Origin of the sequence: Azospirillum brasilense, assembly GCF_001315015.1 — a bacterium.
Taxonomy (GTDB): Bacteria; Pseudomonadota; Alphaproteobacteria; order Azospirillales; family Azospirillaceae; genus Azospirillum; species Azospirillum brasilense.
Genome location: NZ_CP012914.1, coordinates 112,225 through 166,756, shown reverse-complemented (window position 1 = coordinate 166,756; position 54,532 = coordinate 112,225). Strand labels below are relative to the sequence as shown.

The window sequence follows — 54,532 nt, the reverse complement described above, 5'->3', positions numbered from 1 at the left end:
AAATTCCCTGAAGACCCGGCTGGGAGACGGATTTTTTCCAGCAGCAGCCATGGGCCGCCCGCCCCTCAGCGCTCGTCGCCCTGCTCCGCGCTCAGCCGGACGATCACGTCCACCCGCGCGATGCGCGTGCCCGGCGGGGCCGGCGGCAGATGCTGCACCACCACGTCGTCGCCGGGGATGTCCTCCAGCCGGCCCGTCCCTTCCAGGAAGAAATGGTGATGGTCGCTGGTGTTGGTGTCGAAGTAGGACTTGCCCGCCTCCACCACCACTTCGCGCAGCAGGCCGGCGGCGGTGAACTGGTTCAGCGTGTTGTAGACCGTGGCCAGCGACACCCGCAGGTCCGCCCCCATGGCCTCGGTGTGGAGTTGCTCGGCGGTGACGTGACGGTGCTCCCCTTCGAACAGCAGGCGGGCCAGCCCGAGACGCTGGCGCGTCGGGCGGAAGCCTGCCGTCTGCAGGCGGTCGAGAGCGCGCTTGAAGGGTCGGGTGCCGGTCATCGTCGTCTGTTCGCCGTGGTTCAGGTCACAAAGTCGGAACGCGAAACGGACCGCGGCGATCCGCCGCAGCCCGCTCACTTTAGAACGATTTCAGGTCAGGGGGCAAGCGCCCCCGCAAAGCCGCGGGCCGCCGGCGTCAGTAGCCGGTGGCGATCCGCTCGACCAGCTGCTTCACGGTCGGGATGAACCCGTCCTTGTAGTACGGGTCTGACGCGAAGCGGAAGGCGTTGTGACCGGCGAACATGAGCTGGTTTTCGCAGTCGTCGGTGTGGCTGACCGCCTGCAGGGTCTTCTGGATGCAGTAGGACCGCGGATCGGCGCGCTTGCCGTTCGTGCCCTCCTCGTTCTGCGCCCAATTGGAGAAGTTGCAGGCAGACAGGCAGCCCATGCAGTCCACCTGATCGCGGTGGATGCGCTCCGCCTGCTCCGGCGTGACGAAGATGACCGTGCTGTCCGGCGTCTTCAGGCCGCTGGTGAAGCCCTGGGACAGCCAGCCCTCGGCGCGGGCCTTGTCCGTCTCGGTCACATAGACCGGGCGGCCGCGCGGACCCAGCGGCAGCTCGGCGGAGTGTTCGCCCACCGGCTTGGGCAGATAGGCCACCTGACGCTCCGAGCGGGCCATCAGGTCCATCAGGAACGGGTTCTTGACGGCGGAGGAGTAGAAGCCCGTCGGCGAGAAGCGGTTCAGGAAGACGTCGCCTTCCTTCAGCGTCAGCAGACGATGCTTCCAGGCGTTGGAGATCGGGCTTTCCTGGGTCAGCAGCGGGCGCGTGCCGAACTGGAAGGCCACCGGGCCGAGGTCGGGGTTGTCGATCCAGTCTTCCCAATCCGACAGCCACCAGACGCCGCCCGCCATGACGATGGGGGTGTCGTTCAGGCCGAAGCTGTTCATCATCTGGCGCAGCGCCAGGACGCGGGGGAACGGGTCCTCCGGCTTCAGCGGGTCCTCGGAGTTGGACAGGCCGTTGTGGCCGCCGGCCAGCCACGGGTCCTCGTAGACCACGCCGCCCAGGTTCTCGCGGAACTTGTGGTAGGCGCGCAGCCACAGGGCGCGGAAGGCGCGGGCCGAGGAGACGATGGGGTAGTAGTGCACGCCGTAGTGCACGGCGATTTCCGCCACGCGGTAAGGCATGCCGGCGCCGCAGGTGACGCCGTGGATCAGACCCTGGGAGCCTTCCAGCACGCCGTGCAGGATGTGCTCGGCGCCGCCCATCTCCCACAGGACGTTCATGTGGATGCGGCCCTGGCCGTTCGACGCCTCGTGCGCGATGCGCGCCTGCGCGATGCCGCCCTGAATGCCGAACTTGATCAGCTCGTCATGACGCTCGCGACGGGTTTTGCCGTGATAGACCTGCGGCAGGAGATTCCCGTTCTCGTCGTAGCTGTCGGCGTTCACGCCCGAGAATGTTCCAATACCCCCGGCCGCCGCCCAGGCGCCCGAGCTTTCCCCGTTGGAGACGGCAATTCCCTTGCCACCCTCGACGAGCGGCAGAACCTCCCGGCCAGACATCAGCAACGGCTTAAGCGCCTTCAACGAAACCTCCAAGACCATGAGAGCGCCCGCGTGCGGGCACCCGGACAGCGCGACCCGAAAGACGACGAAAAACGCCGCCGGGAGTCGTGCCCCCGACGGCCCATGCCGCCATGAGCGATCTATATATGAGGAAATTTCCGTGCGGACGAGCGGATTCGCGGTGTTAGAAAAAAATCTGTCACGGCGACATGTCCCCAAACGTCAACCTGTGGTCCCCGGGAGAACCGTCTCATGGGGTCGTCCCGGCGGCCAGTTCCGCCGCCAAGCGGCCCGGCGCGTCGGTGAAGACACCGGCCACACCCCAGCCGAACAGCGTCCGCGCCCGCGCCGCGTCGTTGACCGTGTAGGCCAGCACCGGGCGCCCGGTGGCGCGGTAAGCGGCGACGCTCTCCGCCGTCTGACGATCCTGATGGACGTTCAGCGTGGCCGCGCCGATGCGGTCGGCAATGGCCGCCCAGTCGGCGGGCGGGTCCCACAGCAGGTAGCCGCGCGGAATCTCCGGCGCCCGGTCGCGCGCCACCTCCAGGCAGGGCACCTCGAAGCTGGACACCAGCAGGGGCAGGCCGGCGGGCCACAGCCGCGTCAGCAGATCCAGCGCAACTTCCGCCGTCGGCACCTCCTGGCCGGGATAGGGTTTGATCTCCAGATTCAGGCCAAGACCCAACTTGCGGATCACGCCCAGCGCCTCCTCCAGGGTCGGCACCGTTTCGCCGGCGAAACGGGTGTCGAACCAGGAACCGGCGTCCAGCGCCTTCAGCTCCGCCAGGGTCAGGTCCGGCACCGGCCCGGCGCCGCTGGTGGTGCGCTCCAGCGTGTCGTCGTGGATCAGCACCGGCACACGGTCGCGGGTGAGCATCACGTCCACCTCGACCCAGGCGGCGCCCTGGCGGGCGGCCTCGCGCAGGCTGGCGAGCGTGTTCTCCGGCGCGCTTTCCTTGGCGCCGCGGTGGCCGATCAGGCGGGGAAGAGTCGACAGCATGGGTCCTGCGGGAGTAAGAGCGGGCCTCTCATACTAGGCGCAAAGCGGCGGATCGGGAACGAGCGATGAAGGCAGCCCACAGCGTGACCGATCTGGTGGCCGCCGGGCTGATGACGCCCGCGGCCGGCGAGGCCGTGGCCGCCGTGGCCGACCGCTACGCCATCGCCCTGACCCCGTACCTGCTGGAAACGCTGGCGGACGCCGCGCCCGGCGATCCCCTGTACGCGCAGTACGTCCCCTCCCCGGAGGAGGCGTACACCGCACCGGAGGAGCGCGAGGACCCTATCGGCGATGTGGTGCGCAGCCCGGTGAAAGGGATCGTCCATCGCTACCCCGACCGGGTCCTGCTGAAGCCGCTGCACGCCTGCGCGGTCTATTGCCGTTTCTGCTTCCGGCGGGAAATGGTCGGTCCGGGCGGCGAGGCCCTGTCGCCCGAGGAGTTGGACGCCGCGCTGGCGTACGTACGTGCGCATCCCGAGGTGTGGGAGGTCGTGGTGACCGGCGGCGATCCGCTGCTGCTGTCGCCGCGGCGCCTGTCGCACATCGTCCGCAGCCTGTCGGATATTCCCCATGTCGGGGTGGTCCGGCTGCACACCCGCATCCCCGTCGCCGACCCGGCGCGCGTCACCGCGGAGTTGGTCGAAGCGCTGAAGGCGTCGGAACTGGCGACCTGGATGGCCGTCCACATCAATCACGCCAGTGAGTTGACGGAGCCGGCGCGCGGCGCCATCGCCCGGCTGGCCGACGCCGGCATTCCCCTGCTCGGCCAGACGGTGCTGCTGAAGGGCATCAATGACGACGCGGCGACTCTGGAAGCGCTGTTCCGGGGATTGGTGCGCAACCGGATCAAACCCTATTACCTGCACCATCCCGACCTCGCCGCCGGCACCAGCCATTTCCGCCCGACCCTGGCCGAGGGACAGGCGCTGGTGAAGGGGCTGCGCGGGCGCGTCTCCGGCCTCTGCCAGCCGACCTATGTGCTGGACATCCCCGGCGGGCACGGCAAGGCCCCCGCCGCGCCGGGCTGGGTGCGGCCCGACGGCGACGGTGGATACTTCGCGGACGACTTCACCGGGGCGACGCACCGCTACCGCGGTTGATCAGCGCGTCCCCAGCCCCGGCCCCAGCCCGAACAGCGGGTCCGGATTGAGGACGACGCCATGAATGGCGACGATGGAGGCGAAGCCGGTCCACAGCACCAGCGGCAGCCAGCTCGCCGCGATGGCGCGGTCGTCCGGCCAGACCAGCAGCACGCAGGTCGAGGCGATGATGAAGTAGGCGATGGTCCAGGCCGCCGCCAGGATTGGGCTGCCCATCGTGAAATAGGCGAACCCGAAGCTGGCGTAGAGCAGCCACAGCGCCCCCTGCATCCCGATCAGCGCCGGGCGCCAGCGGATCGTCCAGGGCGCGTTCAGCAACCGCACGCAGCCCCAGAGCTGGATCAGGCTGATGCTGAACCAGACGACCGGAAAGGCCCAGCCCGGCGGCTGCAGCGGCGAGGGCTGATAGCCGGGAAACGGCTCCCCGCCCCGCTCGAACACGCCATAGGTGTTGGTGAGCAGCCAGAAGACCAGAGCCTGCCACCAATAGACGCGGAAGGGCAGCGGGCCGGTGTCGGTTGCGGGTTCCGTCGGGACGAAGGAGCGGTGGTTCATGCCTTAGGAAATGGCACGGCCCCGCTTGCGGTCAAGCGCGTGGTTGACGCATCCGGCGGTGCGCCGGAACAGCCGCCCCCCCTCGCTGGTTTTCCTCTGGCAATGCGTCGGGGGAGGATCGGGCGATGCGGTGGCAGGACGGTCGCGAGAGCGAGAATGTCGAGGACCGGCGCGGCGCGCCCGGAAGCAGCTCTGGGCGGGGAGGCTTCCGAACCGGCGGGATCGGCATCCCCATCGGGCGCGGCGGGATCGGCATCGGCGGGCTGGCGGTGATCGTGGTGGTATCGCTCCTGCTCGGCATCAACCCGCTGGATCTTCTGCAGGGCACGGCGCCGCAGGATCAGGCCCGCACCGAGCAGTCCGACGCTCCGCGCGGCGGTGGCGACGACGAACTGAAGCGCTTCGTCTCCGTGGTCCTCGCCGACACGGAGGACACCTGGGCGGCGCAGTTCCAGCAGTTGGGCCGCACCTACCAGGACCCGGCGCTGGTGCTGTTCTCCGGCACGGTGGATTCGGGCTGCGGCTTCGCCCAGGCGGCGATGGGTCCCTTCTATTGCCCGCAGGACCGCAAGCTGTACATCGACCTCAGCTTCTACCGCGACCTGCGCGACCGCTTCCGCGCGCCGGGCGACTTCGCCCAGGCCTATGTGATCGCCCACGAGGTCGGCCACCATGTGCAGAACCTGCTGGGCATCTCCGACCGCGTTCAGCAGGCCCAACGGCAGGCCGGATCGCAGGCCGATGCCAACGGGCTGTCAGTGCGGCTGGAGCTTCAGGCCGACTGCTTCGCCGGCCTGTGGGCCAACCACGCCAACCGCGAGCGCCAGATCATCGAGCCCGGCGACGTCGAGGAGGCCCTGACGGCGGCCAGCGCCATCGGCGACGACCGTCTGCAACGGCAATCCCGTGGCACCGTAACGCCGGACAGCTTCACCCACGGCAGTTCCGCCCAACGGGTGCAATGGTTCCGCACCGGTCTGGAGCGTGGCGAGTTGAACGCCTGCGACACATTCCGCGCGGAGCGGCTGTAACCACCGCCCTCAACTCATCCGGCATCGGTCAGTTGCGCGGGCAGGCGGGAGCGCACCGGCTGGCGCCGGTCGATCACGCCGACGACCGCCCCCGCCGCATCGCGCCGGATCTCGGCCAGAAGCACACCGTTGTCCGGCACCTCGTCCGTGTCGCCGATCCGCGAGGAGGCCGCCAGATCCATGGTGGTTCCATCCTTTCCGACCGGCGCCGGGTCGGGGAAGAGCAGGTGGATGTAGCAGGAAGCGGACGAACCGCCGGGCACGGTCAGGGACGCGCCCTCGCCGGGCAGCACCAGGAAGCGTCCCACGGCGTCGAAGCCCGCACCACTCCCGACCGTCAGGCGGTTGCCGCCACCGTGGGTCACCGCCAGCCCTTCCAGGACACCGGGCGTGTAAAGCAGCCGGTTCTGCAAGGCGTTCCAGTTCAGGAGGAACCGCTGTTCGAGCGTCATCAGTCCGCTCGTCAGGAACATGCCGTCGCCGTGATGCAGGCAACGGGTGGCGTCGGCGGGAATGGAAACGGGCATTGCGGATCACCGGAGCCGTGGAGCGGGGAATACCGATCGTAGGGCAGCGCAAGCCCGGAATGAAGGACTGCGGCAGCACAGGCTTTGGCACGCACTCTGTTTGCAGAACTTCGAGGCCAACTGCCGGCAAGGGACTTGGCAAGCCCCTCCGCACAGGAATCATCCTACGGTAGCGGGCCGCCTGTTCGGCGGAAGGCTGGTCCGGCTGGTGGGCCGGCGCGCATGAAAAAGGCGCCTTTCGGCGCCCTCCCCCCTCCCCGGCCCTCCCCCACTTGCGCAGGAGAGGGAGGCGAGAGGCATCCTCCCCCGCTGATGCGAGGGAGGGTCAACCCTGATCGTCAGGCGGCGGGGCCGTCCTTCTTGGTCAGGTCTTCGCCGGTGGCCTGATCGACCTGCTTCATCGACAGCTTCACCTTGCCGCGGTCGTCGAAGCCGATGACCTTCACCTTCACCGAGTCACCCTGCGACACCACGTCCGACACCTTGCCGACGCGCTGCTGCGCCAGTTCGGAGATGTGGACGAGGCCGTCGCGCGAGCCCAGGAAGTTCACGAAGGCGCCGAAATCGACGACCTTCACGACCTTGCCGGTGTAGACCACGTTCATTTCCGGCTCGGCGACGATGCCCTTGATCCAGTCGATGGCGGCCTGGGCGGCCTTGGTGTCCACCGCGGCGACCTTCACCGTGCCGTCGTCCTCGATGTCGATCTTGGCGCCGGTCTGCTCCACGATCTCGCGGATCACCTTGCCGCCGGAGCCGATCACGTCGCGGATCTTCTCCTTCGGGATGTTGATCACGGTGATGCGCGGGGCGTTCTCGTTCACCGCCTCGCGGGCGCCGGTCAGGGCCTTGGACATCTCGCCCAGGATGTGCAGGCGGCCGTCCTTGGCCTGGCCCAGGGCGATCTTCATGATCTCCTCGGTGATCGAGGTGATCTTGATGTCCATCTGCAGCGCGGTGATGCCCGCGTCGGTGCCGGCCACCTTGAAGTCCATGTCGCCCAGGTGATCCTCGTCACCCAGGATGTCCGACAGGACCGCGAAGCCGTCGTCTTCCTTGATCAGGCCCATAGCGATGCCGGCCACCGGGCGCGCCAGCGGGGCGCCGGCGTCCATCAGCGACAGCGAGGTGCCGCAGACCGTCGCCATCGACGACGAGCCGTTGGACTCGGTCACTTCCGACACCACGCGGAGCGTGTAGGGGAAGTCTTCCTTCTTCGGCAGCAGCGGGTGGATGGCGCGCCACGCCAGCTTGCCGTGGCCGATCTCGCGGCGGCCCGGCGAGCCCATGCGGCCGGCCTCGCCCACCGAGTACGGAGGGAAGTTGTAGTGGAGCATGAAATGCTCGCGGTACTCGCCCTGCAGCGCGTCGATGATCTGCTCGTCCTGGCTGGTGCCCAGCGTGGTGACGACCAGCGCCTGCGTCTCGCCGCGGGTGAACAGCGCCGAGCCGTGGGCGCGCGGCAGCACGCCGACCTCCGACACGATCGGGCGGACCGTCTTGGTGTCGCGGCCGTCGATGCGGCGGCCGGTCTTCAGGACGGCGCCGCGCAGGATGTCGGCCTCAAGCTCCTTGAACTCGGTCACGATGGCCTGGGTCTCGTGGGCCTCGGACAGAGCCTCCAGCGCCTTCGCCTTAGCGGCGCCGATCTTCTCGTAGCGGACCTGCTTCACCGTCTCGGTGTAGGCGGCCTCCACGTCGGCGCCGACGGTCGCGCGCAGCTTCGCCTTCAGGGCGGCGCGGTCGTAGGCCGGCTCCGGCAGGTCCCACGGCTCCTTGGCGCACTCTTCGGCCAGATCGATGATGGCGTTGATGACCGGCTGGAAGCCGCTGTGACCGAACATCACGGCGCCCAGCATGACCTCCTCGGACAGCTCCTTGGCTTCCGATTCGACCATCAGCACGCCTTCTTGGGTACCGGCGACCACGAGGTCGAGCGCGGAACCGTCAACGGCGTCCATGGTCGGGTTCAGCACATACTGGCCGTCGACGTAGCCGACGCGGGCGGCGCCGATCGGACCGAGGAACGGGATGCCGGAGATCGTCAGCGCGGCCGAGGTGCCGACCATCGCGACGATGTCCGGATCGTTCTCCAGATCGTGGCTCAGCACGGTGCAGATGACCTGCGTCTCGTTGCGGAAGCCATCGGCGAACAGCGGACGGATGGGACGGTCGATCAGGCGGCTGACCAGCGTCTCCTTCTCCGTCGGGCGGCCTTCACGCTTGAAGAAGCCGCCGGGAATCTTGCCGGCTGCGAAGGACTTTTCCTGGTAATTGACCGTCAGCGGAAAGAAATCGACGCCCGGCTTCGGCGACTTGGCGCCGACGACCGTGCAGAGGACCGTGGTCTCACCATAGGTGACCAGCACCGCGCCGTCGGCCTGACGGGCGATCTTGCCCGTCTCGAACGTCAGCTTGCGTCCACCCCATTCGATTTCTTTGCGGAAAACCTTGAACATGGATTCTTCCTTCCATCCGACACCTAGGCCCGCCGGATTGCTGGCCTAAGCCGGGGTCATCGGTCGTCGGACCCCGCATGTGAAAACCCAACAAAGGGCAAAACCCGAAAAGGGCTAAAAAAATCAAACGGCCGGTCCCGGAAGGTCCGGGCCGGCCGTCTGACTAGAACATACCTTCGCGAACAACCGAACGTCCCAACCGGCGCGACGCTCCCCGGTGCACCGGAACGCGGTGCGGCGGGTCGAGCGCGGATCGGGACGGATGTTCGGTCACCAGCACGGACGCCTTTTGGAAATCAGCGACGCAGGCCCAGACGCTCGATGAGCGTGGCGTAGCGGCTGTTGTCCTTCTTCTTGAGATAGTCGAGAAGACGGCGGCGCTGGCCGACCATCACCAGCAGACCACGGCGGGAGTGGAAATCCTTCTTGTGGCCCTGCAGGTGCTCGGTCAGGTTCCGGATGCGCTCGGACAGGATCGCGACCTGGACCTCGGGCGAACCGGTGTCGTTGGTGCCGCGCGAATAGTCCTTAATGAGTTCCTGCTTGCGATCGGGCGTGATCGACATCGGGGTCTCCATCGTTCATAGGTTGAGAACGCGCACCGGACGGACCTCCGCCCCCTCCACGCGCGCCAGCGCCACCGGCTTGCCGCCGAAAAGCGCAATGACGGTGCCATCCCCACCAACATCGCCACGCAGCGCCGTAAGGCGTTCGCGGTCCTGCCGGGTGAGGAGTGCCACCGTCTGGCCGTGCTTCAGTCGGTGCGCTTCCGCGTCCGTCAGGGCCAGCGCCGGGATGTCGTCCAGCGCGGTCTCGATCGGCAGCAGAAGTCTTTCGACCGCGGCACCTTGCTCCATCGCGGTCAGGTCGTCCAGGGAAATCGCCCTGTCCAGCGTGAAAGACCCGACGCGCAGGCGTCGCAGATCGCGGATGTGCCCCACCGTCCCCAACCGTTCGGCGAGGTCGCGGGCGATGGAGCGGACATAGGTGCCCTTGCCGCAATCCACCTCCAGCACCGCGTGGTCGGCGTCCGGCGTTTCGATCAGCTCCAGCCGGTCGATGCGGACGGTACGCGGGGCGATGTCCACCACCTCACCCTCGCGGGCGATGTCGTAGGCGCGTTCGCCGTTGATCTTCAGAGCGCAGTATTGCGGCGGGATCTGCTCGACAAAGCCCAGGAAGGCGGGCAGTGCGGCGCGGATGGCCTCGGCGTCGGGACGCACCGCGGACGTCTCCACCGCCGTTCCCTCGCGGTCGTCGGTGGTCGTGCGGGCGCCCCAGGCCACGGTGAAGCGGTAGGTCTTCTCGCCGTCCATGGCGTAGGAGACGGTCTTGGTCGCCTCGCCCAGCGCGATGGGCAGGATCCCCGTGGCGATGGGGTCGAGCGTGCCGCCGTGCCCGGCCTTTTCCGCGTTCAGATGGCGCCGCACCTTGGACAGCGCCTGCGTGGAGGTCATTCCCGCCGGCTTGTCCAGCACGATCCAGCCGTGGATCGGCTCGCCCTTGCGCTTACGAGCCACGGCGCCCCTCTCCCTCGCCGCCGTTGCCCTCATCCTCGTCGTCCTCGTCGTCGATGTCTTCATCGTCGTCGATGTCGTCCGTCTCGGCCTCGTCCTCCTCGTCCCAGCCGTCGTCCTCGTCGTCATGGTCGTCGTCGCCGTTCACGCGGTCGGCGAGCGAGCGGTAGCCGACGTCGCGGGCGACCGCCGGGCTGTGCAGGATGTCGTCGATGCGACCGGCATAGTCGAACGACGTGTCGGCCTCGAAGCTCAGCGTCGGGGCGTGGCGCAGGTTGATGGCGCGGGCGACCTGGCCGCGCAGGAAAGGGGCGGCGCGGCGCAGGGCCGACAGCGTCTCGTCCATCGGGCCGCCACCCAGCGGCGTGACGAAGGCGGTGGCGTTGCGCAGGTCCGGGCTGATCCGCACCTCGGTCACCGTGACGTTCAGTTCCGCCAGTTCGGGGTCGTGGAAGTCGCCGCGCCGGAACAGGTCCGCCAGGGCATGGCGGATTTCCTCGCCGATGCGGAGCTGGCGCTGGGACGGCGGCTTTCCGGCCAGATCGTGTTTCTTTCTCATGCTGTCGATCCCGAATGCGGTGCGGGAGGGGTCTGTCCCTCCGCGAAAACGCGACAAGGGCGCACGGGCGCCCTTGTCATCTGCAATGTCATCTGTGGCCGGTCCGAGAGCCGGGGTGCGGCGGCGGGCTTACAGCTCGCGCGCCACCTCCTCGATCTCGAAGGCTTCGATGATGTCGCCGGCCAGGATGTTGTCGTAATTCTCGAAGGCCATACCGCACTCGTAACCCTCGCGCACTTCCTTGACCTCGTCCTTGAAGCGCTTGAGCGTCTTGAGCGTGCCCTCGTGGATGACGACGTTGTCGCGCAGCAGGCGGCAGCCGGCGCCGCGCTTGACGGTGCCCTGCGTGACCATGCAGCCGGCGACCTTGCCGACCTTGGTGATGTTGAACACCTCGCGGATCTCGGCGTAGCCGATGAAACGCTCGCGCAGGGTCGGCGACAGCATGCCGGTGAGGGCCGCCTTCACGTCGTCGATCACGTTGTAGATGATCGAGTAGTAGCGGATCTCGACGCTGTCGCGCTTGGCCATGTCGCGGGCCTGCGGGTTGGCGCGGACGTTGAAGCCGATGACCATCGCGTTGGAGGCGTTCGCCAGCGTGATGTCGGACTCGTTGATCGCACCCACCGACGCGTGCAGCACGCGGACCTTGACCTCGGTGTTCTCCGCCGTGAGCTTCTCCAGGGCGTTGGAGATCGCTTCGATGGAGCCCTGCACGTCGCCCTTGATGACGACCGGCAGTTCCTTGGCCTCGCCGGCCTGGATACGGCTGAACATGTCCTGCAGCGAGCCGCGCGCCGACGCCGCGTTGGCGGCTTCGCGCTTCTTGCGCTGGCGGAACTCGGCGATCTCACGGGCACGGGCTTCCGACTCGACGACGGTGAAGTCGTCGCCGGCGAGCGGCGTGCCGTTGAGACCGAGCACCTCGACCGGGCTGGCCGGGGCGGCCTGCTCGACGCTCTGGCCGCGGTCGTTGACCAGGGCGCGGACGCGGCCCCACTCCGACCCGGTGACGAACACGTCGCCGACCTTCAGCGTGCCGCGCTGGACCAGCACGGTGGCGACCGAACCACGGCCGCGCTCCAGCTTGGCCTCGACCACGACGCCCTCGGCGGTGCGCTCCGGGTTGGCCTTCAGCTCCAGGATTTCCGCCTGCAGGAGGATGGCCTCCTCCAGCTTGTCCAGGTTGCGCTTGGCCTTGGCCGACACTTCCACGGTCTGGATGTCGCCGCCCAGCTCTTCAACGACCAGCTCGTGCTGGAGCAGTTCCTGGCGGACACGCTCCGGCTTGGCGTCGGGCAGATCGATCTTGTTGATGGCGACGATGATCGGAACCTTCGCAGCCTTGGCGTGATGGATCGCCTCGATCGTCTGCGGCATGACGCCGTCGTTCGCCGCGACGACCAGCACCACCACGTCCGTGACGTTGGCGCCGCGGGCGCGCATCTCGGTGAAGGCGGCGTGGCCCGGCGTGTCGATGAAGGTGATCTTCGCACCCGACTCCAGCTGCACCTGATAGGCGCCGATGTGCTGGGTGATGCCGCCGGCCTCGCGGCTGACCACGTCGGTCTGACGCAGGGCGTCGAGCAGCGAGGTCTTGCCGTGGTCGACGTGGCCCATGATCGTGACGACCGGGGGACGCGGCACCAGCGCCGTTTCCGCATCGTCGTTGAGGCGCAGGCCGACCTCGACGTCCGCCTCCGACACGCGGCGCACGCGGTGGCCGAACTCGGCGATGACCAGCTCCGCCGTATCGGCGTCGATGGTCTGGTTGATGGTGGCCATCACGCCCATGCGCATGAGCTGCTTGATCACGTCGGCGCCGCGTTCCGCCATGCGGTTCGCCAGCTCCTGGACGGTGATGACCTCGGGCAGCACGACGTCGCGGGTCACTTTCTGCGTCTCCTGACGGCTCATCTGACGGAGCCGCTCGCGCTCACGGGCACGGCGGACGGCGGCCAGCGAGCGCGTGCGCTCACCACCCTCGTCGCTCAGCGCCTGCGAGACGGTCATCTTGGAGCCCTTGCGGCGATCGGCGCCCGGAGCGGCCTTGCGGACCGGAGCCGGAGCCGGGGTCTTCTTGTTCCCGGGCTTGCCGCGGCGGTCGTCCTCTTCCTCGCCGAAGCGCGGAGCGGCCGGAGCCCCCGGACCACGGGCGGCCGGGGCCTCCGTGGTGGCCGCGGTGCGCGCACCGGCGCCACCGGCGGCGGGACGGGCGCCCGCGCCCTGCGGGCGGGTCTGCTCGGTGTCCTTGCGCTTGGCCTCGTCGGCCTCCTTGCGCTTGGCTTCCTCTTCCTGGCGGCGGCGCTCGGCCTCCTGGGCCTTGGCGCGCTCCGCCTCCTCAATGCCGCGCAGCTCGGCCAGCTCACGCTGGCGCAGAGTCTCGGCGTCGAGAATCTCCGGCTCCTCCTCGACCACCTGGGCCGGCTGGGACGCCGCCTCCTCGGCGGCGCGGGCGGCGGCCTCGGCGGCCAGGACGGCGGCCTCGGCCTCCTCCTCGGCGCGGCGGCGGTTGTCTTCAGCCGCCCCCTGCAGAGCGCGGATGCGCGCTTCGCGTTCCTGGTTGGTCAGTTGACGGACGGCGCCGCCACCACCACCGCGCTGGCGCTGGCCCGGGCCGCCCCGGACGGGGATGCCCTGGGCGGCCTGACGCGCGGCAGCGCCGCCGTCGGCCACGCCCGGCAGAGCGCCCTTCTCCACGGCCCGCTTACGCTTGACCTCCACGGTCACGGGCTTCGACCGGCCATGGGAGAAGCTCTGCCGGACCTGGGTCTCGACCGGCTTCTTCAGCTCCAGCTTCCCTTTGCCGGAGCCGGAGAGGTGCAAGACTTTCTTTTGGTCCTGGTCGTTGCTGTCGGTCATCGGTTCCCGAATGGTCAGACGTTGCTTACGTGGCCGGCCGGCGCAGAGCCGGCGACAAAGCCTTTGATACCCTTGAGACGCGCGGAGTCGCGAGCCAATCCCTTGGCCAGCTTCCCGCGCGCCACCACCGCATGCACGGCGTTTTCCCGTCCCAGGGCCGCGGCCATCGCCGCGGCGTCGAACAGGTCCACGACCGGCATATCCGGCGCCAGCGCTGTGATCTTGCCCCGCTGGTCGGGCGAACCGTCGCTGGCCTCGACCAGCAGATAGGGCGGTCCGGCGCGTCCGACCTGGTTGGTCTTCAGCGCCTCGCGCACCTTTTCGTATCCGGCCAGAGCCTGCCCGGCCCGGCGCGCCAGCCCGAAGGCATCCAGGCACCGCCGCTCCAGCAGCTTCTCCAGCCGTTCCACCAGATCGGGCGGGACGCGCACCGCGCGCCGCGCCGCCTTGGCGAACATGTTCTTGGCCAAAGCCTTCGTAAAGGCCGCCTTGTCCCCCGACAGCCAGAGGCCGCGGCCCGGAAGCCGTTCCTCCAGATCGGGCACGATCTCGCCGTCGGGTGATACCACGAAACGGATCATGCCGTCTTTCGGTTGCACGGTTCCGGTGGCGATGCAGCGGCGCAGCGGGCCCTTTTCCAGGTCCGCCGGCAACAGCTCCTCCCCTTCGGCCGCGAGGCCGTCCGGTTCACCGTCCGCCGGAGTTCGTTCGTTCCTGTCGCTCAGCCCAACCATCCGTACCGTTTGTGCGTCCTAAGTCCCGGCTCAGCTCTGCGCCGCCTGATCGTCGGCCGAGGGTTGCGCCGCGGCGGGCGCGCCTTCCTCGCCGTCGAACCAGTGGGCCCGGGCGGCCATGATGATCTCGTTGGCCTCGTCTTCCGTCGGGGCCTCCTTGCCGAGGATGTCGCGCAGCTCGTCCGCGGCGAGATCGGCAAGGTCGTCCATCGTCTTCACGCCGTTCTCACCCAGCTTCACCAGCAGGGTTGGGCTGAAGCCGGTGACTTCCGCCACCGCGTCCTCGACGCCGAGCGCCTGGCGCTTCTCGGTCATGCGGACGTCCTGCTCGTCGAGGAAGTTGAGGGCGCGCTGCTTCAGCTCTTCCGCCACATCCTCGTCGAAGCCTTCGATCTCGGCCAGCTCCTCGGTCTCGACGTAGGCGATCTCCTCCACGGAGGTGAAGCCCTCGGCGACCAGGAGATGGGCGATCACGTCGTCCACGTCCAGCGCTTCCATGAAGAGCTGCGAGCGGGTGCGGAATTCGTCCGACCGGCGCTCCGACTCCTCCTGTTCGGTCAAGATGTCGATGTCCCAGCCGGTGAGCTGGGTGGCCAGCCGCACGTTCTGGCCGCGGCGGCCGATGGCCAGCGACAGCTGGTCGTCGGGCACCACCACCTCGATGCGGCTGTTGTCCTCGTCCATCACGACCTTGGCAACCTCAGCCGGGGCCAGGGCGTTGACGATGAACGTCGCCGGCTCCTGGTTCCACTGGATGATGTCGATCTTCTCGCCCTGCAGCTCGCCGACGACCGCCTGGACGCGGCTGCCGCGCATACCGACGCAAGCGCCGACCGGGTCGATGGAGCTGTCGTTGCTGATCACCGCGATCTTGGCGCGCGAACCCGGGTCGCGGGCAACCGCCTTGATCTCGATGATGCCGTCGTAGATCTCCGGCACTTCCTGCGCGAACAGCTTCGCCATGAACATCGGATGGGTGCGCGACAGGAAGATCTGCGGACCGCGCGCTTCCTCGCGCACGTCGAAGATGTAGGCGCGCACGCGGTCGCCGTTCTTGAAGTGCTCGCGCGGCAGCAGCTCGTCGCGGCGCAGGATCGCCTCGGCGCGGCCCAGGTCGACGGTGACGTTGCCGTACTCGACGCGCTTGACCAGACCGTTGACGATCTCGCCGGTGCGGTCCTTGTATTCGTTGAACTGGCGCTTGCGCTCCGCGTCGCGGACCTTCTGGACGATGACCTGCTTGGCCGTCTGGGCGGCGATGCGGCCGAAATCGATGGGCGGCAGCGGATCGACCAGGAAGTCGCCGAGCTGGGCGCCGGGCTTGCGGCGCTGGGCGTAGGCGAGGGTCACCTGGGTCGCCTCGTTCTCCACCGCCTCGACCACTTCCAGGTGGCGGGTCAGGTGGATGTCGCCCGTCTTGCGGTCGATGCGGGCGCGGATGTCGTGCTCGTGGCCGTACTTGGAGCGCCCGGCCTTCTGAATCGCCTGCTCCATCGCCTCCAGGACCTCGTCCCGGTCGATGTTCTTTTCGCGGGCAACCGCGTCAGCGACTTGCAGCAGTTCCATCCGTCACACTTCCTGGACTGGCGTTTGTTCTTCGAGTGAAGCCCGGAGAGGCCGTCAACCCTGGCCCTGGCTGGCGCGGATCAGTTCATCCGTCAAGACCAGTTTGGCGCGCAGGATGTTGTCGAACTCCAGCCGGGCGGCTCCCTGTTCCGATTCGACGCACACGAGGCCGTCTTCGACGCCCTTCAGCATGCCCTTGAAGCGCTTGCGGCCATCGACGGCGAGCCGGGTCTCCAGCTTGGCCTCGAAACCGGCGAAACGCTCGAAATCCTTCAGACGGGTCAGCGGCCGGTCGATGCCGGGCGAACTGACCTCCAGCGTGTAGGCGCTCTTGATCGGATCTTCAACGTCGAGCACCGCGGAGATCGCGCGGCTGATGTCGGCGCAGTCTTCGACCGTCATGGGCGCGCTGTCGGCGCGTTCCGCCATGACCTGCAGAACCATGCGCTGCCCACCGGTCAACTGCACACGCACGAGTTCGTAGCCCATGGCCTCGACCGACGGCGTGATGATCTGCTCGATACGACCGGTTGCTTCCATTCCACCTGACCCGCCCCCGCGGTCTCCCCTGGCACAGCGCCCTGGGACCAACACGGGGATTCCATACGCTGATAAAAAAATAAGTGGGCCAAGGCCCACCCGCAAAGCGTCCCGCCGGCCCGGTTTCCCGAGCCGCCGATCCGTATGGGTTCATGCGGTGAATATAGACATTCCGGAGCAGGCCGCAAGCGCTTTTCCGCAAAGTCCTATGCCAGGCGCTTGGTGGACGGGTCCGGCCAGGGTAAAGTTCCAGGCCAAGCCAAGGTTTCGGCGGCCCTCCGCCGCGCGCATGGCACCCTGAAAACGGAGTTGACCGTGATCCTCGAAACGGCCCTCCTGACCGTCAAGCCCGGCCAGGGTCCGGCCTTCGAACGGGCGATGGCCGAGGCGCAGCCCCTGATCGCCGCGACTCCGGGCTTCCTCGGACTGGAGGTGCGGCCCCGCCTGGAAACGCCGGACCGCTACCTTCTGCTCGTCCGCTGGGAGCGGTTGGAGGACCACACCGAAGGCTTCCGGGGGTCGGACCGCTACGCCCGCTGGAAAGCCCTGCTCCACCACTTCTACGATCCGTTCCCGGTGGTGGAGCATTATGGCGAGCCGGTGGTGTCTACCCCCGTGCCTTGCGGATGAATCGCATAAAGACCGGCTTGCGCCCGGCCTCGATGGCCTTTTCCTCGTAGCGGGTGGGCGGCCAGTCCGCGATGCGGTGGCGCCAGTCGGACGGGCCCCGGGCGGTCCATTCGAAATCCGGGTGGCGGACCGTGTGCTCCAACATCCAGCGCACCAGCCCCATGTCGTCGCTGGCCAGCCGCAGTTCCGCCCCGTCCTTCAGCACGCGCGCAAGGCGCGGCAGGTTCTCCGGGCCGATGAAGCGGCGCTCCCAATGGCGTTTCTTCGGCCAGGGATCGGCGAACAGCACGAAGGCACGCCCGATGGAGGCGTCCGGCAGGGCGTCGAGCAGCGGGCGGGCGTCGTCCGGCAGGATGCGGACATTGTCCTGCACGCCCTCGTCGTCCACCAGCTTGAGCAGGCCGGCCACGCCGTTGATGAAGGGCTCCGCTCCGATCACGCCCACGTCGCGGTTGTTCGCCGCCTGCCACGCCATATGGTGGCCGCTGCCGAAGCCGACCTCCAGCCAGACGTCGCGCATAGGGTTGGTGAACAGGGTGTGGGGGTCGATGCGGTCGCCGGTCTGCGGCACCGGGATTTCCAGCGATGGCAAAAGCCCATCGAGCAATTCGGTCTTGCGCTTGCGGAGCGGACGCCCCTTGCGCCGCCCGTAGAGCCTTTTGGACGAGTCCAGGAAGGAGTCGGTCATCGTGACAGCAGGGTCCCAAAACGAATGCAGGGGCCGCATGGCCCCTGCATCCCGGACGGACGGGTCCGGTCTTAAAAGAAGCCTGTCTTAGAAGAAGGCGGCGCGCAGGTCGTTGACGAGGTCGGTCTTCTCCCAGGAGAAGCCGCCGTCGGCCTCCGCCTCGCGGCCGAAATGGCCATAGGCGGCGGTGCGCGCGTAGACCGGACGGTTCAGGCCCAGATGCGTGCGGATGCCGCGCGGGCTGAGGTCCACCAGCTTCTGCAGGATCTCCGACAGCTTGTCCTCGTCCACCGTGCCGGTGCCGTGGGTGTCGACATAGACCGACAGCGGCTTCGACACGCCGATGGCATAGGAGAGCTGAATCGTGCAACGCTCGGCCAGGCCGGCGGCGACCACATTCTTGGCGAGGTAGCGCGCGGCATAGGCGGCGGAACGGTCGACCTTGGTCGGGTCCTTGCCGGAGAAGGCGCCGCCGCCGTGCGGCGCGGCACCGCCGTAGGTGTCGACGATGATCTTACGCCCGGTCAGACCGGCGTCGCCGTCCGGACCGCCGATGACGAAGCGCCCGGTCGGGTTGACGTAGAAGTTCGCCTCGTCGCACATCCAGCCGGCGGGCAGAACGTTCAGGACGTGCGGACGGACGATCTCGCGCACCTCCTCCTGGGTCAGGCCGTCGGCGTGCTGGGTGGAGACGACCACCGCGGTGGCGCGCACCGGCTTGCCGTTCTCGTACTGCAGCGTCACCTGGCTCTTGGCGTCGGGGCCGAGCTGCGGGGCGGCGCCGGAGTGGCGGGCCTCGGCCAGCGACTTCAGGATGGCGTGGCTGTAGTAGATCGGCGCCGGCATCAGCGCCGGCGTCTCGTTGCAGGCGTAGCCGAACATGATGCCCTGGTCGCCGGCACCCTCGTCCTTCTCACCCGCGGCGTCGACGCCGACCGCGATGTCGGCGGACTGGGAATGGACGAAGCACTTGACATCCATCTTTTCCCAATGGAAGCCGTCCTGCTCGTAACCGATGTCCTTCACCGCGGCGCGGGCGACCTGGACCAGCATGTCGGGAGTGATGCTTTCCGGCCCGCGCACTTCGCCAGCCAACACGATCTGGTTGGTGGTCGCCAGCGTTTCCACCGCCACGCGAGCGTAAGGATCGTGCGACAGATACAGATCGACGATGGCGTCGGAGATGCGGTCGCACACCTTGTCCGGATGGCCTTCGGACACGGACTCGCTGGTGAACACGTAGTTGAGCTTGGCCACGACGAACCTCGGCAATGGGCGGGGGCTATTCAACAAAACAGAATTGGGAGACCGGCGCAGCACCCACGGAAAGCCAGTCATTTTCCGTATGTGACAAGGTTTGCGTTCCAGGTCAAGCGATCTCCCCGAGGTTGGAGGAGACCGGCGGAAATTCGCCTTGAAACGACATCGGGGAACGGGCCGGAGGGCCACGTTCCCCAATCTTCCTGCCGTCCGGATTGCTTCCGGTTGTTCGGCTCAGGTCTCTAAACCGTGTTATTCGGCCGCTTCGACCATGCCGGAATTGGCGACGGCCTTGGTCAGCTCGAACAGGCGCTTGCGCACCGACGGGTCGTTGATGCGGTAGTAGGCGCGCACCAACTCCAGCGTCTCGCGCTTGGCCATCGGGTCCGGCTCGTAGCCACCCGAACGCTCCTCGAAACCGGCGGCGTTGCCCTCTTCGTCGTCAACCGGAGCCGCGGCGGCTTCCGCCGGCATGTCGTCGAAGAAGAAGGACACCGGAACGTCCAGGACGCGGCTGAGGTCGAACAGGCGCGACGCGCCGATGCGGTTGGCACCGCGCTCGTACTTCTGCACCTGCTGGAAGGTCAGGCCGATGGCCTCGCCCAGCTTTTCCTGGCTCATGCCCAGAAGGGTCCGGCGCAACCGGACGCGGGAGCCGACGTGAACGTCGATCGGGTTCGGCTTTCCCGTCTTGGGACGGCCGGCAGTGGCCCGGCGGCCCCGCGTTGGCGTTGCTTGCATTGCTCTAATTCCCTGAAACAGTTGTGCAACCTTGATACGACATATCCATGTATGCAGTCAAGCGCGCCCGAGCGCTCCCGATGCGCGTGATTGAAAAAAGAGTCTCGGTTGCGCTATCTGCGATGTCGTGCGCGCAGGCCCACCGCGAAACAGGTCAAAAGAAGCAACCCAAACGCGCCATCACCCACCCGTCCGTAGAGAGTGGGGGTGGGCAGCGCTTCCGGCAAGGCCGCATCGATCACACCCCTGTGACCAAGCGGCAGCATGGCTGTCACGCGGCCATGGGAGTCCACCACGCCGGAGATGCCGGTGTTGGCGACGCGGACCAGCGGCATCCCCTCCTCCACCGCGCGGGTCCGGGCGATGGCGAAATGCTGGTATGGGCCGGCGGTGTTGCCGTACCAGGCATCGTTGGTCAGGTTCAGCATCCAGCGCGGCCGTCCGGCGCCATCCTTCGTGGTGGGCAGCACGGCACCGGGGAAGATCACCTCGTAGCAGATCAGCGGGCTGACCGGCGGCAGGCCCTTGAGATCGAGCGACACCGGTCCCGGCCCGGCCGAGAACTCCGCCCCGTTGCCGGCGATGGCCCCGACCGGCAACCAGCGGCGCAGCGGCATGTATTCGCCGAAGGGCACGAGATGGAACTTGTCGAAGCGCCCCGTCACCGCGCCGCTGCCGTCCACCGCCGCCAAGCTGTTGTAATAGAGCGGCGCACCCTCCGGTCCGGCCTCCATGCGCGGCACCCCGGTGATGAGCAGCCCGCCGGGCGGCGTGACCGACCCCAGCGCCTGACGCAGGCGGGCGTCCTGGTCGAGGAACAGCGGCACCGCGGTTTCCGCCCAGATCACATGGGTGACCGGTTCGGTGGAAGGAGCGGCGGAGAGTTCCATCTGCTGCTGGACGTTGCGCACCCGCTCGCCCGCCGCCCATTTCAGCCGCTGGTCGATGGCCGGCTGGACGAGCCGCAGCCGCACGCCGGGCACCGCCGCATCGGATGCCCCGGCCAACCGCAGCCCGCCCCAGGCACCCAGCGCTGCGAACAGCGCCAGCCCGACGGCCAGCGCACTCCAGGCACGGCGGCGCGGCACCGCCGCGTCGGCCAGGCTCGCCGGCAGCGACGCCACCAGCACGGTCAGCAGACTGAGCCCATAGATGCCGATCAGCGAAACGCCTTGCAGAATTGGCAAAAAGCCCGTCCAGCCATAGCCGACGAGGTTCCACGGGAAGCCGGTGAAGACGTGGCCGCGCAGCCATTCGAACAGCGCCCAGGAGGCGGCGAACAGGAACACCCGCCCCAGCCCCCTTCCCTTCAGCGTCCAGACCAGCAGTGTGGCGAAGCCGGTGAACATCGCCAGCAGGATCGGCAGCCCCGCCGCCGACAGCGGCAGCGCCCACCAGAACCGCTCGATGTCGGTGAACAGCGCCGCGCTTATCCAGTAGAGGCCGAGCAGGTGATGGGCGAAGCCGAAGAACCAGCCCACCGCGAAGGCCTGCCGCTTGGTCCGCGCCCCGTCAAGCAGCCAGAGCAGCCCCGGAAAGGCGATCAGCAACACCGGCACCGCGTCGGCCGGCGGCAAGGCCAGCGTCGCCAGCCCGCCGAAACCCGCCGCCGCCAGCAGCCGGCGCCAACCGGTCAGCCCGGCCAGGCCCGCGGGCAGGCGGCCCAGCCGGGCCGGGGTGGTCGTCAGGTCGGTGGCGGTCAAGGGGAGGACACTCCGGATGCGGGTGGACCGGTAACGGCTGTCGAGACAAGCACCGGGCTGGAAACCGATTCACCATGAAGGCACGAAAGACACGAAGAGCGTCACGAAGAGGCCCCCCGCTCCGCCCGTGATTTCAGGGATGCGGTAGAGCCTCTTTGTGCCGTCTTTGTGTCCTTCGTGCCTTCGCGGTGAAAATCCCTGCCGGGCTTACCCGACCTCGGCCAGAGCGGAATTCTCGGCGGGCGCGGTACGGACGCGCAGCCGCTTGATGCGGCGTGGATCGGCCTCGACGATCTCGAACTCCAGGCCGGAGGGGTGGGTCAGCGTCTCCCCGCGGCCCGGCACCCGACCGGCCAGCGACACGACGAGACCGCCGAGCGTGTCGATATCCTCGCGCTCCTCCTCGGTCAGGAAAGCGCCGACGCGGTCCTCGAAATCCTCGATGGAGACGCGGGCGTCGGCGAGGATCGTGCCGTCGGGACGCTCCACGAAATGGGGAGTCGCCTCCTCGTCGTGCTCGTCCTCGATCTCGCCGACGATCTCCTCGACCAGATCCTCGATGGTGACAAGGCCGTCGATGCCGCCGAACTCGTCCACCACCAGCGCCATGTGCTGGCGCTTCTGGCGCATCTGCACCAGCAGGTCGACCACCGGCATGCTGGGCGCGACGATGCTGAGATCGCGCACGATGTCCTTCAACTCGACCGGCGTCCGACTGGCCATCGCGACCAGAACGTCCTTGATGTGGACCATGCCCACGACGTCGTCGAGCGTTTCACGGTACACCGGCAGGCGGGAATGGGCTTCCTCCGCCATGCGCTGGACAAGGGCGGGGAATGGTGTGTCCACCTCCACCGCCACGATGTCGGCGCGGGGCACCATCACGTCGTCGACGGCACGGTCGCGCAGCTTCAGGATATTGGCGAGCAGGGCGCGCTCGCCCGCCCCCAGCGATCCCTCGCCGCTGTCCTGATCCTCGATCAGGTCTTCGATCGTGGCGCGCAGGGTGGCGTCGTCGCGCCCCCCCAGGACGGTCCTCATCCACCCGCGAAACAGGTGGCCCAAGGATTGCTGATCTTCGGCCCCGTCTTCACGGGGCGTTCGACTGTCGGAAATCTCGCTCATCGGTCCGGTGGTTGTTCGTCCAAATTCGGCTCCCCGGGCGGAGAGCGCGTGGCGGCGTACGGGTCGGCGATGCCGAGGGTCGCGAGCACGTCGGTTTCGAGCTGCTCCATTTCCTCGGCCTCGTCGTCCGTCTCGTGATCATACCCGAGCAAATGAAGAACACCATGCACCACAAGGTGGGTCATATGGTCCGAAGGTGTTTTACCCTGCTCGGCGGCTTCACGGGCGACGGTCTCCCAGGCCAGGATCACGTCGCCCAGCATGACCGGCGCGTCCTCGCCCAATTCGGGCTCCTCCGCTTCGGTCAGGGCGAAGGACAGCACGTTGGTCGGCTTGTCCTTGCCACGGTATTCGCGGTTCAGGCGGTGCACCAGCGCGTCGTCGGCCAGCACGACGGACAGCTCCGCCGGCCCCTCATCCTCGTCATAGGTGACGGAGAGCACGGAGAGTGCCGCCCGTTCGCACAGCCATTCGGCGTTGTCCGCCCAATCGCCCGCTTCACGTGAAACGACGACGTCGACGGCCATCACGGTGTTCCCTCCGCGTCCGGCTCGTCGTCCGCGGCGGCGGACCGCCGGGGGGCGAGCTTGCGCCGGCCATCGCTGCGGTCGCCTTCGGCACGGTCATAAGCGCGGATGATGCGGGCGACCAGCGGGTGGCGCACCACGTCGGCGGCGGAGAAATGGACGAAGCGGATGCCCTCCACCCCCTCCAGGATGTCCAGCGCCTCGCGCAGGCCGGACTTGGTTCCGGCCGGCAGGTCGGTCTGGGAGATGTCGCCGGTGACCGCCATACGGCCCCCCTCGCCCAGGCGCGTGAGAAACATCTTCATCTGCATGGGCGTGGTGTTCTGCGCCTCGTCCAGGATGACGAAGGCGTTGGCGAGCGTGCGGCCGCGCATGAAGGCGAGCGGCGCGATCTCGATCTCCCCGGACTCCAGCCGCTTCTTCACCTGCTCCGCCGGCAGCATGTCGTGCAGCGCGTCGTAGAGCGGGCGCAGATAGGGGTCCACCTTCTCCTTGAGGTCGCCGGGCAGGAAGCCCAGCCGCTCCCCGGCCTCGACGGCGGGGCGTGACAGGATGATGCGGTCGACTTGGCCGGTGGTCAGCAGCGCCACCGCCTGCGCGACGGCGAGGTAGGTCTTGCCGGTGCCGGCCGGGCCGAGACCGAAAACCATCTCGCTTTCCGCCAGCGCCTGGAGATAGGCCGCCTGCATGGGCGAACGCGGGGTGATGGCGCCCTTGCGGCGGGTGCGCACCGCAACCTCGCCCCGGCTGAGCGTCGCCAGATTCTGGTCGCGCACCGCACCGCCGACGCCGGTCGCCATGCGGACGGCGGCGTCCACCTCGCCGGTGCCGACGGTCATGCCGCGCTTCAGCCGCTCGTAGAGGGCGTCGATGGCCGAACGGGCGGCTTCCGACGATTCCGCCGGACCGGCGATGGTCAGCGTATTGCCGCGGGAGATCAGGGAGACGCCAAGCTGGTTCTCGATGCGGGCGAGGTGGCGGTCATGCTCCCCATACAGCATCGGCAGCAGCCGGTTGTCGTCGAAGTTCAGATCAATCCGTTGATCTGGGCGTTGATCGGGCAAGCCGTTCAAACGGTCGCCTCCACGGGTTGCGTGCCGGTGGCGGAGCTGCGGTATTCACCGGTCGCCACGCTGCCGGCAAGGCTGTTCGGATGGGCGGCGTCCACGCGGACCTCGACGATGCGGCCGAGCAGCCGCTCGTTGGCCTCGGCGTGCACCGACTGCAGATAGGGGCTCTTGCCCAGGAGCTGGCCGGCGCGCTTGCCGACGCGGTCGAACAGGACCGGCACGGTGCGTCCGACGAAGCTCTGGTTGAAGGCCTGCTGCTGCGCGTTCAGCAACTGCTGAAGCGCGGCCAAGCGGGCGTCCTTGACGTCCTCCGGCAGCTGGCCGTGCTCCAGCGCCGCCGGGGTGCCGGGACGCGCGCTGTACTTGAACGAATAGGCCTGGGCGTAGCCGACGTCGGTGACGAGGCGCAGGGTCGCCGCGAAATCGGCGTCGCTCTCGCCGGGGAAGCCGACGATGAAGTCGCCCGACAGCGCCAGATCCGGCTTGGCGGCGCGCAGCCGGTCGACGATGCGGCGGTAGTCGTCCGCCGTGTGCTTGCGGTTCATCGCCGCCAGCACGCGGTCCGACCCGGCCTGCACCGGAAGATGCAGGTAGGGCATGAGCTGCGGCACCTCGGCGTGGGCGCGGATGAGGTCGTCCTCCATGTCGCGCGGGTGCGAGGTGGTGTAGCGGATGCGCTCCAGCCCGTCGATGTCCGCCAGTTCGCGGACCAGCCGCCCGAGGCCCCAGGTGGTGCCGTCCGGCCCCTCCCCGTGCCAGGCGTTGACGTTCTGGCCGAGCAGGTTGATCTCGCGCGTGCCGCCGGCGACGAGGCGCCGGGCCTCCGCCACGATCTGGGCGCCGGGCCGCGAGAACTCGGCGCCGCGGGTGTAGGGCACCACGCAGAAGGTGCAGAACTTGTCACAACCCTCCTGCACCGCCAGGAAGGCGGAGACGCCCTGGCTGGCGCTCTCGTCCGGCAGGAAGTCGAACTTGGACTCCACGGGGAAGTCGGTGTTCAACACGCTGCCCGCCTTGCGGCTGGCCTTGGCCACCATTTCCGGCAGGGTGTGATAGGTCTGCGGCCCGAACACCATGTCCACGAAGGGGGCGCGGGCGACGATCTCCTCGCCCTCGGCCTGGGCGACGCAGCCGGCCACGGCAACGATCATCCGGCCGTCGCCGACCTCGGCCTTGACGTCCTTGAGCTGGCGCAGGCGCCCCAGTTCCGAGAACACCTTCTCGGAGGCCTTTTCGCGGATGTGGCAGGTGTTGAGGATCACCATGTCGGCGCCGTCCGGCTCGTCCACCGGACGGTATCCCAGGGGTGCCAGGACGTCCGCCATGCGGGCGGAGTCGTAGACATTCATCTGGCAACCCCAGGTCTTGATGAAGAGCTTCTTACTCAACGATCCCTTCCACAGCGCTGAACGATCCGGACCAACCGCGAATTCGGCCAATTGTGTCTTGGCCAGCCGCGATCGCAACCAATGCAAAAACGCGCGCCTGGACGGCACCGGCCAAGCGGCGCAATCCGGCGCGCGACCCGCCGCGTCGCGGCATCGCACCCTGCCGATATGGTAGCACGAGTGCGGGAAAACGAGTCAATCGTGCCCGCAGGCCGACCATTCATTTCCCGGCCCATTCCGCGGTGTGGAAAGTTTCCGTCACGGGACAACGGTGGGCGGCGGCTTTCCGGACACCGCGCGCTCCACGCCCCGGGCGACGGCGCGCTGGCAATGGTCGGCCAGGGCCTTGCGGCTGGAGAAGCCGTCGATGGTCACCGGGGGGTGGAACTCCACCTCCACCGTCATGCGGCCCAGCGTGAAGACGGTCCACAGATGAGGGGCGAGATCCATGTCGCCGTACCACGCGTAACAGGGACGGAAGGCGATCCCCATCGGGATGCCGTCCAGCCGCGTCGGCGCGATGCTGACCGGCTGCACGGTCAGCGGCCGCTCCCCGATGCGCCGGGCGGCCACCGCGAACAGCGCCGTCTTGAAGGGGAGCGTGCGGTTGCCGTCGCTGGAGGTGCCCTCGGGGAACAGGATCAGGCTGTCGCCGGCGTCCAGCCGGGCGCCCAGCTCGTCGCGCTGCTTCTCCACCCCGGAGCGGGCCTTGCGCTCCACGAAGACGGTCTGCTGGAGCTTCGCCAGCGCCCCGAAGAAGGGCCAGCCGGCGACTTCGCTCTTCGCCACGAAGGAGCCCGGAATGACCGACCCCAGCACCGTGATGTCGAGGTAGGAGGAATGGTTGGAGACGAACAGCACCGGCCCGTCCGTGGCGCGCTCGCCGCGCACCACGACGCCGATGCCCAGGATGGCGGCGCAGACCCGGTGGTAGAACCGCGGTATCCGGAAGCGCAGCGGCGACCGCACAGCGACAGCCAGCGCCTGCACCGGGACCAGCAGGAGCGTCCACAGCAGATAGACCGCCAGACGCAGGCCGCCGCGCACCGGCGATCCCAGGGCGCGCGCACCGGTTGCATCCACCGCCGTCATGCCACCCGCCTCCTGATGCAATCGCGGATCACGCGATCTGGGCGTCGCGGCTGCGCCGCTCGTAATGCTTGGAATACTTGTTGGTGATCAGGTCGGTCTTCACCACGATCGACACGTCGGTGGTGTTGAACTGATGATCGATCACCGCGCCGTCGCCGATGAAGCCGCCCAGCCGCAGATAGCCCTTGATCAGCGGCGGCAGGACGGTCAGCGCACGCTTCGGATCGATCTGGTCGCGGGGCATCAGATCCATGCCGACATAGCGTTCCGGCAGCGCCACCGGGCGCAGCTCCTCCGGGGCCAGATGGAAGTGATGCAGGTAAGCGAGCGGCTCGGCCATCGCCACCGGGTCGGTGCCCGGCAGGCTGGCGCAGCCGAACATCACCGCGATGTCGTGGTGGAAGACATAGGCCGCGATGCCGCGCCACAGCAGCTGCATGCTGCTGCCGCGCGTGCGGTAGGCGGCGTCGACACAGGACCGCCCCAGCTCCAGGATCTCCCCCGGATAGCTGAGCAGCCGCCCGATGTCGTACTCGTCGCTGGAATAGAACCGCCCGGCCTTGGCCGCCGCCGGGCGGCGGATCAGCCGGTAGGTGCCGACCACGGAGTCCGGGCCGTCGCCGCGGGCGTGGTCGATGACCAGCAGATGGTCGCAGATGGTGTCGAAATCGTCGAAGTCGCGATGGCGCGCGGCCATGTCCGGCGACGGCACCGCCGACATCTCCTCGTAGAAGACGCGGTAGCGCAACGCCTGCGCCCAATCGATCTCGGCGGCGCTTTCGGCCAGCCGCACTTCGAGGGAGCCCATGCGCAGATCCGAAGAGCTGCCCTGGTCCGTGCCTGTATCAGCCATACTCGACGCTTCGCTGGCGTTGTTCGGGTCGCGGCAACCGCCGGTTCTCCTTCCGGAGCCCCGTCGGGCACGGAACAGGGATAACACGAATGGCCGGTTGCCGGTCAACCGCGACGTGACGAACCCGTCCCTGGCAAGCCCGGACTCCGGGCATGCCACAAGGTCCGGCCCCGGCGAACGGGGACGGCGGCAAGGCGGGACGGCAATGATCACGCGGGAAGGAAGAAAAGATCACGTCCGGGCGATGGGGTTCCGGGGCGGACCGAACAGCGGCGGTCCGCCGGACACCAACGCACAAGCCCGATGGACCTTAGGCCGCGCCGCGGCGGGCGCGGGTGCCGAGACCGATCTGCTTGGCCAGCGAGCTGCGCTGGCGGGCGTAGTTCGGGGCGACCATCGGATAGTCGGCCGGCAGGCCCCAGCGGTCGCGGTATTCCTCCGGCGACATGTCGTAGGCCGTCTTCAGATGGCGCTTCAGCATCTTCAGCTTCTTGCCATCCTCCAGGCATACAATGTAGTCGGGAGTGACGGACTTCTTGATGGGCACCGCGGGCTGCGGACGCTCCTCAGTCGCAACCGGCTCGGTCCCGACATTCGCGAGTGACTTGTACACCTGCTCAATCAGCGTCGGAAGATCGCCGAGAGCGACTGTATTGTTCGAGACATGCGCCGCCACGATCTCCGTGGTCAGAGACAACAGCGCGTTGGAAGGGTTACCATTGCTCATGTAAGCTTGCTCCGCAGCTTGGCGTTCCTCTCCATATAAAGAGGTTTGTGGCCGCGTGCAATATCCATCCTTTGCTCTTAAAGAGGAAGCAGTGTACGAAAAAAAATCTCCGGATTTGTTTTTGGACATCACCAGCGAGGTGTGCCCGTTAACCTTCGTCAAGACCAAGTTGTCGGTGGAGCGCATGGCGGCCGGGCAGACGCTTGAAGTCCGGCTGAACGCTGGCGAACCCTTGGAGAATGTACCCCGATCCTTAGCCGAACTGGGTCACTCCATTCTCGCCGTGACGCCCGAAAATCCGGGTGAGCCGGACGGGGTGCACCGTTTGTGGATTCAGAAAGGTTAAGGTTTAATTGTCGGTGTACGAATACCGCAACACCAGGGCGGCAACCCTTCCGTCCGCCCTGCGGTAATAGCCGGGACGACGGCCAACGGCAAAGAAGCCACAAGATTTATACAGGGATTGCGCCATACCATTGTCTTCGGCGACTTCAAGGAACAGCGCCGTGGCGCCCAGCGCCCGGGCGCCGTCCAGCGCCGCCACGACCAGCCGCCGCCCGGTGCCCTGCCCCCGCGCGTCGGCCCGGACGCCGACGGCGATGATCTCGCCATCCTCCGCGGCCACCCGCGCCAACAGGAAGCCGACCGGATCGTCGCCCTCCGCGTCCTCCCGCAAGGCCAGCGCGGCGAAGAAGCCGGGCTGGCCGATCAGGCTGGCGACCGCGTCGCCGCCCCAGGGGTCGTCGGGAAAGCAGACCTGCTGCAAGGCTGCGATCACCGCGGCGTCGGCGAGGCCGGCGGTCTGAAGCCGCACCGGATGGGAGGTCCGGGGGTTGGACGTCTCGAGCGGGGCTGCCATCATGCCGTCTTCCGCGGCAGGGAGACGTCGGGCGGACGCAGGTAAAAGGGCTGGGCCGGCAGACCGATCTCCCGTCGGGCGCCCAAGGCGGCGACCACGGCGGCGTCCGGCGTGCCCGGCCCGGCGGCAAAAGCGGTGTCGGCACGCCCTTCCAGAAGCGGGCGCAGCGCAGCCGCCCCATCCCCGGCGATCAGCAATGGCGCGGCACCGGCGAGCAGCCCGTCCAGCCAGCCCGGCACCGCGGCGGGCTCCAGCATCGCCGGCTCGCCGAACGGCGTCAGGTCCGGGTGAAAGAGTTGCAGGAACGGCTCGCTGCGGCGGGAGTCCACGGCGACCAGCACGGCGCGGCCACCCCGCTCCGCGTCCGGCAATCCATGAACGACCGCGTCGAAGCTGGTGATCCCGACCACCGGCAACCCGGCGGCCAGGGCGAAGCCGCGCGCCGCCGCCAGCGCGATGCGCAGCCCGGTGAAGGCGCCCGGCCCGACGGTCACGGCGATGCGGTCCAGCGCGTCGAAGGCGCAACCGGCTTCCGCCAGCGCGGCCTGCGCCAGGGGCACCAGCGCTTCCGCCTGCCCACGCGCCATCGGCTCGCGCCGCCGCACGGTGACGGCGCCGTCGTCCCAGAGCGCGGCGGAACAGCCGGAGGTCGCCGTGTCCAGTCCCAGAACTCTCATGACCCCCACGCTTTCATCAAATCCGCCATCTTCAAAGCCCCACTTCAGCCCTGGGTCAAGAGCGTGATAGACAGCCCCGACCTTCCCTGACGGCATGGATCATGCTCACACCCATCGCACCGCCGGACTTCGATGTCGACATCGACCTGCTCTATGCCACGCCGGACAACCTGACCAGGGTGCCCATCTACCGGCACCCGCATTGCCTGCTGCACCCCGACGCGGCGGCGGCATTGCGCGCGGCGATCCGGCTGGCCCGCGGCATCGGCTGCCGGTTGCGGCTGTACGATGCCTTCCGCCCGGTCGAGGCGCAATGGGCCCTGTGGCGGGCGCTGCCCGACCCCTCCTACATCGCCGACCCGTCGGGCGGTTCCACCCATTCCCGCGGCATCGCGGTGGACCTGACGCTGACCGACGGGTCCGGGCGCCCACTGGACATGGGCACCGGCTTCGACGACATGACCGAGCAGTCCCACCATGGCCGCACCGACCTGACCACGGAGCAGCAGCGCAACCGCGCCGCCCTTCTCGGCGTCATGACGGCGGCGGGCTGGCGGCATTACAGCTTCGAGTGGTGGCACTATCAGCTGCCGGACGAGCAGCGCTACCCCCTGCTGACCGACGCGGCCCTGGGCGGGCTGATGATGGGCTGATCCCCGTCGATCCAGCTGCGGGCACCGGGCGCATGGCCAGACGCCATAGGGCCTAGTGTCACAGGGGTTGTTGCACGACTGCATCACGAAGGATGCCCGAAGCATACCGTATGTGTTGCGGACTTGTTCCCGGCGGCGTGCCTGTGCCACACCAGCCGTGGCGCAGCCCGGACCCTCGTCCGGCCGCGCGACCGTTCCGGACCCACGACAGGCCGCCATGCCGTTCCGCCGCGCCGCCACCCTCTTCGCCGTGGCCGCCGCCTGGGCCTTCCAGGCCCTGGCGGGAAGCCCCGGCGTTGCGGCGCCCGCCGTTGCTGGAGATGGAACCACGAACACCGCCGTCGTCTTCGCCTACGACCGCTTCGGCGAGGACCAGACTCCGTCCATCAGCATCCGGATCGACCAGTTCGAAGCCCATCTGGACGAGCTTCAGGACGGTGACTATCAGGTCCTGCCCCTGCCCCGCATCCTGGAGGCGCTGCGCAGCGGCGCGCCGCTGCCCGACCGGACGGTGGCAATCACCATCGACGAGGCCAGCGGCTCCGCCTTCCGCGAGGCGTGGCCGCGGCTGAAGGCGGCGAGGCTTCCCTTCACCCTGTTCGTGGCGACCGACGCCATAGACCGCGGGTCGCCCGCCCATATGAGCTGGGCGGAGGTGCGGCAGCTCGCCGCCGCCGGGGTCACGCTCGGCGGGCTCGGCGCCTCCACCCAGTCGCTGGTGTCCCGCCCCGCCGAGGAGGTGAAGGCGGAGCTGCGCCGCATGGCCGACCGGCTGCAGGCGGAAACCGGCCAGCGCCCCACCCTGTTCGCCTACCCGCAGGGCGAGGTGTCGTCGGCGCTGCGGACCATCGTGACGGAGCAGGGCTTCGCCGCCGCCTTCGGCCAGCAGTCGGGCGTCCTGCACCCGCAGGCCGACCGGGCGACCCTGCCGCGTTTCGTGATGAACGAGAGTTTCGGCAGCGTCGACCGCTTCCGGCTGGCCGCCAACGCGCTGCCGCTGCCGGTGACCGACCTGACGCCCGACGATCCGCTGCTGACCGTCAACCCGCCGTCGATCGGCTTCACCGTGTCGGACGAGATCGGCGACATCGCCCGCCTGGCCTGCTTCGCCGCCGGCCAGGGCCGGACGGCGCTGGAGCGCGTGACGGAGGACCGGGTGGAGGTGCGCATCCGCGACCCCTTCCCGCCGGGGCGCACGCGCGTGAACTGCACCCTGCCCGCCCCCGAGGGACGGTGGCGCTGGCTGGGCATGCAGTTCGTGGTGCCGGAATAAGCGGAGAAACGCCGGACGGGCGCGGCCTGTGCCGGCCACACCCGTCCGGTGGATGCCGTCAGCGGACGGCGCGGACCTCGACCACCTCGGGGATGTAGTGGCGCAGCATGTTCTCGATGCCGGCCTTCAGCGTGGCGGTGGAACTGGGACAGCCGGAGCAGGCCCCCTTCATCTCCAGATACACCACGCCCTCCTCGAAGCCGTAGAAGGTGATGTCGCCGCCGTCCTGGGCCACCGCCGGGCGCACGCGGGTGTCCAGCAGCTCCTTGATCTGGGTGACGATCTCGTCGTCGTCGGCGCTGGCGGCGTGGCCGTCACCGGAAGCCTCTTCCAGAAGCACCGGCCGGTTGGCGGTGAAATGCTCCATGATGACGCCGAGGATCGACGGCTTCAGCAGGAACCACTCCTTGTCGCCGGCCTTGGTGATGGTCACGAAGTCGGCGCCCAGGAAGACGCCCTGGACCCCGTCGATCTCGAACAGCCGCTGGGCCAGCGGCGAAGCGGCGGCACCCTCGCGGGACGGGAAGTCCGCGGTGCCGCGTCCGAGCACGTCACGCCCCGGCAGGAACTTGAGAGTCGCCGGGTTGGGCGTCTGCTCGGTCTGAATGAACATGGTGATATCCTCCATCGGCGCCGAACAACACTGGCGGCGTAGGCGAAACTTGGGCAGAATCCGCCGACAGATCAAGCATCGCATCTTTATGGTTATCGATCCGTGAGCATGGCACCGCCCGCGGCCACCGCACCGGCCCCATCCGTCGACGACGCCGCGCGGGAGGTCGTCGAATGGCTGCTTCTGGAAGGCCGGCACGCGCCCGGCTTCGAGCAGATGATGGACCGGTTCTGCCGGCGCCTGATGGCGTCCGGCGTTCCGCTGCTGCGCGCGGTCTGCGCCCTGCCCCTGCTGCACCCGCAGATCCGCACCATCGCCTTCTTCTGGCGCCGCAACGCCGAGCAGGTGGAGATCGCCACCCGCGCCCACGGCACCGAGACCAGCGACGAATACCTGACCAGCCCCTTCGCCACCCTGATCGAGGACGGCGCCGACGGCCTGCGCTACCGGCTGGAGCAGATGGAGCCGCCCTACCCATACCCGGTCTTCGCCGAGCTGAAAGCGCAGGGGGCGACCGACTACGTCGCCATGACCGTGCTGTTCGCCGGGGGACGGCGCAACGTGCTGAGCTTCACCACCGACCGGCCCGGCGGCTTCTCCACCGCCGATCTGGCGCTGGTCGACGCGGTGCTGCCGGCGCTGGGCGCGGTGCTGGAGACGCTGGCGCTGCGGCGGCTGGCGACGACGGTGCTGGACACCTATGTCGGCCACCGCACCGGCGCGCGCATCCTGTCCGGCGACATCCGGCGTGGTACCGGCGCCAATGTCCGCGCGGTGCTGTGGTACTGCGACCTGCGCGGCTTCACCTCGCTGGCCGACCGGCTGCCGCGCGAGGAGCTGATCGCCCTGCTGAACGGCTATTTCGAGATCATGGGCGGCGCCGTGGAAAGCCGCGGCGGCGAGATCATGAAGTTCATCGGCGACGCCATGCTGGCCATCTTCCCGCTGGAGGAGAGCGACCCGACCGGGGCCGCCGCCTGCACCAAGGCGCTGGACGCCGCGCAGGAGGCGCTGACCGACATGGCCGCCCGCAACGCCGAACGCTCCGCCTGGGGCCAGCCCACCCTGCGCTGCGGCATCGCGCTCCACATGGGCGAGGTCATGTACGGCAACATCGGCTCCGCCAACCGGCTGGACTTCACCGTCATCGGCCCGGCGGTCAATCTGGTCAGCCGGATCGAGGGGCTGTGCAGCCGCCTGGACCGCAACGTCCTGACCTCCGCCGAGGTGGCCGAGGCCTGCGCCAGCCGCCTCGTCTCGGTCGGCTGGCACCCGGTGAAGGGGCTGAACGACCCGATCGAGGTCTATGGGCTGAAGGAGAAGACAGGGACCAATGAAGGGACCGATGAATAGGGCGCTGCAACGAACCCCCGGGCGCCGGCCTTGAGCGGTCGCGATCCCTCCCCCGCCCGCCCGTCCCTCCGCTCCTTCGCGCTGGCCGCCGCCGCCTTTTCCGCGGGCTGGTCGCTGATGATGATGGAAATCCTCGGCGGACGGCTGATGGCGCCGCATTTCGGCTATTCGGTCTATCAGTGGGGCGCCGTCATCGGCGTGGTGATGACCTTCATGGCCGCCGGCTACTGGACCGGCGGGCAGCTCGGCGACGGGCCCAAGGCGGTGCCGGCGCTGCGCGCCGCCCTGCTGGCCGGGGTCGCCGCGGCGGCACTGACGCCCTGGCTGGGCAAGCCGATGCTCGCCGACGCCGCGGGCCGCTTCAACGCGGTGGAGGGGTCGGTCGTCGGGGCGGCGCTGATCCTCGGCCTGCCGTCCTTCGCGCTGGCCATGGTATCGCCGATCTGCGCGGGCTTGAGCAGCCTGACCGGTGCGGCGGCGGCGGGGCGGATCTACGCGGTCGGCACGCTGGGCAGCATCGGCGGCACCTTCTTCGCCTCCTTCTACGCGATCCCGCAAGTCGGGGTGTCGGCGGGCTACGCCCTGGCGGCGGTCCTGCCGGCGCTCGCCTGCCTGTTCGTTCCGGGTGGGAAACGGGTGGCCGCCGCCGCGGCCCTGGCGGTTCCCCTGGCCTGGGCCGCCGGCCATGGCGAGGGGCAGGGCTTCGCCCTCTACCGCGAGACGCCGCACAACACGATCATGGTGCAGGAGGACGCCGAGCAGACCCGCCTGCACCTGAACGTGGCCTGGGCGACCCAGTCGCGGCTGCGCAAGGACGGCGGCCCGACCGGCCTCTATTACGACCTGTTCGCCGCCGTCCCGGCCCTGGGCAACGGCACGCGCGTCCTGGTTCTGGGGCTGGCCGGCGGGGCCGCCGCCAAGGAAATCCTCGACAGCTGGCCCGGCGCCGACATCCTGGGCGTGGAGCTGGACCCCGCGGTGGTCGACGTGGCGCGCGAGAGGTTCGGCCTGCGGCCGGAGGTGCGCGTCGCCGTGGAGGACGCCCGCCGCCATGTCGAGCGGTCGCCGGAGCAGCACGATGTGGTGATCGTCGACCTCTACTCGACCGCGCTGATCCCCTTCTTCACGGCGACCCGGGAGTTCTTCGCGGCGGTGGAGCGGCGGGTGGCGCCGGGCGGCGTGCTGGTGATGAACGTCGCCTCGCCCATGGACCGCGAGGCCCTGGTCGGGCCGCTGGCCACGACCCAGGGCGCGGTCTTCCCGTCGGTGTACGTCGCCGACGCCGGGCGCGGGAATTACCTGCTGATCGCCACGAAGGAGGCGCGTACGCTTGAGGATCTGAGCGTACGCCTGCGCGCCGCTCCGCCGGGTGCGACGTACGCGGCCTCGCGCATTCTGGAGACACTTGCTCCCGCCGAACTGGCCGGGCACCCGGTGCTGACCGACGACCGGTCCGACATCGATCAGCGCAGCCTTACCGCCCTCTATGGACGTTGAGACGCCTCAGGTGATGGCGTCCAGCGCGTCGATGCCGATGCCGCCCGGCACGATGGTCAGCGGAATGCGCATCTTCGCGAGGCCGCGGTTGGTGAAGTAGGAAATCAGCGGCCCCGGCCCCTCCGGATCGACGCCGGCGGCCAGCACAAGGATGGAGATGCTCGGCTCCTCGTCGATCAGGGCCAGCACCTCGTCGCGGCGGTTGCCCTCGCGCACGTACAGGGCCGGCAGGGTGCCGGTCAGCCGGTTCACGTCACGGGCGAGCTTCTGCAGCTTCTGCTCCGCCTCCGCGCGCTGCTCCTCGCGCATCAGGTTCTCCAGGGCCAGCCACTGCTGAACCTCGCCCGGCTCGATGACGTAGAGCAGCGCCACCTTGCCCCCCGACTTGCGGGCGCGCAGGCAGGCGTAGCGCAAGGCGAGCTGAAGCTCCGGGCTCTCGTCCACCACGACCAGGAAGATGCGGACCGGCGGCTTGGCCGTGGAATCCGGTTCGGCAACGGCCGGGCCAGTCGCCGTGGAAGCGGTCGCAATCGGATCGGTCGCAATCGGATCGGACATGGGTCACACCCTCCGGAAGATGGCGCCGGCCAGCCAGCCGGCGGCGATGGCGCCAATCACCGCGGCAACACCGTAAATCATCGGCTGGTTGCGCGCAAAGTCGTAGATTTCCGCGCTGAAGCCGACCTTGGACACCACCAGCGGCGTGGTCTGGGCGCTGACCACCTCGCCGTCGCGGATCAGCAGCGCTTCCACATTGTACAGCCCCGTCGGCACATTGGCCGGGAAATAGATGTTGGTCCGGAACAACCGCTCGCCGAGAAAGGCCACCTGCCCCAGCGTGATGCCGTAGAGCCCGGCCCGCTGCTTGTTGCGGATCAGGGCGGAGCGGAACAGGGCGAGCTGGTCCGGGGCCAGCTGCTCGCGCGGGCCGAGCTGGAGGTTCGGCAGGCCGATCTGGTGACGTTCCAGCACCGGGCGGCCGACGAACTGGTCCAGCGGGCGGTTCGTCGCGACCATGTAGTAACCGGGCACCTGTTCGAACCGCACACTGCGCGCGTTGATCCAGATGCCGGCGATGCGCTCCTTGCGGCGCACCGTGACCGGGGTGCGCGGGCCGGTCACCACGATGGCGACGTCGCCCGCCCCGTCGGTGGTGCCGAACAGCACGACCTCCGTCCCGGTGAAGCCGGTGGTGATGGCGATCAGGTGGCTCGACAGGTCGGCGACGAGCTGCTGCGCCCAGACCGTGGCGGCCAGGAACACCCCCGCCAGAAGCCCCACCAGCCCGCCGGCGATCCGGACGGACCACAGCCGCCCGGCGCCCTTGCCGGCAGCGCTCACGACATCCTCGTCGAGATGGTGAAGACGTCGTTCGGTTCCATCACCAGATCGAAGGCGAGCTTCAGCGCCACCGCGACGACCAGCGAGGCCAGCAGAAGGCGCGCCTGCTCGCCGCGCAGCCGGCCGCCGGCCTTGGTGCCGAACTGCGCGCCGACCACCCCGCCGATCAGCAGCAGCAGCGCCAGCATCACGTCCACCGTCTGGTTGGTCGCCGCCTGGAGCAGCGTCGCCATCGCCGTGGTGAAGATGATCTGGAACAGCGAGGTGCCGGCCACCAGCCCGGTCGGCATGTTCAACAGATAGATCATCGCCGGCACCAGCATGAAGCCGCCGCCGATGCCCATGATCGCCACCAGCATCCCGCCGACCGCCCCGATCCCGGCCGGCAGCAGGGCGGAGATGTAGAGCTTGGAGCGCTGGAAGCGCATCTTCAGCGGCAGCCCATGCAGCCACATGTGGCGGTGCAGCTTGCCCCGCTTGGCGGTGGGGGCGCGGCGGCGGATCAGCGCGCGGCTGGCCTCGACCATCATCATCGTGCCGATGGTGCCGAGGAAGAAGACGTAGGACAGCGTGATCGCCGCGTCGATCTGGCCGATCCGCTGCAAGATGGAGAAGATCCAGACACCGACCACCGTGCCGACCATGCCGCCCAGCAGCATGACGACGCCGAGCTTGACGTCCACGTTGCCGCGGCGCCAGTGGGCGAGCACGCCCGACACGCTGGCGGCGACGAGCTGGTTGGCCTGGGTGCCCACCGCGATGGCGGGCGGAACGCCGATGAAGATCAGCAGCGGCGTCATCAGGAAGCCGCCGCCCACCCCGAACATCCCGGACAGGAAGCCGACGAGCCCCCCCATGCCGAGCACGAGCAGGGCGTTGACCGACATCTCGGCGATCGGCAGATACACTTGCATGGGGGCAAAGCCGGCGGACGGGAAGGTCCGCCAGCTTATACCGTACAGGCGCTGTTACGGCAATTAGGCCGGAACGCCCGCGTCTTTAAGCAGATCGGCCAGCACGACCTCCGGACGGGGGCCGACGTGGCTGATGATCTCCGCGGCGGCCAGCGCGCCGATGCGGCCGCACACCGCCGGGGCCATGCCGCGGGTGAAGCCGTAGAGGAAGCCGGCGGCGTAGAGGTCGCCGGCCCCCGTGGTGTCGACCACGCGGGCGACCGGGGATGCGGGAACCTCGACCACCTCCCCGCCGGAGACGATGACGGCGCCCTTCTCGCTGCGCGTCAGGGCGGCGGTCTTGCCGAGGCGCTTTACCGCCTCCAGCGCGTCCTCGAAGCGGTCGGTCTTGTAGAGGGCGGTGATCTCATGCTCGTTGGCGAACAGGATGTCGACATGGCCCTCGACGAGGTCCATGAACTCCGCGTGGTGGCGGTGGACGCAGAAGCTGTCGGACAGCGAGAGCGAGACCTTGCGCCCGGCGCCGTGGGCGGTCGCGGCGGCCTTGCGGAAGGCTTCCTTGGCGCGGGGCGGGTCCCACAGATAGCCTTCCAGGTAGGTGACCTGCGAGTTGGCGATCAGCGCCTCGTCGATGTCCTCCGGTCCCAGCTCCACGCAGGCGCCCAGGAAGGTGTTCATGGAGCGCTGGGCGTCCGGTGTCACCAGGATCAGGCAGCGCGCCGTCGGGGCGCCGCCATGGCCGGCCGCCGTCTCGAAATGCACGCCGGCGGCGCGGATGTCGTGGCGGAAGACCTGGCCAAGCTGGTCGCCGTGGACCTTGCCGATGTAGGCGCCTTTGCCGCCCAGCGAGGCGATGCCGGCCATGGTGTTGCCGGCGGAGCCGCCCGACACCTCGATGCCCGGGCCCATGCGGCCGTACAGCTCCTCGGCGCGGGCGGCGTCGATCAGCGTCATCGCGCCCTTCTCGATGCCGTTGGCCGTGAGAAAGGCGTCGTCGGCATGGGCAATCACATCGACGATGGCGTTGCCGACGCCGGTGACGTCGAATTCGGCCGTGGCCATGGGCGCTCCTTGGAAATGCTGGGGAAATGCGGTGTCTGGACCGTGGAGGAAAACCGGGCGCGAGTATAGCGGTCCGCCTTCACATCTCAAGCGCGGCGCAAGGGCCCCTGGAATGGAACGGCCCGCCGTCGTAGATAAGCGTCGCCCGACCGCAAAGGCCCCATCGAGAGAGTCCGTATGATCCGCGCCCTGCTTCTCGCCATTGGACAGCTTTCCGACCCGGCGTCCCGCCGCGTCGTGTGGATCGGCGTGCTGTCCGCCATCCTGGCCTTCGCCCTTCTGGCCGGGGCGGTGTGGTGGGCGCTGTTCCACACGGCGCTGACCGGCTACGCCTGGGTCGACGGGGTGCTGGACGTGCTCGGCGGGCTGGCGGTCCTGTTGCTGGCCTGGGTGCTGTTTCCCGCCACGGTCGGCATGGTGTCCAGCTTCTTCCTCGACGAGGTGGTGCAGGCGGTGGAACGGCGCCACTATCCCCAGTTGCCGCCACCCCGCCAGACCGGCCTTGGCGAAGAACTGCTGACCGCGCTGCGCTTTTTCGCCATCGTCCTGCTGGTCAACCTGTTCGCCCTGCCCCTGTATCTGATGGTGCCGGGGTTGAACCTGCTGATCTTCTACACCGCCAACGGCTATCTTCTCGGCCGCGAATATTTCGAGATGGTGGCGATCCGGCGGATGGGACGGAAGGAGGCGGGGTTTCTGCGGCGTTCCAGCCCGTTGAAACCATTTTTGGCTGGCGCGGTAATTGCCTTTCTTTCGACAATTCCTTTCGTCAACCTGCTGGTGCCGGTGATCGCGAGCGCCTTCATGGTCCACATCTACCATTCCATGACGGGGTCCATGACGGGCCTTTCCCGCCAGGAAGGGCTGTGACGGACCGCGGTGCGGCGCGGCCCCGACCGTGCACCAAAGCCCACTTGCGGCCGGCCGGATGACCGTGTTACCCCGGCGGGGTGGTCTTTTGGCCGCTGTCGGTCGGGCCCGGTCATGCGTCACCGCCGCCGATCACCCGACCTCCACGACCTGCCCAACGACCTGACTGACCTGGGGATCAACGTTCATGCTGTTCGGACGAAAGAATCCGCCCGTCGGTGCGCCGAAGACCCAAAGCGCCGACCCGGCCACCCCGGCCGCACCGCAGGCGGGCGCCGCCGAACCCGTGGCGGCGGTGTCGCCGCTCGCCTCCCTGAGCAACCCGTCCGTGGCGATTCCGCCGGCCGGCCCCGCCCCGGCCGCCCGCACGCCGCAACCCGAGCCGTTTTCCTCCAAGGGACCCGAGATGAACACGAGCACCCCGAAGCCGCCGGCCGGCGCCCCGATCCCCGGTTCCAGCTACAAGCCGACGGACATTCCGCGCCGCACCGTCGACCTGCCGGGTGCCGCGCCGCGCCGTCCCGAGGGGTACGGCGCCCCGGCTTCGGCGCCCGCCGCGGCCCCCGCCCCGGTCGCTCCGCCGCCCGCCGCCCCGCTCGCCAGCGACCAGCGCCGGCTGATCGTCGGCCGCGACATCTCGCTGAACGGCGAGATCGGGTCCTGCGACATTCTGGTCGTGGAAGGCACGGTGGAGGCCAAGCTGCGCGACGGCCGGTCCATCGAGATCGCCGAGACCGGCCTGTTCAAGGGCGCCGTCGAGATCGACGAGGCCGACATCGGCGGCCGCTTCGAGGGTGACATCATCGTGCGCGGCCGTCTGACCGTGCGCTCCACCGGCAAGATCAACGGCTCGATCAAGTACGGCGAGCTGGCGGTCGAGGCCGGCGCCCTGCTGAACGGCGAGATCGGCAAATACACCCCGGCGGCCAAGCCCGCCGCAACCCCCGCCGCCCCGGCGGAAGCGGCCCCGGCGCCGGCCGCGCTCGACCCCATCGTGGTCGACGGCTAAACGCCGTTAAACGCGGTTTCACGATCAAGCCCGGCGAGGATCGAACCCTCGCCGGGCTTTTTCTTTTTGCGGCGATCGCGGCCGTTTCACGGGAAACATCACACCACGGCAGCCGGTAGGACCTTGTCCTTGAAGCCGCACAGGTCGCTGACCGGACAGACGAGACAGTCGGGCTTGCGGGCCTTGCAGACGTAGCGGCCGTGCAGGATCAGCCAGTGGTGGGCGTGCCGGCGGTAGGCCTTGGGAACCACCTTCAGCAGCTTGGCCTCCACCGCGTCGGGCGTCTTGCCGGGGGCGAGGCCGGTGCGGTTGCCGACGCGGAAGATGTGGGTGTCCACCGCGATGGTCTCCTCGCCGAAGGCAACGTTCAGCACCACGTTGGCGGTCTTGCGCCCGACCCCCGGCAGGGTTTCCAGAGCCTCGCGGTCGCGCGGCACCTCGCCGCCATACTGGGCGACCAGGATTTCCGACAGCCGGATGACGTTCTTGGCCTTGGTGTTGAACAGACCGATGGTCTTGATGTAGCCGCGCAGCCGCTCCTCCCCCAGCTCCACCATCTGCTGCGGCGTGGTGACGATTTGGAACAGCGGGCCGGTGGCCTTGTTGACGCCGACATCGGTGGCCTGAGCCGACAGCACGACGGCGACCAGGAGCGTGTACGGATTGACGTATTCCAGCTCGCTCTTCGGCTCCGGGTTGGCGGCGCTGAGGCGGCGGAAGAATTCCTGAACGGCGGCGGGCTTCATGGGGCGCAGCATAGCGGGACCCCGGTTGTTCTTGCAAACACGCCGGGTGGAAGGCGCGCCCGATGCGCACTAGTTTGTGTGCATGACCATGGCCCGTCATACCCCCTCCCCGGCTCCTTCCCCGGCCCTGCTCCCGGCTTCCCGCGTCTTCTTCGACGCGATCCTGCACCCGCACCGCAGCCTGGGTCAGCACGGGTTCCGTGTTCTGATGGGCGTCGTGATCCTCGCCAACCTGCTGATTGCCGGCATCTTCGCTGCCAACGGGGCGTGGCCGGTGGTGCCCTTCTGTGGGCTGGACGTGGTGATCCTTTGGCTGGCCTTCCGCGTCAACAACCGGGCCGCCCAGCTGTACGAGCGGGTGCGCCTGACCGACACCGACCTGACCGTCCAGCGCGTCGCCCGGAACAAGCCGGAGCGGCGGTGGAGCCTCCAGCCCAACTGGCTGCGCGTCACCCTGGACGGCCCGCCCCGGCACGGCGGCCGGGTGACCCTCACCTCGCACGGGCAGTCGGTGGCCGTCGGCGCCTTCCTGACTCCGGAGGAGCGGGCGGATTTCGCCAAGGCGCTGCGCGGCGCGCTGGCCCTGTGGCGCCGTGCCCCCTGCCATCCCGAACCGGTGCCCTGACCGCCTGTAGGAATGCGCAAGAAACGGGTTGGTCGGTCCGCTCCGGCGGCGCATCCTGCGCCGGCCATGGAGCCTGGGAGAGAACCGCCATGCCATGCCTGAACCCTGCCGAAGACCCAGTCGACGCGCGACGCCACCGCGCCATCGCCGCCGCCATCCGCCATCTCGTGGACCATTGGCAGGACCAGCCGGGACTGGACGAGCTGGCCGCGGTCGCCGGCATGAGCCCCTTCCATTTCCAGCGGCTGTTCACCCAATGGGCGGGGATCAGCCCGAAGCGCTTCCTGCAGTTCCTGACGCTGGACAACGCCAAGCGGCTGCTTGCCGCGAACCAGAGCGTGCTGGACGTGGCGCTGGACGTCGGGCTGTCCGGGCCGTCGCGGCTGCACGACCTGTTCGTCGCCTGCGAGGCGATGACGCCGGGCGAGTACAAGGCGCTGGGCGGCGGGCTGACCATCCGCTGGGGCCTGCACTCCACTCCCTTCGGCCCGTCGCTGGTCGCCGCCACCGAGCGCGGCGTCTGCTGGCTGAGCTTCGCCGAGGAGGAGGACGGACGCGACGCGCTGGCCGAGATGGCCGCCGCCTGGCCGGCCGCCCGTCTGGTGGAGGACGCCGACGCCACCCGCCCGGTCGCCGCCCGCGCCTTTCGCTGGGACGGTTTCGCCAAGGACGGTTCCACAGGCGGTGAACCGCTGCGCCTGCTGATGAAGGGCACCAATTTCCAGATCAAGGTGTGGGAGGCGCTGCTGCGCATCCCCTCGGGCGCCGTCGTGTCCTACGAGGACGTGGCCCGCGCCATCGGCCAGCCGACCGCCATGCGGGCGGTGGGGGCGGCGGTGGGGCGCAACCCGGTCTGCGTGCTGATCCCCTGCCATCGGGTGATCCAGAAGTCGGGGATCATCCACAACTACCGCTACGGCGTCCCCCGCAAGCGCGCCCTGCTCGCCTGGGAGCAGGGGCACGTCCTGCCGGAGGACGAGGCCGCGGCTTAAGGGAACCGCGGCCTGACCGATCACATCCCCAGCACGTCCTTCATGCTGTAGAGGCCGGGCTGCTTGTCGTTGGCCCACAGCGCCGCGCGGACCGCGCCCTTGGCGTAGATCTGGCGGCCCGACGCCTTGTGGGTCAGCTCGACCCGCTCGCCCTCGGCGGCGAAGACCACGGTGTGATCGCCGATCACGTCGCCGCCGCGCAGCGTGGCGAAACCGATCTCGCCGCGCGGGCGGACGCCGGTGTGGCCGTCGCGGACCTTCTGCCAGACATCCTCCAGCGCCACCCCGCGCCCCGCCGCCGCCGCCCGGCCGAGGCCGAGCGCGGTGCCCGAGGGGGCATCCACCTTGTTGCGGTGGTGCATCTCCAGGATGTCGATGTCGTATTCGTCGCCCAGCGCGCGGCCGACCTGCTCGACCAGCGCCAGCAGCAGGTTGACGCCCAGCGACATGTTCGGCGACTGGACGATCGGGGTGTGGGTGGCGGCCTGGGCGATGGGCTCCTGCTGGGCCGGGCCGATGCCGGTCGTGCCGATGACCAGCACCGTCTGCGACTGGGCGGCCAGGGCGGCGTGGCGGACGCTGGCCTCGGGGCTGGTGAAGTCGATCACCGCGTCGGCCTCGGCGAACAGCGCCGCCGCGTCGTCGATGGCGACGACTCCCAGCGGCTCAAGGCCGGCGAGGACACCGATGTCCTTGCCGAGCGTGGGGCCGCCCACCCGCTCCGTGCCGCCGGCCAGCGTGCAGCCCGGCGTGGCGGCGATCTCGCGCACCAGCATCTGCCCCATGCGCCCCGCGCACCCGACGACCCCGATCTTCATGCCTGCCTCCCTGGGAGAATTCCGACACGGGTCTAGCACAGCCGGGGGCAAGGCTTAAGCGCCGAGACGCGTCAGGACCCCAGGCATTCCTTCAGCGAGGCGGCGATGTTGCGCATCAGCGCGGGGTAGAGGCCGGGGCCATCCTTCAGGTCCGCCCCTTCGGGGTCGAGCACGCCCTTCTTCGCCGGGGTGCCCTCGACGATGGTGTTGACCAGCGCCGGTTCGAACTGCGGTTCGGCGAAGACGCAGGCGGCGCCGAGGCCGCCGATCTTGGCGCGGATTTCCGACAGCCGCTTGGCCGAGGGGCGGCGTTCCGGGTTGACGGTGATGGCGCCGACGCCGTTCAGGCCGTACTGCGCCTCGAAATACTGGTAGGCGTCATGGAAGACGACGAAGGGCTTGCCGGCCACCGGGGCCAGCGCCGCCTTCAGCTCCGCGTCGAGCGCGTCGATGGAGCGGGCGGTGCGCTCGGCGTTGGCGGTGTAGGCGGCGGCGTTGGCCGGGTCCTTGGCCGACAAAGCCTCGGCGATCGCCGCGACCATGGCGCGGGCGTTGGCGGGGGAGAGCCAGATGTGGGTGTTCACCTCGTCATGGCCATGCTCGTCCTCATGAGCATGCTTATGGTCGTGATCATGCTTGTGCTCATGCCCATGGTCGTGGGCCTCCCAGGCGCCGCCCTCGCGGGCGTCGAGCAGGGTGACGCCCGGCGCCTCCAGCAGCGTGACGGACGTGGCCTTCTTGGCGTTCGCCGTCACCGGCTTGTCGAGGAAGCCCTCCAGCTCCGGCCCGATCCAGAAGACGAGATCGGCGGCGGCCAGCGCTTTCGCGTCCGACGGCTTCATGGCGTAGGTGTGGGGAGACGCCGCGCCACGCACGATCAGCGCCGGCTCCGCCACCCCCTCCATCACCGCGGCGACCAGGGAATGGACCGGCTTGATCGAGGCGACGACCTTGGGCCCCTCGGCCAGCGCCGGGCTGGCGGTAAGGGCGGCAGCAAGGGCAAGAAGCGGCAGGGGACGCATCGCGGCGCGCATGGGTGGGTTCCTCATCGTCTGACTGGACAGCCGGGTCTTTCCGGCGCATAGCTGTCTTCGTTTCCAGCAATGTCACGTTATAACATAACATGTCAATCCATCACGGGGCTCATCACGCGGCCCGTTCGCCGATTCCGTCCCTGGCCCCTCCCCTGGTCGACACCAAGGGTCTGACGGTGCGGCTGGGCGGGCGGACGATCCTCGACCGCGTGGATTTGGAGGTGCGGCCCGGCGAGATCGTCACGCTGATCGGCCCCAACGGTGCGGGCAAGACGACGCTGGTGCGCGCCGTGCTGGGCCTCGTCCGCGCTTCATCCGGGATGGTGGAGCGCCGCAAGGGCCTGCGCATCGGCTACATGCCGCAGCGCCTGACCGTCGACGCAACCCTGCCGCTGACCGTCCGCCGCTTCCTGGCGCTGTGGCGCCCGGTGACCGACGCGCGCATCACCGACGCGCTGGAGGAGGCCGGCGTCTCCCACCTCGCCGCCAGCCCGGTCCAGACGGTCTCCGGCGGGGAGATGCAGCGCGTGCTGCTGGCCCGCGCCCTACTGGGCGATCCCGAGCTTCTGGTGCTCGACGAGCCCGACCAGGCGGTGGACGTCCATGGGCAGGCCGAACTGTTCGGGCGCATCGAGACGCTGCGCCGCAGCCGCGGCTGCGGCGTGCTGCTGGTCAGCCACGATCTGCACACGGTGATGGCGCGCACCGACCGCGTGCTCTGCCTGAACGGCCATGTCTGCTGCCAGGGCGCGCCGGAGGATGTGCGGCGCCACCCGGAATACCGCGCCCTGTTCGGCGGCCACGCCGACGCGCTGGCCGTCTATGTCCATCACCACGACCACGCGCACGCCAGCGACGGCGCCGTGGTGCCCGGCCATGACGGGGACTGCTGCCATGGATGATTTCGTTCTGCGCGCGCTCGCCGCCGGCTGCGGCATCGCCCTGGTCGCCGGCCCGCTGGGGTCCTTCGTGGTGTGGCGGCGCATGGCCTATTTCGGCGACACGCTGGCCCATTCCGCCCTGCTGGGGGTGGCGCTGGGCTTCCTGCTGGGCGTCAACCCGCTGATCGGCGTGGTCGGCGTCTGCGTCGCGCTGGCGCTGGCGCTGGTCGGGCTGCAGCGGCGCCGCGCGCTGGCCACGGACACCGTGCTGGGCATCCTGTCGCATTCGTCGCTGTCGCTGGGCCTCGTCGCCATCGCCTTCCTGGAGACGCTGCGCGTCGATCTGGTCGCCTATCTGTTCGGCGACATCCTGAGCGTCACCACCGGCGATCTCGCCTGGATCTACACCGGCGGCGCGGCGGCGCTGGGCGGTCTGCTGCTGCTGTGGCGGCGGCTGCTGGCGGTGACGGTGGACGAGGATCTGGCGCGGGTCGAGGGGATGCCGGTGGAGGCGCTGCGGCTGGCCTTCATGCTGCTGATCGCGCTGGTCATCGCAGCGGCGATGAAGATCGTCGGCATTCTGCTCATCACCTCCCTCCTCATCATCCCGGCGGCGGCGGCCCGCCGCTTCTCCCGCACACCGGAGGCGATGGCCGCCCTGGCCTCGGTCTTCGGGATCGCCGCGGTGCTGGGCGGCCTGCTCTCCTCCCTGAACTGGGATTTGCCGGGCGGGCCGAGCATCGTGGTCGCCGCCGCCGCCCTCTTCCTGGCAAGCATGATGGTGCCGGCGGCGAACCGGTGAGCGTCAGACTTGCGTCAACTGGGCGTGCGCCGTCGTCAACACCGAGCGCGTGATGTCGGCCAGGGTGCGGCTGGCGATCCGGCTGCGCTGCCAGAACAGCGGCACGTCGAGCGGCTGGTCCGGCACCAGCGCCACCAGCCGCCCGTCGCGCAGGGCATCGGAGACCAGCGGTTCCGGATTCATCCCCCAGCCGAGCCCGGCCAGCGCCGCGTCCACGAAAGCGTGGGTGGAGGGCATCCAGTGGGTCGGCGAGGCGATCTCCACCCCGAAGGCCTGCCGGGTCCACTGCGTCTGCAGCCGGTCCTTGCTGTTGTAGGTCAGGCGCGGCGCGCGGGCCAAAGCCGCCGCCGCCACCCCATCGGGGAAATGCCAGCGCAGGAAGTCCGGGCTGGCCGTCGCCACGTAGCGCAAGGCACCCAGCGGGGTGCTGTCGCAGCCCTGCACCGGCTGGGCGCCGGACGTCACCGCCGCCAGAACCTCCCCCCGGCGCAGCCAGTCGGCGCTGTGCTCCTGGTCGTCGAGGACGAGGTCGAACAGCACGTCCGGCGTCCCGGCCATGGCGGCGACGAACCACGTGGCGAGGCTGTCGGCGTTGACCGCCATGCGCACCGTCACCGCCGGCCCGTCCTGCGGCAGGCCGGGAAGCCCGTCGCGCAGCTCGCTTTCCAGCAGGGCCACCCGCTCCGCGTGCTGGCTCAGCCGCAGGCCGGCGGGGGTGCCGGTGCAGGGCGAGCCGCGCACCACCAGAATCGTCCCCATCCGCTCCTCCAGCAGCTTCACCCGCTGCGACACGGCGGAGGGGGTAACGTGGAGCTGCGCCGCCGCCCGCTCGAAACTGCCAGTGCGGACCACCGCGGCCAGCGCGGCGAGCAGGGCGTAGTCCAGCATGAGATTAGCGTTCCTTAATCAGGATAAGGGACTTTAGTTATTCTAATCCGGGCGGCGATGGTAGGGGAACGGCCTCCGCCACCGATATCGCCAACGAATGGGGCCGCCATGCTCTCCGCCTTCCTTCCCGGCCTTCTGCTGGGTCTCAGCCTGATCGTCGCCATCGGCGCGCAGAACGCCTTCGTGCTGCGCCAGGGCCTGCGCGGGGAGCATGTGCTGGCCGTCTGCGCGACCTGCGCGGTCTCGGACGCCCTGCTGATCCTGGCCGGGGTCGGCGGCTTCGCCCAAGCCGCCCAATGGCTGCCCTGGCTGGAGACGGCGACCCGCTACGCCGGGGCGGCCTTCCTGCTGGTCTACGGGCTGCGCAGCTTCCGCTCGGCTTGGCGGGCGGGCGGTGCGCTGGACCCGGCTTCGGCGGTCCCGGCAGGGCTCGGCGCAACGCTGGCGACCTGCCTGGCGCTGACCTGGCTGAACCCGCACGTCTATCTGGACACGGTGGTGCTGGTCGGGTCGGTGTCCACCCAGTTCGCCGAGGGCAAGCACGCCTTCGCGCTGGGGGCGATGACCGCGTCCCTCCTGTTCTTCTTCGCGCTGGGCTACGGCGCACGTCTGCTGCGGCCCGTCTTCGCCCGACCCGGCGCGTGGCGGGCGCTCGACACCGGAATCGGCCTCGTCATGTGCGCGATCGCGGTGAATCTGGTCGCCTGAGCGATGGAACGTCGATAGGGGGCCGGCGCGGAGATCCCCCTTCCCCGCGCCGGTCCGGTCGTCAGGACGCCTTCAGCGCCTGCAGGAAGGTCTCGACCTGATGCTTCAGGCTGTCGGACTGGCCGGACAGGTCGGACGAGGAGCGGATGACGAGGCTGGAGGCCTGCGCCGTCTCGTTCGCCGCCACGCTGACCGCCTCGATGCTGCGGGCGATCTCGTCGGTGCCGCGGGCGGCCTGGGCGACGTTGTTGGAGATCTCCTGGGTCGCCGCCGCCTGCTCCTGCACGGCCGAGGCGATGGTGGTGGAGATCTCGTTGATCGACCGGATCGTCTCGCCGATGCCCTGGATGGCGCCGATCGTCTGGTTGGTCGCCGCCTGGATGCCGGCGATCTGGGCGGAGATGTCCTCGGTCGCCTTGGCCGTCTGGTTGGCGAGGCTCTTCACTTCGCTCGCCACCACGGCGAAGCCCTTGCCCGCCTCGCCGGCCCTTGCGGCCTCGATGGTGGCGTTGAGCGCCAGCAGATTGGTCTGGCCGGCGATGCCCTGGATCAGCTTCACCACGTCGCCGATGAGCTGCGCCGACTGGGCGAGGCTGTCGGCGGTGCCGCCGATCTGCTCGGTGCGCGACACCGCCTCGCGGGCGATGGCGACCGACCGCTCGACCTGCTGTCCGATTTCCCCGATGGAGGCGGAGAGCTGCTCCGCCGCCGCGGCGACCGCCTGGACGTTGGACGCCGCCTGGGCGGTGGCGCTGGCCGCCTCCGCGCTCTGGCGGGTCGACCGTTCCGACAGGGCGCCGAGCTGGCGCGACACGCCCTGCATGTCGGCCGAGCTGCCGGACACCGCCTGCACCACGCTCCTGACCTTCGCGTCGAAGTCGGCGGCGAGGGAGGCGGCACGCTGGCGCATCTCCTCCTCCTCCTGGACGTCGATCAGCGAACCGCAGGCGCGCAGCGCCAAACCGGCCGCGTTGCGCCGGCAGCCGCCGATGGCGCGGAACCAGCGGTAGGAGCCGTCGCGCATCTTCACGCGGTAGCGCACGTTGAAGGGCGTGCGGCCGCTGGCGTCGGCCAGGAAGGCGCCGAAGGCGGCGAAGGTCGGGGCGCTGTCGTCCGGATGCAGGCGGTCCGACCAGGAGGTCATCAGGTTCGGGAAATCCTGCTCGCCCTCGAAGCCGAGCAGGCGACGGAATTGCCCGGACCAGGTCCAGCGGCTCTGCGGATGCGCCGGGTCGCCGTTGTGGAACACGGCGTCCCACAGGCCCACGCCGGCGTGGTTGCCATAGAGGTCGAGCGCTTCGGTCAGCTCGGCCAGTTCAGCACCGCGCCCGTTGCCGCCCTTGGACCCACCCCGGAAAAATCCCATCAGACTCATTGACTTGCCCCTTCCCCTCACACGATAATCGCTACAACTTCCGGATGATCCCCATGACCGAATTGATCGGCCGGACTGTTTTCGTATACACACGATATGTGAATTTAGATTTCATTTTGGTAAAAGCTTCTTCCATCTTTTTGAAACAGAAAGCATGCCTGCCTTATTGTTTGTTTCGCTTTCTGTATGTTTATCTTTTTCACCTTTGGTTGTGCAGGGACCCTTCGACAAGCGGCATGCCGCGATCGGACGCCGCCGGCCCGGCCCGTTGCCATCACCGGCGGGACGACCTACAGTCGCCACCGTGAGGGGTTAAGCACACAAGAAGAACAGGACACCATGGCCGACACCCGCCCCGCCCCCCGAGTGGGGCTGTTCGTCACCTGCCTCGTCGATGTCTACCGCCCGACGGTCGGCTTCGCCGCGGTGAAGCTGCTGGAAGACGCCGGCTGCACGGTCGAGGTGCCGGCGTCCCAGACCTGCTGCGGCCAGCCCGCCTTCAACGCCGGCGACCGCGCCACCGCCCGCGATCTCGCCCGCAGCACCATCGCCGCCTTTGAGGGGTTCGATCACGTGGTCGTCCCCTCCGGCTCCTGCGCCGGGCAGATCCGCAAGCATTATCCGGAGCTTCTGGCCGACGATCCGGCCTGGGCGGCGCGCGCCCGCCACCTGTCGGCGCGCACGCACGAGCTGGTGTCCTTCCTGACCGACGTGCTGGGGGTGACGGACACCGGCGCGCGCTACGACGGCACGATCACCTACCACGACAGCTGTTCGGGCCTGCGCGAGCTGGGCGTCAAGGAGCAGCCGCGCCGCCTGCTTGCCAAGGTCGAGGGGCTGACGCTGAACGAGCTTCCGGGGGCGGAGGTCTGCTGCGGCTTCGGCGGCACCTTCTGCGTCAAATACCCGGACATCTCCAACCGCATGGTGGAGGCCAAGACCGCCGACATCGCAGGCACCAAGGCCGACACGCTGCTGGCCGGCGACATGGGATGCCTGCTCAACATGGCGGGCAAGCTGAAGCGCGAGGGTTCCGCCGTCCGCGTGCGCCATGTCGCGGAGGTGCTGGCCGGCGTCACCGACACCCCTCCCATCGGTGAGCCCATAAAAAGTGGGAGGGCATAACGCCATGCAGCCGACCACCCACGCCTTTCCCGAGAACGCCCGCAAGGCGCTGAGCGACGAGCGGCTTCAGAAGGTCCTGGCCATTGCGCCGGCCGGCTTCGTCAACCGCCGCAAACAGGCCGCCGACCGGCTTCCGGAGTTCGAGGATCTCCGCGACCAGGGCCGCGACCTGAAGAACCACGTGCTGGCCAACCTCGACACCTATCTGGAGGCCTTCGAGGCCAAGGTCACCGAGCAGGGCGGCCATGTGCATTGGTGCCGCACCGACCAGGAGGCGCGCGACGCCATCCTGGGCATTTGCCGCAAGGTCGGGGCGAAGACGGTCACCAAGGGCAAGTCGATGATCTCCGAGGAGATCGGGATCAACGACTACTTGGAAGCCAACGGCCTGACCCCCATCGAGACGGATCTCGGCGAATACATCATCCAGCTCCGCCGCGAGCCGCCCAGCCACATCATCGCCCCGGCCTTCCACCTGTCCAAGGCGGACGTGGAGGGCACCTTCCGCCAAGCCCACACCGACCTGCCGGCGGACCGCGTGCTGGACGAGCCCAAGGTGCTGATCGCCGAGGCGCGGCAGGTGCTGCGCCGCAAGTTCCAGCAGGCCGACGTCGGCATCACCGGCGCCAACATCATGGTGGCGGAGACCGGCTCGACCGTCATCGTCACCAACGAGGGCAACGGCGACCTGACCCAGATCCTGCCGCGCGTCCATGTGGTGATCGCCACCATCGACAAGGTGGTGCCGACGCTGGAGGACGCGGCGCTGGTGCTGCGCCTGCTGGCGCGCTCCGCGACGGGCCAGGAGGCGTCGGCCTACACCACCTTCTCCACCGGGCCGCGCCGTCCCGGCGACCTCGACGGGCCGGAGGAGTTCCACGTCGTGCTGCTCGACAACGGGCGGTCGGCGCTGCTCGGCACCGAGTTCCAGGACGTGCTGCGCTGCATCCGCTGCGGCGCCTGCATGAACCACTGCCCGGTCTACGGATCGGTCGGCGGCCACGCCTACGGCTGGGTTTATCCGGGGCCGATCGGGTCGGTGATGCAGCCGGCGCTGCTGGGGGTGAAGGAGGCCGGGCACCTGCCCAATGCCTCGACCTTCTGCGGGCGGTGCGAGGCGGTCTGCCCGATGCGCATCCCACTGCCCAAGATGATGCGCCACTGGCGGGAAAAGGAGTTCGAACAGAATCTCCAACCCGCCGCCATGCGCCGGGGGCTGGCCCTGTGGGGCTGGTTCGCCCGGCGCCCGGCGCTCTATCACGCCGCCACCCGCATGGCGGTGCGGGCGCTAGGGATGCTGGGCCGCGGCAAGGGACGCTTCGCCAGCCTGCCGCTGGCCCAGGGCTGGACCCGGCACCGCGACATGCCGGCGCCGGAGGGCAGGACCTTCCAGCAGATGTGGGCCCAGAAAAAGGCAGCCGAAAGGAAAGCGGCCGAAAAGAAGGGGACGCGCTGACCATGGCCGACACCGGCTCCGCCCGCGCCCAGATCCTGGGCGGCATCCGCAAGGCGCTGAATTCCGCCGAGGGGTCCGAGGAGGCACGCCAAAGGCTCGCCACCCACCCGCGCAACCTGATCCCGGCCCGCGCCCAGCGTCCCCATGACGAGCAGGTCGAGCTGTTCGCCGCCATGGCCACCGAGGTTTCGGCGACCGTGGAGTTGCTGGGCGGGATGGCCGAGGTGCCGGGGGCCGTGGCCGACTATCTGGCCGGGCTGAACCTGCCCGCCGAGGTCCGCGTCGCCCCGGACGCCGCCCTGGACCCCATCCCCTGGGACCAGCGCCCGACCATGACCGTGACCAAGGGACGGGCCCGCGACAGCGACGGGGCGTCGCTGACCGGCGCCTTCGCCGGGGTGGCGGAAACCGGCACGCTGATGCTGCTGTCCGGGGCCGAGCGGCCGACCACGCTGAACTTCCTGCCCGACACTCATATCGTCGTGCTGCGGCGCGGCCAGATCGTCGGCACCATGGAGGACGCCTGGGACCGGCTGCGCGCCGCCGGTGGGGATGGTGGCGGAAAGGGCGCCCTGCCCCGCACCGTCAACTTCATCACCGGCCCGTCGCGGACCGGCGACATCGAGATGCGGATCGAGCTGGGCGCCCACGGGCCGCGGCGCCTTCACATTCTGCTGGTGGAGGATTGACACGGCTGAGCGTTCAAGGGTTTATCGGAGCGTTGTCCGTGCCGGAACCCCTGTTTCACCGTGTTTGATCCGCCCCGCCCTTCGACCCGCGCGCCCGGACGGGCCGCGCCGAGGTCCCCGTCATGAACCGCCGCCGCTCGGTCTCCACCGAGGAACGGCGGCTGTGGCGGATCGCCATGCGCGACGCGGAGCCGATGCCGGGCCGGATCGTCGAGGATCCCGATCCTCCCGCCGCCCCCGCGGGCGAGCCGGAACCGGTCGCCACCACCGCCTCCCCTCCCCCCGCCCTGCCGCCGCGCGGCGGCGTGCCGAAGGGCGGGCGCCCGTCGCAGCCGCCGCTGAAGGTCGGCAACCTCGACAACATCGACCGCCGCACCGCCGACCGCTTCTCGCGCGGCGAGATGGAGATCGACGGGCGCATCGACCTGCACGGGATGAGCCAGGCGCAGGCCCACGGCGCCCTGTCCGGCTTCGTCCACCGCGCCTGGCACGAGGGGCGGCGCTGCGTGCTGGTCATCACCGGAAAGGGCACCTACACCGGCGGGGCCGGCGTGCTGCGCCAGTCGGTACCGCGCTGGCTGGCCGACGCCTCCCTGCGCCCGCTGGTGCTGGCGGTGCGCCCGGCGCAGCCCCGGCACGGCGGCGATGGGGCGCTGTACGTTCTCATCAAGCGGCGGCGCGACCAGCATCAGGGCTGGCACCGCTAGGACGAGGCCGCGATGACACCCTTCGGCGAACGGGTCCGCGCGCTGCGCGAGGGCAAGAGCGTGACGCTCAAGCAGATGGCGGCGGACCTGCACATCTCCTCGGCCTATCTGTCGGCGCTGGAGCACGGCAAGCGTGGCCAGCCCTCCGCCCAGCTCGTCCGGCAGATCTGCGCCTATTTCGGCATCATCTGGGACGAGGCGGAGGAGCTGGAGCGGCTGGCTGACCTGTCGCACCCGCGCGTGACGGTGGACACCGCCGGACTCAACCCGAAGGCGACCAAGCTGGCGAACCGGCTGGCCGAACGCATCCACGACCTGGACGACGGAACGCTGGACCGGCTGCTCCTTCTGTTGGACGAGGCACCCGCCCGCGGCGGTGCGGCGGTGCGGCGGCGGGCGGCTCCCCGGCGGCGGTAGAACGGTCAGGGCGAGCGTCGCAACGCCCCGATTTGCCTTGTGGGTTAATCAGTCGCACCTTCGGCATAGGCAACCGGACGTTTCGCGTTCGCTTTCGCTGCGCCAAATCCCTTACCATCCGATCCGGGATACCCTCGCATCCAGGCTTGACCAGACGGAATTATCATATGACCGCCGAGGTCGGGTCCATGATGCCGGGAGGCGGTGTCACGGACGCCCTGTTCCGCTCCATCTTTGACAACGCATCGGTCGGCATGGTTGTGGCCGCGCCGGACGGGCGCATTCTGGCCGCCAACCCCGCCTTCGCCCGCAGCCTGGGATACAGCCCGCAGGACATGGCCGGTCGGCATCTGGCCGACGTCACCCACCCGGAGGACTGGGCCTGGGAAAGCCTGCGCTTCGGCCGGGTGATGCGTGGCGAAGCGGCGCCGGCCCCCTTCGAGAAGCGGTTTCTGCGCGCCGATGGCGGCGTGATGCGTGCCGCCATGCGCCCGTCCCGCCTTAACGGCCCCGACGGGCGGGTGCACGCTCTCGCCGCGGTGATCGAAGATGTGACGACCGCCCGCGCCGCCGACGAGGCACTCCAGCGCAGCGAGGCGCGCAACCGCGCCATCGTGGAACAGGCGGTCGAAACCATCCTGACCGTGGACGCCCGCGGCGTCATCCTGGCCGCCAACCAGGCGGCGGAACAGCTTCTCGGCTACGATCCGGATGAGTTGACCGGCCAGCACATCACCATCCTGATGCCGCCGGAGGAGGCCGCGCAGCACGGCGCCTACATGCGCCGCTACAAAGAGACGGGGGTGCGGCAGGTCATCGGCGTCGGACGGGAGGTGACCGCCCTTCGGCGGGACGGCACCGCCATGGTCATCTGGCTGTCCCTG

Annotated in this window: 57 protein-coding genes (1 of these 57 cut by a window edge); 21 read left to right on the top strand and 36 right to left on the bottom strand. The window is 69.1% G+C overall.

All coding sequences use genetic code 11. From position 1 onward, the window contains the following. Positions 1-65 precede the first annotated feature (65 nt). From irrA to AMK58_RS00805, 3 genes are all read right to left on the bottom strand, one after another. Entirely contained in the window at positions 66-497 is a 432-nt protein-coding gene (gene irrA, locus AMK58_RS00815) for an iron response transcriptional regulator IrrA (RefSeq protein ID WP_035670117.1), read from the bottom strand. 136 nt (positions 498-633) lie between these two features. Beyond that, positions 634-2,031 (bottom strand): NAD(P)H-dependent flavin oxidoreductase, encoded by a 1,398-nt coding sequence (locus AMK58_RS00810; protein ID WP_038531606.1) that lies wholly within the window; start codon positions 2,029-2,031, stop codon positions 634-636. 229 nt (positions 2,032-2,260) lie between these two features. Beyond that, a complete protein-coding gene (locus AMK58_RS00805) occupies positions 2,261-3,010 on the bottom strand; it encodes a glycerophosphoryl diester phosphodiesterase (RefSeq protein WP_035670091.1) in 750 nt (249 codons plus the stop codon). Positions 3,011-3,075: 65 nt separating this feature from the next. On the opposite strand from AMK58_RS00805, the gene AMK58_RS00800 reads away from it, so the two are divergent. After that, positions 3,076-4,110, top strand: coding sequence for a lysine-2,3-aminomutase-like protein (locus AMK58_RS00800; protein ID WP_035670098.1), 1,035 nt, complete (start codon positions 3,076-3,078; stop codon positions 4,108-4,110). On the opposite strand, the gene AMK58_RS00795 is transcribed toward AMK58_RS00800, so the two are convergent. Next, positions 4,111-4,665, bottom strand: a complete 555-nt coding sequence (locus AMK58_RS00795; RefSeq protein WP_035670101.1) for a TspO/MBR family protein — start codon at positions 4,663-4,665, stop codon at positions 4,111-4,113. 125 nt (positions 4,666-4,790) lie between these two features. Here AMK58_RS00795 and ypfJ point away from each other — a divergent pair, with 125 nt between their 5' ends. Next, complete coding sequence (gene ypfJ, locus AMK58_RS00790) at positions 4,791-5,696, top strand: KPN_02809 family neutral zinc metallopeptidase (protein WP_035670103.1); 906 nt, start codon at positions 4,791-4,793, stop codon at positions 5,694-5,696. Positions 5,697-5,710: 14 nt separating this feature from the next. Here ypfJ and AMK58_RS00785 read toward each other — a convergent pair whose 3' ends face one another. The 9 genes from AMK58_RS00785 to rimP all read right to left on the bottom strand — a co-directional run bounded on the left by AMK58_RS00785 (position 5,711) and on the right by rimP (position 16,460). Next, positions 5,711-6,223: a hypothetical protein gene (locus AMK58_RS00785; protein ID WP_035670105.1), complete on the bottom strand. Its 513-nt coding sequence runs from the start codon at positions 6,221-6,223 to the stop codon at positions 5,711-5,713. Positions 6,224-6,561: 338 nt separating this feature from the next. Then, a complete protein-coding gene (pnp, locus tag AMK58_RS00780; RefSeq protein WP_035670107.1) occupies positions 6,562-8,682 on the bottom strand; it encodes a polyribonucleotide nucleotidyltransferase in 2,121 nt (706 codons plus the stop codon). A gap of 296 nt (positions 8,683-8,978) precedes the next feature. Then, positions 8,979-9,248 carry a 30S ribosomal protein S15 gene (gene rpsO / locus AMK58_RS00775; RefSeq protein WP_035670129.1) on the bottom strand — a complete coding sequence of 90 codons (270 nt, stop codon included), beginning with the start codon at positions 9,246-9,248 and terminating at the stop codon, positions 8,979-8,981. Between the two features lie 15 nt (positions 9,249-9,263). Beyond that, on the bottom strand, positions 9,264-10,202 hold the full coding sequence (truB, locus tag AMK58_RS00770) for a tRNA pseudouridine(55) synthase TruB (RefSeq protein WP_035670109.1): 939 nt from the start codon (positions 10,200-10,202) through the stop codon (positions 9,264-9,266). Further along, positions 10,192-10,758 carry a 30S ribosome-binding factor RbfA gene (rbfA, locus tag AMK58_RS00765; RefSeq protein ID WP_035670112.1) on the bottom strand — a complete coding sequence of 189 codons (567 nt, stop codon included), beginning with the start codon at positions 10,756-10,758 and terminating at the stop codon, positions 10,192-10,194. Before rbfA ends, truB begins: the two co-directional genes overlap by 11 nt. 129 nt (positions 10,759-10,887) lie before the next feature. Next, a complete protein-coding gene (gene infB / locus AMK58_RS00760) occupies positions 10,888-13,620 on the bottom strand; it encodes a translation initiation factor IF-2 (protein ID WP_059398482.1) in 2,733 nt (910 codons plus the stop codon). Between the two features lie 14 nt (positions 13,621-13,634). Then, positions 13,635-14,354 carry an RNA-binding protein gene (locus AMK58_RS00755; protein WP_051140020.1) on the bottom strand — a complete coding sequence of 240 codons (720 nt, stop codon included), beginning with the start codon at positions 14,352-14,354 and terminating at the stop codon, positions 13,635-13,637. 30 nt (positions 14,355-14,384) lie between these two features. Beyond that, a complete protein-coding gene (gene nusA, locus AMK58_RS00750; RefSeq protein ID WP_035670138.1) occupies positions 14,385-15,920 on the bottom strand; it encodes a transcription termination factor NusA in 1,536 nt (511 codons plus the stop codon). 54 nt (positions 15,921-15,974) lie between these two features. After that, complete coding sequence (rimP, locus tag AMK58_RS00745) at positions 15,975-16,460, bottom strand: ribosome maturation factor RimP (protein WP_035670141.1); 486 nt, start codon at positions 16,458-16,460, stop codon at positions 15,975-15,977. Between the two features lie 315 nt (positions 16,461-16,775). On the opposite strand from rimP, the gene AMK58_RS29320 reads away from it, so the two are divergent. Beyond that, positions 16,776-17,090 (top strand): antibiotic biosynthesis monooxygenase family protein, encoded by a 315-nt coding sequence (locus tag AMK58_RS29320; RefSeq protein WP_035670175.1) that lies wholly within the window; start codon positions 16,776-16,778, stop codon positions 17,088-17,090. Here the strand turns inward: AMK58_RS29320 and trmB are convergent. The 11 genes from trmB to AMK58_RS00685 all read right to left on the bottom strand — a co-directional run bounded on the left by trmB (position 17,068) and on the right by AMK58_RS00685 (position 28,264). Continuing rightward, a complete protein-coding gene (trmB, locus tag AMK58_RS00735) occupies positions 17,068-17,778 on the bottom strand; it encodes a tRNA (guanine(46)-N(7))-methyltransferase TrmB (protein WP_035670143.1) in 711 nt (236 codons plus the stop codon). The genes AMK58_RS29320 and trmB overlap by 23 nt on opposite strands. Before the next feature lie 87 nt (positions 17,779-17,865). After that, a complete protein-coding gene (gene metK / locus AMK58_RS00730) occupies positions 17,866-19,035 on the bottom strand; it encodes a methionine adenosyltransferase (RefSeq protein ID WP_035670145.1) in 1,170 nt (389 codons plus the stop codon). Between the two features lie 255 nt (positions 19,036-19,290). Further along, positions 19,291-19,779: a helix-turn-helix domain-containing protein gene (locus AMK58_RS00725; protein WP_035670147.1), complete on the bottom strand. Its 489-nt coding sequence runs from the start codon at positions 19,777-19,779 to the stop codon at positions 19,291-19,293. Between the two features lie 113 nt (positions 19,780-19,892). After that, complete coding sequence (lnt, locus tag AMK58_RS00720; protein WP_059398481.1) at positions 19,893-21,482, bottom strand: apolipoprotein N-acyltransferase; 1,590 nt, start codon at positions 21,480-21,482, stop codon at positions 19,893-19,895. Positions 21,483-21,689: 207 nt separating this feature from the next. Beyond that, complete coding sequence (locus AMK58_RS00715) at positions 21,690-22,607, bottom strand: hemolysin family protein (RefSeq protein WP_035670151.1); 918 nt, start codon at positions 22,605-22,607, stop codon at positions 21,690-21,692. After that, positions 22,604-23,134: an rRNA maturation RNase YbeY gene (gene ybeY / locus AMK58_RS00710; protein ID WP_035670154.1), complete on the bottom strand. Its 531-nt coding sequence runs from the start codon at positions 23,132-23,134 to the stop codon at positions 22,604-22,606. Before ybeY ends, AMK58_RS00715 begins: the two co-directional genes overlap by 4 nt. After that, positions 23,134-24,207 (bottom strand): PhoH family protein, encoded by a 1,074-nt coding sequence (locus tag AMK58_RS00705; protein WP_059398480.1) that lies wholly within the window; start codon positions 24,205-24,207, stop codon positions 23,134-23,136. Before AMK58_RS00705 ends, ybeY begins: the two co-directional genes overlap by 1 nt. Then, a complete protein-coding gene (miaB, locus tag AMK58_RS00700; RefSeq protein WP_079285101.1) occupies positions 24,204-25,592 on the bottom strand; it encodes a tRNA (N6-isopentenyl adenosine(37)-C2)-methylthiotransferase MiaB in 1,389 nt (462 codons plus the stop codon). Before miaB ends, AMK58_RS00705 begins: the two co-directional genes overlap by 4 nt. A gap of 258 nt (positions 25,593-25,850) precedes the next feature. Continuing rightward, positions 25,851-26,684 (bottom strand): lysophospholipid acyltransferase family protein, encoded by an 834-nt coding sequence (locus AMK58_RS00695; RefSeq protein ID WP_035670164.1) that lies wholly within the window; start codon positions 26,682-26,684, stop codon positions 25,851-25,853. A 28-nt stretch (positions 26,685-26,712) separates the two neighbouring features. Beyond that, positions 26,713-27,537, bottom strand: coding sequence for a GNAT family N-acetyltransferase (locus AMK58_RS00690; protein WP_051140022.1), 825 nt, complete (start codon positions 27,535-27,537; stop codon positions 26,713-26,715). Positions 27,538-27,847: 310 nt separating this feature from the next. Then, positions 27,848-28,264, bottom strand: coding sequence for a Ros/MucR family transcriptional regulator (locus tag AMK58_RS00685; protein WP_014238866.1), 417 nt, complete (start codon positions 28,262-28,264; stop codon positions 27,848-27,850). A gap of 55 nt (positions 28,265-28,319) precedes the next feature. On the opposite strand from AMK58_RS00685, the gene AMK58_RS00680 reads away from it, so the two are divergent. Next, positions 28,320-28,610, top strand: a complete 291-nt coding sequence (locus AMK58_RS00680; RefSeq protein WP_372712339.1) for a sulfurtransferase TusA family protein — start codon at positions 28,320-28,322, stop codon at positions 28,608-28,610. Positions 28,611-28,613: 3 nt separating this feature from the next. On the opposite strand, the gene AMK58_RS00675 is transcribed toward AMK58_RS00680, so the two are convergent. Both AMK58_RS00675 and tsaB read right to left on the bottom strand, forming a co-directional pair. Beyond that, a complete protein-coding gene (locus AMK58_RS00675) occupies positions 28,614-29,126 on the bottom strand; it encodes a GNAT family N-acetyltransferase (RefSeq protein ID WP_059398479.1) in 513 nt (170 codons plus the stop codon). Next, the gene (tsaB, locus tag AMK58_RS00670; RefSeq protein ID WP_059398478.1) at positions 29,123-29,800 is read right to left on the bottom strand and encodes a tRNA (adenosine(37)-N6)-threonylcarbamoyltransferase complex dimerization subunit type 1 TsaB; all 678 of its coding nucleotides are present in this window, start codon (positions 29,798-29,800) and stop codon (positions 29,123-29,125) included. Before tsaB ends, AMK58_RS00675 begins: the two co-directional genes overlap by 4 nt. 101 nt (positions 29,801-29,901) lie before the next feature. Here tsaB and ddpX point away from each other — a divergent pair, with 101 nt between their 5' ends. Continuing rightward, a complete protein-coding gene (gene ddpX / locus AMK58_RS00665) occupies positions 29,902-30,453 on the top strand; it encodes a D-alanyl-D-alanine dipeptidase (RefSeq protein WP_035670190.1) in 552 nt (183 codons plus the stop codon). Between the two features lie 217 nt (positions 30,454-30,670). Continuing rightward, positions 30,671-31,726, top strand: coding sequence for a polysaccharide deacetylase family protein (locus AMK58_RS00660; RefSeq protein ID WP_035670193.1), 1,056 nt, complete (start codon positions 30,671-30,673; stop codon positions 31,724-31,726). A gap of 58 nt (positions 31,727-31,784) precedes the next feature. On the opposite strand, the gene AMK58_RS00655 is transcribed toward AMK58_RS00660, so the two are convergent. Next, entirely contained in the window at positions 31,785-32,339 is a 555-nt protein-coding gene (locus AMK58_RS00655) for a NifU family protein (protein ID WP_035670196.1), read from the bottom strand. Between the two features lie 108 nt (positions 32,340-32,447). On the opposite strand from AMK58_RS00655, the gene AMK58_RS00650 reads away from it, so the two are divergent. Both AMK58_RS00650 and AMK58_RS00645 read left to right on the top strand, forming a co-directional pair. Further along, positions 32,448-33,692: an adenylate/guanylate cyclase domain-containing protein gene (locus AMK58_RS00650; protein ID WP_035670199.1), complete on the top strand. Its 1,245-nt coding sequence runs from the start codon at positions 32,448-32,450 to the stop codon at positions 33,690-33,692. A gap of 30 nt (positions 33,693-33,722) precedes the next feature. After that, positions 33,723-35,189: a fused MFS/spermidine synthase gene (locus AMK58_RS00645; protein ID WP_059398477.1), complete on the top strand. Its 1,467-nt coding sequence runs from the start codon at positions 33,723-33,725 to the stop codon at positions 35,187-35,189. A 6-nt stretch (positions 35,190-35,195) separates the two neighbouring features. Here the strand turns inward: AMK58_RS00645 and AMK58_RS00640 are convergent, their stop codons facing one another. The 4 genes from AMK58_RS00640 to AMK58_RS00625 all read right to left on the bottom strand — a co-directional run bounded on the left by AMK58_RS00640 (position 35,196) and on the right by AMK58_RS00625 (position 38,506). After that, positions 35,196-35,747, bottom strand: coding sequence for a universal stress protein (locus AMK58_RS00640; RefSeq protein ID WP_035670209.1), 552 nt, complete (start codon positions 35,745-35,747; stop codon positions 35,196-35,198). Between the two features lie 3 nt (positions 35,748-35,750). Then, positions 35,751-36,530 carry a TIGR02186 family protein gene (locus tag AMK58_RS00635; RefSeq protein WP_035670212.1) on the bottom strand — a complete coding sequence of 260 codons (780 nt, stop codon included), beginning with the start codon at positions 36,528-36,530 and terminating at the stop codon, positions 35,751-35,753. Beyond that, positions 36,527-37,444 (bottom strand): sulfite exporter TauE/SafE family protein, encoded by a 918-nt coding sequence (locus tag AMK58_RS00630; protein ID WP_035670215.1) that lies wholly within the window; start codon positions 37,442-37,444, stop codon positions 36,527-36,529. The genes AMK58_RS00635 and AMK58_RS00630 overlap by 4 nt, the downstream gene beginning before the upstream one ends. 63 nt (positions 37,445-37,507) lie before the next feature. Next, positions 37,508-38,506, bottom strand: coding sequence for an adenosine kinase (locus AMK58_RS00625; protein WP_035670217.1), 999 nt, complete (start codon positions 38,504-38,506; stop codon positions 37,508-37,510). Positions 38,507-38,683: 177 nt separating this feature from the next. Here AMK58_RS00625 and AMK58_RS00620 point away from each other — a divergent pair, with 177 nt between their 5' ends. Further along, on the top strand, positions 38,684-39,376 hold the full coding sequence (locus AMK58_RS00620) for an EI24 domain-containing protein (protein ID WP_035670220.1): 693 nt from the start codon (positions 38,684-38,686) through the stop codon (positions 39,374-39,376). A 187-nt stretch (positions 39,377-39,563) separates the two neighbouring features. Beyond that, positions 39,564-40,385, top strand: coding sequence for a bactofilin family protein (locus tag AMK58_RS00615; RefSeq protein WP_059398476.1), 822 nt, complete (start codon positions 39,564-39,566; stop codon positions 40,383-40,385). A 98-nt stretch (positions 40,386-40,483) separates the two neighbouring features. Here AMK58_RS00615 and nth read toward each other — a convergent pair whose 3' ends face one another. Further along, on the bottom strand, positions 40,484-41,143 hold the full coding sequence (gene nth, locus AMK58_RS00610) for an endonuclease III (RefSeq protein ID WP_104675365.1): 660 nt from the start codon (positions 41,141-41,143) through the stop codon (positions 40,484-40,486). A 76-nt stretch (positions 41,144-41,219) separates the two neighbouring features. Between nth and AMK58_RS00605 the strand changes: the two genes are divergently transcribed. Together AMK58_RS00605 and AMK58_RS00600 are read left to right on the top strand one after the other, a co-directional pair. Continuing rightward, positions 41,220-41,756 carry a DUF2244 domain-containing protein gene (locus AMK58_RS00605; RefSeq protein WP_236778149.1) on the top strand — a complete coding sequence of 179 codons (537 nt, stop codon included), beginning with the start codon at positions 41,220-41,222 and terminating at the stop codon, positions 41,754-41,756. Between the two features lie 89 nt (positions 41,757-41,845). Continuing rightward, positions 41,846-42,748, top strand: a complete 903-nt coding sequence (locus AMK58_RS00600) for a methylated-DNA--[protein]-cysteine S-methyltransferase (RefSeq protein ID WP_035670229.1) — start codon at positions 41,846-41,848, stop codon at positions 42,746-42,748. A 20-nt stretch (positions 42,749-42,768) separates the two neighbouring features. On the opposite strand, the gene dapB is transcribed toward AMK58_RS00600, so the two are convergent. Further along, complete coding sequence (gene dapB / locus AMK58_RS00595) at positions 42,769-43,566, bottom strand: 4-hydroxy-tetrahydrodipicolinate reductase (RefSeq protein WP_035670232.1); 798 nt, start codon at positions 43,564-43,566, stop codon at positions 42,769-42,771. Positions 43,567-43,637: 71 nt separating this feature from the next. Then, the gene (gene znuA / locus AMK58_RS00590) at positions 43,638-44,600 is read right to left on the bottom strand and encodes a zinc ABC transporter substrate-binding protein ZnuA (RefSeq protein WP_035670235.1); all 963 of its coding nucleotides are present in this window, start codon (positions 44,598-44,600) and stop codon (positions 43,638-43,640) included. 89 nt (positions 44,601-44,689) lie between these two features. Here znuA and znuC point away from each other — a divergent pair, with 89 nt between their 5' ends. Continuing rightward, on the top strand, positions 44,690-45,502 hold the full coding sequence (gene znuC, locus AMK58_RS00585) for a zinc ABC transporter ATP-binding protein ZnuC (protein WP_196813087.1): 813 nt from the start codon (positions 44,690-44,692) through the stop codon (positions 45,500-45,502). Beyond that, positions 45,495-46,283, top strand: a complete 789-nt coding sequence (gene znuB, locus AMK58_RS00580) for a zinc ABC transporter permease subunit ZnuB (RefSeq protein WP_038530258.1) — start codon at positions 45,495-45,497, stop codon at positions 46,281-46,283. The genes znuC and znuB overlap by 8 nt, the downstream gene beginning before the upstream one ends. A gap of 3 nt (positions 46,284-46,286) precedes the next feature. Here the strand turns inward: znuB and AMK58_RS00575 are convergent, their stop codons facing one another. Further along, positions 46,287-47,171, bottom strand: a complete 885-nt coding sequence (locus AMK58_RS00575) for a LysR family transcriptional regulator ArgP (RefSeq protein WP_059398475.1) — start codon at positions 47,169-47,171, stop codon at positions 46,287-46,289. A gap of 108 nt (positions 47,172-47,279) precedes the next feature. On the opposite strand from AMK58_RS00575, the gene AMK58_RS00570 reads away from it, so the two are divergent. Continuing rightward, entirely contained in the window at positions 47,280-47,879 is a 600-nt protein-coding gene (locus AMK58_RS00570; RefSeq protein WP_035670241.1) for a LysE/ArgO family amino acid transporter, read from the top strand. 61 nt (positions 47,880-47,940) lie between these two features. Here AMK58_RS00570 and AMK58_RS00565 read toward each other — a convergent pair whose 3' ends face one another. After that, positions 47,941-49,254 (bottom strand): methyl-accepting chemotaxis protein, encoded by a 1,314-nt coding sequence (locus AMK58_RS00565; protein WP_104675366.1) that lies wholly within the window; start codon positions 49,252-49,254, stop codon positions 47,941-47,943. A gap of 339 nt (positions 49,255-49,593) precedes the next feature. Between AMK58_RS00565 and AMK58_RS00560 the strand changes: the two genes are divergently transcribed. From AMK58_RS00560 to AMK58_RS00535, 6 genes are all read left to right on the top strand, one after another. Beyond that, positions 49,594-50,379 carry a (Fe-S)-binding protein gene (locus AMK58_RS00560; RefSeq protein WP_014238892.1) on the top strand — a complete coding sequence of 262 codons (786 nt, stop codon included), beginning with the start codon at positions 49,594-49,596 and terminating at the stop codon, positions 50,377-50,379. A gap of 4 nt (positions 50,380-50,383) precedes the next feature. Beyond that, positions 50,384-51,835, top strand: a complete 1,452-nt coding sequence (locus tag AMK58_RS00555; RefSeq protein ID WP_035670244.1) for a LutB/LldF family L-lactate oxidation iron-sulfur protein — start codon at positions 50,384-50,386, stop codon at positions 51,833-51,835. A 2-nt stretch (positions 51,836-51,837) separates the two neighbouring features. Beyond that, a complete protein-coding gene (locus AMK58_RS00550; RefSeq protein WP_035670247.1) occupies positions 51,838-52,524 on the top strand; it encodes a LutC/YkgG family protein in 687 nt (228 codons plus the stop codon). A 122-nt stretch (positions 52,525-52,646) separates the two neighbouring features. Further along, positions 52,647-53,231, top strand: a complete 585-nt coding sequence (locus AMK58_RS00545) for a Smr/MutS family protein (protein ID WP_059398474.1) — start codon at positions 52,647-52,649, stop codon at positions 53,229-53,231. Positions 53,232-53,243: 12 nt separating this feature from the next. Then, complete coding sequence (locus tag AMK58_RS00540; protein WP_035670271.1) at positions 53,244-53,648, top strand: helix-turn-helix domain-containing protein; 405 nt, start codon at positions 53,244-53,246, stop codon at positions 53,646-53,648. 167 nt (positions 53,649-53,815) lie between these two features. After that, a protein-coding gene (locus AMK58_RS00535; protein ID WP_059398473.1) for a sensor histidine kinase crosses the window boundary here: on the top strand, positions 53,816-54,532 show its 5' end (the start). Its footprint extends 825 nt past the window's final position; the window shows 717 of its 1,542 coding nt (coding positions 1-717); its start codon is at positions 53,816-53,818; the stop codon falls past the right edge of the window.

What these genes read in the sequence shown, in the direction of transcription:
- AMK58_RS00545 (WP_059398474.1), top strand. Translation starts at nt 52,647, where the DNA reads ATGAACCGCCGCCGCTCGGTCTCCACCGAGGAACGGCGGCTGTGGCGG.
- AMK58_RS00615 (WP_059398476.1), top strand. Translation starts at nt 39,564, where the DNA reads ATGCTGTTCGGACGAAAGAATCCGCCCGTCGGTGCGCCGAAGACCCAA.
- ddpX (WP_035670190.1), top strand. Translation starts at nt 29,902, where the DNA reads ATGCTCACACCCATCGCACCGCCGGACTTCGATGTCGACATCGACCTG.
- nth (WP_104675365.1), bottom strand. Translation starts at nt 41,143, where the DNA reads ATGCTGCGCCCCATGAAGCCCGCCGCCGTTCAGGAATTCTTCCGCCGC.
- AMK58_RS00605 (WP_236778149.1), top strand. Translation starts at nt 41,220, where the DNA reads ATGGCCCGTCATACCCCCTCCCCGGCTCCTTCCCCGGCCCTGCTCCCG.
- AMK58_RS00655 (WP_035670196.1), bottom strand. Translation starts at nt 32,339, where the DNA reads ATGTTCATTCAGACCGAGCAGACGCCCAACCCGGCGACTCTCAAGTTC.
- AMK58_RS00755 (WP_051140020.1), bottom strand. Translation starts at nt 14,354, where the DNA reads ATGGTTGGGCTGAGCGACAGGAACGAACGAACTCCGGCGGACGGTGAA.
- AMK58_RS00660 (WP_035670193.1), top strand. Translation starts at nt 30,671, where the DNA reads ATGCCGTTCCGCCGCGCCGCCACCCTCTTCGCCGTGGCCGCCGCCTGG.
- rimP (WP_035670141.1), bottom strand. Translation starts at nt 16,460, where the DNA reads ATGGAAGCAACCGGTCGTATCGAGCAGATCATCACGCCGTCGGTCGAG.
- znuC (WP_196813087.1), top strand. Translation starts at nt 44,690, where the DNA reads ATGTCAATCCATCACGGGGCTCATCACGCGGCCCGTTCGCCGATTCCG.
- AMK58_RS00560 (WP_014238892.1), top strand. Translation starts at nt 49,594, where the DNA reads ATGGCCGACACCCGCCCCGCCCCCCGAGTGGGGCTGTTCGTCACCTGC.
- znuA (WP_035670235.1), bottom strand. Translation starts at nt 44,600, where the DNA reads ATGCGCGCCGCGATGCGTCCCCTGCCGCTTCTTGCCCTTGCTGCCGCC.
- tsaB (WP_059398478.1), bottom strand. Translation starts at nt 29,800, where the DNA reads ATGAGAGTTCTGGGACTGGACACGGCGACCTCCGGCTGTTCCGCCGCG.
- rbfA (WP_035670112.1), bottom strand. Translation starts at nt 10,758, where the DNA reads ATGAGAAAGAAACACGATCTGGCCGGAAAGCCGCCGTCCCAGCGCCAG.
- infB (WP_059398482.1), bottom strand. Translation starts at nt 13,620, where the DNA reads ATGACCGACAGCAACGACCAGGACCAAAAGAAAGTCTTGCACCTCTCC.
- AMK58_RS00620 (WP_035670220.1), top strand. Translation starts at nt 38,684, where the DNA reads ATGATCCGCGCCCTGCTTCTCGCCATTGGACAGCTTTCCGACCCGGCG.
- AMK58_RS00805 (WP_035670091.1), bottom strand. Translation starts at nt 3,010, where the DNA reads ATGCTGTCGACTCTTCCCCGCCTGATCGGCCACCGCGGCGCCAAGGAA.
- AMK58_RS00575 (WP_059398475.1), bottom strand. Translation starts at nt 47,171, where the DNA reads ATGCTGGACTACGCCCTGCTCGCCGCGCTGGCCGCGGTGGTCCGCACT.
- pnp (WP_035670107.1), bottom strand. Translation starts at nt 8,682, where the DNA reads ATGTTCAAGGTTTTCCGCAAAGAAATCGAATGGGGTGGACGCAAGCTG.
- AMK58_RS00695 (WP_035670164.1), bottom strand. Translation starts at nt 26,684, where the DNA reads ATGACGGCGGTGGATGCAACCGGTGCGCGCGCCCTGGGATCGCCGGTG.
- rpsO (WP_035670129.1), bottom strand. Translation starts at nt 9,248, where the DNA reads ATGTCGATCACGCCCGATCGCAAGCAGGAACTCATTAAGGACTATTCG.
- ybeY (WP_035670154.1), bottom strand. Translation starts at nt 23,134, where the DNA reads ATGGCCGTCGACGTCGTCGTTTCACGTGAAGCGGGCGATTGGGCGGAC.
- AMK58_RS00570 (WP_035670241.1), top strand. Translation starts at nt 47,280, where the DNA reads ATGCTCTCCGCCTTCCTTCCCGGCCTTCTGCTGGGTCTCAGCCTGATC.
- AMK58_RS00685 (WP_014238866.1), bottom strand. Translation starts at nt 28,264, where the DNA reads ATGAGCAATGGTAACCCTTCCAACGCGCTGTTGTCTCTGACCACGGAG.
- AMK58_RS00675 (WP_059398479.1), bottom strand. Translation starts at nt 29,126, where the DNA reads ATGATGGCAGCCCCGCTCGAGACGTCCAACCCCCGGACCTCCCATCCG.
- ypfJ (WP_035670103.1), top strand. Translation starts at nt 4,791, where the DNA reads ATGCGGTGGCAGGACGGTCGCGAGAGCGAGAATGTCGAGGACCGGCGC.
- znuB (WP_038530258.1), top strand. Translation starts at nt 45,495, where the DNA reads ATGGATGATTTCGTTCTGCGCGCGCTCGCCGCCGGCTGCGGCATCGCC.
- nusA (WP_035670138.1), bottom strand. Translation starts at nt 15,920, where the DNA reads ATGGAACTGCTGCAAGTCGCTGACGCGGTTGCCCGCGAAAAGAACATC.
- AMK58_RS00650 (WP_035670199.1), top strand. Translation starts at nt 32,448, where the DNA reads ATGGCACCGCCCGCGGCCACCGCACCGGCCCCATCCGTCGACGACGCC.
- AMK58_RS00725 (WP_035670147.1), bottom strand. Translation starts at nt 19,779, where the DNA reads ATGCAAGCAACGCCAACGCGGGGCCGCCGGGCCACTGCCGGCCGTCCC.
- irrA (WP_035670117.1), bottom strand. Translation starts at nt 497, where the DNA reads ATGACCGGCACCCGACCCTTCAAGCGCGCTCTCGACCGCCTGCAGACG.
- AMK58_RS00625 (WP_035670217.1), bottom strand. Translation starts at nt 38,506, where the DNA reads ATGGCCACGGCCGAATTCGACGTCACCGGCGTCGGCAACGCCATCGTC.
- AMK58_RS00565 (WP_104675366.1), bottom strand. Translation starts at nt 49,254, where the DNA reads ATGAGTCTGATGGGATTTTTCCGGGGTGGGTCCAAGGGCGGCAACGGG.
- AMK58_RS00640 (WP_035670209.1), bottom strand. Translation starts at nt 35,747, where the DNA reads ATGTCCGATCCGATTGCGACCGATCCGATTGCGACCGCTTCCACGGCG.
- AMK58_RS00785 (WP_035670105.1), bottom strand. Translation starts at nt 6,223, where the DNA reads ATGCCCGTTTCCATTCCCGCCGACGCCACCCGTTGCCTGCATCACGGC.
- AMK58_RS00555 (WP_035670244.1), top strand. Translation starts at nt 50,384, where the DNA reads ATGCAGCCGACCACCCACGCCTTTCCCGAGAACGCCCGCAAGGCGCTG.
- dapB (WP_035670232.1), bottom strand. Translation starts at nt 43,566, where the DNA reads ATGAAGATCGGGGTCGTCGGGTGCGCGGGGCGCATGGGGCAGATGCTG.
- AMK58_RS00540 (WP_035670271.1), top strand. Translation starts at nt 53,244, where the DNA reads ATGACACCCTTCGGCGAACGGGTCCGCGCGCTGCGCGAGGGCAAGAGC.
- AMK58_RS00715 (WP_035670151.1), bottom strand. Translation starts at nt 22,607, where the DNA reads ATGAGCGAGATTTCCGACAGTCGAACGCCCCGTGAAGACGGGGCCGAA.
- AMK58_RS00550 (WP_035670247.1), top strand. Translation starts at nt 51,838, where the DNA reads ATGGCCGACACCGGCTCCGCCCGCGCCCAGATCCTGGGCGGCATCCGC.
- trmB (WP_035670143.1), bottom strand. Translation starts at nt 17,778, where the DNA reads ATGACCGACTCCTTCCTGGACTCGTCCAAAAGGCTCTACGGGCGGCGC.
- AMK58_RS00795 (WP_035670101.1), bottom strand. Translation starts at nt 4,665, where the DNA reads ATGAACCACCGCTCCTTCGTCCCGACGGAACCCGCAACCGACACCGGC.
- AMK58_RS00630 (WP_035670215.1), bottom strand. Translation starts at nt 37,444, where the DNA reads ATGCAAGTGTATCTGCCGATCGCCGAGATGTCGGTCAACGCCCTGCTC.
- AMK58_RS00600 (WP_035670229.1), top strand. Translation starts at nt 41,846, where the DNA reads ATGCCATGCCTGAACCCTGCCGAAGACCCAGTCGACGCGCGACGCCAC.
- AMK58_RS00800 (WP_035670098.1), top strand. Translation starts at nt 3,076, where the DNA reads ATGAAGGCAGCCCACAGCGTGACCGATCTGGTGGCCGCCGGGCTGATG.
- AMK58_RS00690 (WP_051140022.1), bottom strand. Translation starts at nt 27,537, where the DNA reads ATGGCTGATACAGGCACGGACCAGGGCAGCTCTTCGGATCTGCGCATG.